Annotated in this window: 55 protein-coding genes (1 of these 55 running past the window's edge); 25 read left to right on the forward strand and 30 right to left on the reverse strand. The window is 43.3% G+C overall.

The annotated features are described in order from the left end of the window. Positions 1 to 751: 751 nt before the first annotated feature. The 4 genes from ABD036_RS17100 to typA all read right to left on the reverse strand — a co-directional run bounded on the left by ABD036_RS17100 (position 752) and on the right by typA (position 4,147). On the reverse strand, positions 752 to 1,162 hold the full coding sequence (locus tag ABD036_RS17100) for a DUF6691 family protein (RefSeq protein WP_343862137.1): 411 nt from the start codon (positions 1,160 to 1,162) through the stop codon (positions 752 to 754). A 2-nt stretch (positions 1,163 to 1,164) separates the two neighbouring features. Next, a complete protein-coding gene (locus tag ABD036_RS17105; protein WP_343862139.1) occupies positions 1,165 to 1,581 on the reverse strand; it encodes a YeeE/YedE family protein in 417 nt (138 codons plus the stop codon). 51 nt (positions 1,582 to 1,632) lie between these two features. Continuing rightward, positions 1,633 to 2,190 (reverse strand): GNAT family N-acetyltransferase, encoded by a 558-nt coding sequence (locus tag ABD036_RS17110; protein WP_343862141.1) that lies wholly within the window; start codon positions 2,188 to 2,190, stop codon positions 1,633 to 1,635. A 124-nt stretch (positions 2,191 to 2,314) separates the two neighbouring features. Beyond that, entirely contained in the window at positions 2,315 to 4,147 is a 1,833-nt protein-coding gene (gene typA, locus ABD036_RS17115) for a translational GTPase TypA (protein ID WP_343862223.1), read from the reverse strand. Between the two features lie 691 nt (positions 4,148 to 4,838). Here typA and glnA point away from each other — a divergent pair. The 4 genes from glnA to glnG all read left to right on the forward strand — a co-directional run bounded on the left by glnA (position 4,839) and on the right by glnG (position 9,422). Continuing rightward, on the forward strand, positions 4,839 to 6,248 hold the full coding sequence (gene glnA, locus ABD036_RS17120) for a glutamate--ammonia ligase (protein WP_343862143.1): 1,410 nt from the start codon (positions 4,839 to 4,841) through the stop codon (positions 6,246 to 6,248). 79 nt (positions 6,249 to 6,327) lie between these two features. After that, complete coding sequence (locus ABD036_RS17125; protein ID WP_343862144.1) at positions 6,328 to 6,846, forward strand: DUF4124 domain-containing protein; 519 nt, start codon at positions 6,328 to 6,330, stop codon at positions 6,844 to 6,846. 101 nt (positions 6,847 to 6,947) lie between these two features. After that, positions 6,948 to 8,012: a nitrogen regulation protein NR(II) gene (glnL, locus tag ABD036_RS17130; protein ID WP_343862145.1), complete on the forward strand. Its 1,065-nt coding sequence runs from the start codon at positions 6,948 to 6,950 to the stop codon at positions 8,010 to 8,012. A gap of 3 nt (positions 8,013 to 8,015) precedes the next feature. Further along, the gene (gene glnG, locus ABD036_RS17135) at positions 8,016 to 9,422 is read left to right on the forward strand and encodes a nitrogen regulation protein NR(I) (protein ID WP_343862146.1); all 1,407 of its coding nucleotides are present in this window, start codon (positions 8,016 to 8,018) and stop codon (positions 9,420 to 9,422) included. 113 nt (positions 9,423 to 9,535) lie between these two features. On the opposite strand, the gene folE is transcribed toward glnG, so the two are convergent. The 3 genes from folE to ABD036_RS17150 all read right to left on the reverse strand — a co-directional run bounded on the left by folE (position 9,536) and on the right by ABD036_RS17150 (position 13,209). Beyond that, entirely contained in the window at positions 9,536 to 10,090 is a 555-nt protein-coding gene (gene folE, locus ABD036_RS17140) for a GTP cyclohydrolase I FolE (RefSeq protein ID WP_343862147.1), read from the reverse strand. A gap of 428 nt (positions 10,091 to 10,518) precedes the next feature. Continuing rightward, the gene (locus ABD036_RS17145) at positions 10,519 to 11,565 is read right to left on the reverse strand and encodes an alpha/beta hydrolase (RefSeq protein WP_343862148.1); all 1,047 of its coding nucleotides are present in this window, start codon (positions 11,563 to 11,565) and stop codon (positions 10,519 to 10,521) included. Between the two features lie 279 nt (positions 11,566 to 11,844). Continuing rightward, complete coding sequence (locus ABD036_RS17150) at positions 11,845 to 13,209, reverse strand: transglycosylase domain-containing protein (RefSeq protein WP_343862149.1); 1,365 nt, start codon at positions 13,207 to 13,209, stop codon at positions 11,845 to 11,847. A gap of 254 nt (positions 13,210 to 13,463) precedes the next feature. Between ABD036_RS17150 and ABD036_RS17155 the strand changes: the two genes are divergently transcribed. Both ABD036_RS17155 and ABD036_RS17160 read left to right on the forward strand, forming a co-directional pair. Beyond that, complete coding sequence (locus tag ABD036_RS17155) at positions 13,464 to 13,694, forward strand: ribbon-helix-helix domain-containing protein (protein WP_343862150.1); 231 nt, start codon at positions 13,464 to 13,466, stop codon at positions 13,692 to 13,694. Beyond that, positions 13,695 to 13,982, forward strand: coding sequence for a type II toxin-antitoxin system RelE/ParE family toxin (locus ABD036_RS17160; protein WP_343862151.1), 288 nt, complete (start codon positions 13,695 to 13,697; stop codon positions 13,980 to 13,982). It abuts the gene before it with no gap. A gap of 281 nt (positions 13,983 to 14,263) precedes the next feature. Here ABD036_RS17160 and ABD036_RS17165 read toward each other — a convergent pair whose 3' ends face one another. The 5 genes from ABD036_RS17165 to ABD036_RS17185 form a co-directional block, all read right to left on the reverse strand. Beyond that, positions 14,264 to 14,707: a hypothetical protein gene (locus tag ABD036_RS17165; RefSeq protein ID WP_343862152.1), complete on the reverse strand. Its 444-nt coding sequence runs from the start codon at positions 14,705 to 14,707 to the stop codon at positions 14,264 to 14,266. 63 nt (positions 14,708 to 14,770) lie between these two features. Continuing rightward, positions 14,771 to 15,295: a hypothetical protein gene (locus ABD036_RS17170; protein WP_343862153.1), complete on the reverse strand. Its 525-nt coding sequence runs from the start codon at positions 15,293 to 15,295 to the stop codon at positions 14,771 to 14,773. A gap of 392 nt (positions 15,296 to 15,687) precedes the next feature. Beyond that, positions 15,688 to 15,870: a hypothetical protein gene (locus ABD036_RS17175; protein ID WP_343862154.1), complete on the reverse strand. Its 183-nt coding sequence runs from the start codon at positions 15,868 to 15,870 to the stop codon at positions 15,688 to 15,690. A gap of 110 nt (positions 15,871 to 15,980) precedes the next feature. Beyond that, positions 15,981 to 16,409: a CopD family protein gene (locus tag ABD036_RS17180; RefSeq protein ID WP_343862155.1), complete on the reverse strand. Its 429-nt coding sequence runs from the start codon at positions 16,407 to 16,409 to the stop codon at positions 15,981 to 15,983. An 11-nt stretch (positions 16,410 to 16,420) separates the two neighbouring features. Then, complete coding sequence (locus ABD036_RS17185; RefSeq protein ID WP_343862156.1) at positions 16,421 to 18,097, reverse strand: chloride channel protein; 1,677 nt, start codon at positions 18,095 to 18,097, stop codon at positions 16,421 to 16,423. A gap of 120 nt (positions 18,098 to 18,217) precedes the next feature. Here ABD036_RS17185 and ABD036_RS17190 point away from each other — a divergent pair, with 120 nt between their 5' ends. From ABD036_RS17190 to ABD036_RS17215, 6 genes are all read left to right on the forward strand, one after another. Then, positions 18,218 to 18,919, forward strand: coding sequence for a DUF6776 family protein (locus ABD036_RS17190; RefSeq protein ID WP_343862157.1), 702 nt, complete (start codon positions 18,218 to 18,220; stop codon positions 18,917 to 18,919). Between the two features lie 90 nt (positions 18,920 to 19,009). After that, complete coding sequence (gene erpA / locus ABD036_RS17195; RefSeq protein WP_343862159.1) at positions 19,010 to 19,354, forward strand: iron-sulfur cluster insertion protein ErpA; 345 nt, start codon at positions 19,010 to 19,012, stop codon at positions 19,352 to 19,354. Positions 19,355 to 19,516: 162 nt separating this feature from the next. After that, positions 19,517 to 20,629, forward strand: coding sequence for an efflux RND transporter periplasmic adaptor subunit (locus ABD036_RS17200; RefSeq protein ID WP_343862161.1), 1,113 nt, complete (start codon positions 19,517 to 19,519; stop codon positions 20,627 to 20,629). Next, on the forward strand, positions 20,626 to 23,742 hold the full coding sequence (locus ABD036_RS17205) for an efflux RND transporter permease subunit (protein ID WP_343862163.1): 3,117 nt from the start codon (positions 20,626 to 20,628) through the stop codon (positions 23,740 to 23,742). Before ABD036_RS17200 ends, ABD036_RS17205 begins: the two co-directional genes overlap by 4 nt. Positions 23,743 to 23,779: 37 nt before the next feature. Continuing rightward, positions 23,780 to 25,231: a transporter substrate-binding domain-containing protein gene (locus ABD036_RS17210; protein WP_343862165.1), complete on the forward strand. Its 1,452-nt coding sequence runs from the start codon at positions 23,780 to 23,782 to the stop codon at positions 25,229 to 25,231. A 151-nt stretch (positions 25,232 to 25,382) separates the two neighbouring features. Continuing rightward, positions 25,383 to 25,961 carry a glutathione S-transferase family protein gene (locus tag ABD036_RS17215; protein WP_343862167.1) on the forward strand — a complete coding sequence of 193 codons (579 nt, stop codon included), beginning with the start codon at positions 25,383 to 25,385 and terminating at the stop codon, positions 25,959 to 25,961. Positions 25,962 to 26,000: 39 nt separating this feature from the next. On the opposite strand, the gene ABD036_RS17220 is transcribed toward ABD036_RS17215, so the two are convergent. Then, entirely contained in the window at positions 26,001 to 26,381 is a 381-nt protein-coding gene (locus ABD036_RS17220; RefSeq protein ID WP_343862169.1) for a DUF2750 domain-containing protein, read from the reverse strand. A 126-nt stretch (positions 26,382 to 26,507) separates the two neighbouring features. On the opposite strand from ABD036_RS17220, the gene ABD036_RS17225 reads away from it, so the two are divergent. Together ABD036_RS17225 and ABD036_RS17230 are read left to right on the forward strand one after the other, a co-directional pair. Further along, complete coding sequence (locus tag ABD036_RS17225; RefSeq protein WP_343862171.1) at positions 26,508 to 27,305, forward strand: thioredoxin family protein; 798 nt, start codon at positions 26,508 to 26,510, stop codon at positions 27,303 to 27,305. A 2-nt stretch (positions 27,306 to 27,307) separates the two neighbouring features. Next, the gene (locus tag ABD036_RS17230) at positions 27,308 to 28,555 is read left to right on the forward strand and encodes a threonine synthase (RefSeq protein WP_343862173.1); all 1,248 of its coding nucleotides are present in this window, start codon (positions 27,308 to 27,310) and stop codon (positions 28,553 to 28,555) included. A gap of 148 nt (positions 28,556 to 28,703) precedes the next feature. Here the strand turns inward: ABD036_RS17230 and ABD036_RS17235 are convergent, their stop codons facing one another. Beyond that, positions 28,704 to 28,913, reverse strand: a complete 210-nt coding sequence (locus ABD036_RS17235; protein WP_343862175.1) for a hypothetical protein — start codon at positions 28,911 to 28,913, stop codon at positions 28,704 to 28,706. A gap of 308 nt (positions 28,914 to 29,221) precedes the next feature. Between ABD036_RS17235 and ABD036_RS17240 the strand changes: the two genes are divergently transcribed. Then, positions 29,222 to 29,752 (forward strand): SRPBCC domain-containing protein, encoded by a 531-nt coding sequence (locus tag ABD036_RS17240; protein WP_343862177.1) that lies wholly within the window; start codon positions 29,222 to 29,224, stop codon positions 29,750 to 29,752. A 26-nt stretch (positions 29,753 to 29,778) separates the two neighbouring features. On the opposite strand, the gene ABD036_RS17245 is transcribed toward ABD036_RS17240, so the two are convergent. Both ABD036_RS17245 and ABD036_RS17250 read right to left on the reverse strand, forming a co-directional pair. After that, on the reverse strand, positions 29,779 to 30,780 hold the full coding sequence (locus ABD036_RS17245) for a GGDEF domain-containing protein (RefSeq protein WP_343862179.1): 1,002 nt from the start codon (positions 30,778 to 30,780) through the stop codon (positions 29,779 to 29,781). Positions 30,781 to 30,893: 113 nt separating this feature from the next. After that, positions 30,894 to 31,829, reverse strand: a complete 936-nt coding sequence (locus tag ABD036_RS17250) for a D-2-hydroxyacid dehydrogenase (RefSeq protein ID WP_343862180.1) — start codon at positions 31,827 to 31,829, stop codon at positions 30,894 to 30,896. Between the two features lie 167 nt (positions 31,830 to 31,996). On the opposite strand from ABD036_RS17250, the gene ABD036_RS17255 reads away from it, so the two are divergent. Next, positions 31,997 to 33,838, forward strand: coding sequence for a trans-sulfuration enzyme family protein (locus ABD036_RS17255; RefSeq protein ID WP_343862182.1), 1,842 nt, complete (start codon positions 31,997 to 31,999; stop codon positions 33,836 to 33,838). On the opposite strand, the gene ABD036_RS17260 is transcribed toward ABD036_RS17255, so the two are convergent. From ABD036_RS17260 to ABD036_RS17275, 4 genes are read right to left on the reverse strand one after another with little or no spacing between them, the layout of a single operon-like run. Then, the gene (locus ABD036_RS17260; RefSeq protein WP_343862183.1) at positions 33,801 to 34,400 is read right to left on the reverse strand and encodes a hypothetical protein; all 600 of its coding nucleotides are present in this window, start codon (positions 34,398 to 34,400) and stop codon (positions 33,801 to 33,803) included. The genes ABD036_RS17255 and ABD036_RS17260 overlap by 38 nt on opposite strands. 36 nt (positions 34,401 to 34,436) lie before the next feature. Beyond that, positions 34,437 to 34,913, reverse strand: a complete 477-nt coding sequence (locus ABD036_RS17265) for an Lrp/AsnC family transcriptional regulator (RefSeq protein ID WP_343862184.1) — start codon at positions 34,911 to 34,913, stop codon at positions 34,437 to 34,439. Positions 34,914 to 34,947: 34 nt separating this feature from the next. Beyond that, positions 34,948 to 36,060 (reverse strand): anhydro-N-acetylmuramic acid kinase, encoded by a 1,113-nt coding sequence (locus ABD036_RS17270; RefSeq protein ID WP_343862185.1) that lies wholly within the window; start codon positions 36,058 to 36,060, stop codon positions 34,948 to 34,950. A gap of 7 nt (positions 36,061 to 36,067) precedes the next feature. Then, positions 36,068 to 37,363 carry an OapA family protein gene (locus tag ABD036_RS17275; protein ID WP_343862187.1) on the reverse strand — a complete coding sequence of 432 codons (1,296 nt, stop codon included), beginning with the start codon at positions 37,361 to 37,363 and terminating at the stop codon, positions 36,068 to 36,070. Between the two features lie 211 nt (positions 37,364 to 37,574). On the opposite strand from ABD036_RS17275, the gene tyrS reads away from it, so the two are divergent. After that, a complete protein-coding gene (gene tyrS, locus ABD036_RS17280) occupies positions 37,575 to 38,774 on the forward strand; it encodes a tyrosine--tRNA ligase (RefSeq protein WP_343862189.1) in 1,200 nt (399 codons plus the stop codon). 70 nt (positions 38,775 to 38,844) lie between these two features. Here tyrS and ABD036_RS17285 read toward each other — a convergent pair whose 3' ends face one another. From ABD036_RS17285 to ABD036_RS17320, 8 genes are all read right to left on the reverse strand, one after another. Continuing rightward, positions 38,845 to 40,176: an NAD(P)/FAD-dependent oxidoreductase gene (locus ABD036_RS17285; protein WP_343862191.1), complete on the reverse strand. Its 1,332-nt coding sequence runs from the start codon at positions 40,174 to 40,176 to the stop codon at positions 38,845 to 38,847. Between the two features lie 34 nt (positions 40,177 to 40,210). Continuing rightward, a complete protein-coding gene (locus ABD036_RS17290; protein ID WP_343862193.1) occupies positions 40,211 to 40,810 on the reverse strand; it encodes a GNAT family N-acetyltransferase in 600 nt (199 codons plus the stop codon). 9 nt (positions 40,811 to 40,819) lie between these two features. Further along, positions 40,820 to 41,206 (reverse strand): rhodanese-like domain-containing protein, encoded by a 387-nt coding sequence (locus ABD036_RS17295; protein ID WP_343862195.1) that lies wholly within the window; start codon positions 41,204 to 41,206, stop codon positions 40,820 to 40,822. Positions 41,207 to 41,293: 87 nt separating this feature from the next. Then, the gene (ahcY, locus tag ABD036_RS17300; RefSeq protein WP_343862197.1) at positions 41,294 to 42,685 is read right to left on the reverse strand and encodes an adenosylhomocysteinase; all 1,392 of its coding nucleotides are present in this window, start codon (positions 42,683 to 42,685) and stop codon (positions 41,294 to 41,296) included. Positions 42,686 to 43,232: 547 nt separating this feature from the next. After that, a complete protein-coding gene (locus ABD036_RS17305; RefSeq protein WP_343862198.1) occupies positions 43,233 to 44,201 on the reverse strand; it encodes a cobalamin biosynthesis protein CobD/CbiB in 969 nt (322 codons plus the stop codon). Positions 44,202 to 44,215: 14 nt separating this feature from the next. Continuing rightward, complete coding sequence (locus ABD036_RS17310) at positions 44,216 to 44,917, reverse strand: 5'-methylthioadenosine/adenosylhomocysteine nucleosidase (protein ID WP_343862199.1); 702 nt, start codon at positions 44,915 to 44,917, stop codon at positions 44,216 to 44,218. Between the two features lie 136 nt (positions 44,918 to 45,053). After that, positions 45,054 to 45,647: a DUF2726 domain-containing protein gene (locus ABD036_RS17315; RefSeq protein ID WP_343862200.1), complete on the reverse strand. Its 594-nt coding sequence runs from the start codon at positions 45,645 to 45,647 to the stop codon at positions 45,054 to 45,056. 274 nt (positions 45,648 to 45,921) lie between these two features. After that, complete coding sequence (locus tag ABD036_RS17320; RefSeq protein WP_343862202.1) at positions 45,922 to 46,308, reverse strand: hypothetical protein; 387 nt, start codon at positions 46,306 to 46,308, stop codon at positions 45,922 to 45,924. Between the two features lie 106 nt (positions 46,309 to 46,414). Here ABD036_RS17320 and ABD036_RS17325 point away from each other — a divergent pair, with 106 nt between their 5' ends. From ABD036_RS17325 to ABD036_RS17350, 6 genes are all read left to right on the forward strand, one after another. Further along, positions 46,415 to 46,936 carry a DUF2937 family protein gene (locus tag ABD036_RS17325; RefSeq protein ID WP_343862203.1) on the forward strand — a complete coding sequence of 174 codons (522 nt, stop codon included), beginning with the start codon at positions 46,415 to 46,417 and terminating at the stop codon, positions 46,934 to 46,936. A gap of 339 nt (positions 46,937 to 47,275) precedes the next feature. After that, positions 47,276 to 48,223, forward strand: a complete 948-nt coding sequence (locus tag ABD036_RS17330) for a CsgG/HfaB family protein (RefSeq protein WP_343862205.1) — start codon at positions 47,276 to 47,278, stop codon at positions 48,221 to 48,223. Positions 48,224 to 48,241: 18 nt separating this feature from the next. Beyond that, positions 48,242 to 48,568 (forward strand): hypothetical protein, encoded by a 327-nt coding sequence (locus ABD036_RS17335; protein WP_343862207.1) that lies wholly within the window; start codon positions 48,242 to 48,244, stop codon positions 48,566 to 48,568. After that, positions 48,565 to 48,909, forward strand: a complete 345-nt coding sequence (locus tag ABD036_RS17340) for a DUF4810 domain-containing protein (RefSeq protein ID WP_343862209.1) — start codon at positions 48,565 to 48,567, stop codon at positions 48,907 to 48,909. Before ABD036_RS17335 ends, ABD036_RS17340 begins: the two co-directional genes overlap by 4 nt. A gap of 15 nt (positions 48,910 to 48,924) precedes the next feature. Beyond that, the gene (locus tag ABD036_RS17345) at positions 48,925 to 49,608 is read left to right on the forward strand and encodes a GNA1162 family protein (protein ID WP_343862211.1); all 684 of its coding nucleotides are present in this window, start codon (positions 48,925 to 48,927) and stop codon (positions 49,606 to 49,608) included. 74 nt (positions 49,609 to 49,682) lie between these two features. Further along, on the forward strand, positions 49,683 to 50,327 hold the full coding sequence (locus ABD036_RS17350; protein WP_343862213.1) for a DsbA family oxidoreductase: 645 nt from the start codon (positions 49,683 to 49,685) through the stop codon (positions 50,325 to 50,327). A 54-nt stretch (positions 50,328 to 50,381) separates the two neighbouring features. Here ABD036_RS17350 and ABD036_RS17355 read toward each other — a convergent pair whose 3' ends face one another. Together ABD036_RS17355 and gltB are read right to left on the reverse strand one after the other, a co-directional pair. Continuing rightward, on the reverse strand, positions 50,382 to 51,797 hold the full coding sequence (locus ABD036_RS17355; protein ID WP_343862214.1) for an FAD-dependent oxidoreductase: 1,416 nt from the start codon (positions 51,795 to 51,797) through the stop codon (positions 50,382 to 50,384). Positions 51,798 to 51,813: 16 nt separating this feature from the next. Further along, positions 51,814 to 56,280, reverse strand: coding sequence for a glutamate synthase large subunit (gene gltB / locus ABD036_RS17360; RefSeq protein ID WP_343862216.1), 4,467 nt, complete (start codon positions 56,278 to 56,280; stop codon positions 51,814 to 51,816). A gap of 586 nt (positions 56,281 to 56,866) precedes the next feature. Here gltB and ABD036_RS17365 point away from each other — a divergent pair. After that, positions 56,867 to 57,364 (forward strand): 3TM-type holin, encoded by a 498-nt coding sequence (locus ABD036_RS17365; protein WP_343862218.1) that lies wholly within the window; start codon positions 56,867 to 56,869, stop codon positions 57,362 to 57,364. A 10-nt stretch (positions 57,365 to 57,374) separates the two neighbouring features. Beyond that, positions 57,375 to 57,671 carry the start of an N-acetylmuramoyl-L-alanine amidase gene (locus ABD036_RS17370; RefSeq protein ID WP_343862220.1) on the forward strand. It continues 534 nt past the right edge of the window, so only the first 297 of its 831 coding nucleotides appear in the window; it begins with the start codon at positions 57,375 to 57,377; the stop codon falls past the right edge of the window.

Below are 57,671 nucleotides of genomic sequence, written 5' to 3' on the forward strand. Positions count from 1 at the left end.
GGGGCTTTTTCGTATAAGCGCATCCGCGCAAAGCTACTCCGCGGTCAACCTTCACAAAGTGGATTCCCAGCCTCTCGCAAGCTCGAGTCGTTCAAACGGCAGGAGCTGTGCTCCTGAGAGCCCCGTTTTCACCCCCATGTGAGAGTAGCACACTGCCAGGCTCCCATTAGAAGAAAGGCTACCTATTTAGGTAGCCTTTTTTTATGCCTGCGATATACCTAACGAAGCGCCTTTATCGTTACCTGCATAGGTAGCCTTCCTCCTAAAGCCCAGCTTCGCTGTGCAAACCCACAAGGGAAACCATACCCATCGGGGTGTCATGCAATGCCTGTCCACGTAATCAGCGGCTAGGTGTAAACCATCCATGGTGTATCGTCCAGTGCAGCATCCCTGCTGCCCGTTCCATCCGTTGACGCTTCTACGAAGCTAAAAACAACCGCTTCCACCCCCATGTGAGAGTAAAAAGTAATGGCAAAGAAATGTCATCCCCACAGCCATAGAACAACCGTCATCCCCACAACGCTCTTGGGTGGGGACCTCATTAGCTGTTATCGAGTAGTTAAAATAACCGTCATCCCCACAATGCTCTTGGGTGGGGACCTCATTAGCTGTTATCAAGGAGTTAAAACAACCGTCATCCCCACAATGCTCTTGGGTGGGGACCTCGTTAGCTGTTATCAGGGAGTTATAATATCAAAGGAGAGTAATTATGAGGAAAAGTTACCATCACAGTTGTTATATGAGCTTTGAACTAAGCGGTTTTGAGCTTTTTACCAATAAACATCCCAAGGAACATACTGACCAAAAAGAAAATAAGTTCTATAGAAGGCATCGCTAGAGAAGCGACGGCAGGGCCAGGGCACAATCCTACTAAACCCCAGCCAAAACCAAATAAGACGGCACCAATGATCAAAGGCTTGGTGATCTCTGATTTGTTCGGTATTGAAAATTCATCAGATAATAAAGGCTTTCTTAGCTTTTTCGATATCATGAACCCGAGCGCCGACACTACCAAAGCCCCGCCCATAACTAGTATTAAGCTAGGATCCCATTGCCCACTTAGATCTAAAAAATTCAAAACTTTTTGAGGGTCGGTCATTTGGGAAATATTAAGTCCAGCACCGAAAAGGATTCCGCAAACAAGAGCTACAAGATTTTTCATAATCAAAGGACTCCCACTAATGTTGCTGTCGCTATACCAACACTAAGAAATACAATTGTTGCGACAATAGATCGTATGGATAATCGACCTACCCCGCATACACCGTGACCACTAGTGCACCCACTGCCTATTACCGTCCCCAAGCCAACTGCAAGACCAGCTACTATTAATATTAATTCTGAAGATTTCGGTACTTGAGGTGGTTGGTAATCAAATAGAAAGTAGGACAAAAAACAACCTACCATCATACCAATTACAAAAACAATACGCCAAAAGTCCCCCTTTCTTAGAGACTGGATAGAACTCGAAACTATACCTGATATCCCAGCAATATTGCCATTTAACAGCAATAAAATTAATGCTGCCAAGCCAATGAGTCCGCCACCTAATAGTGCCAAAATGGGTGTAAATTCAGTCATATAATTCTTTAATCTCCGTTAAATAAATTTACTTTATAAACTTTAAAATAGCTAAATTTGATCATGACGTAAAAGGCCGAACATATTCATATCATGGAAGTCACCATTCCAATAACACTTACCTCGTAACGCGCCTTCAAATGTGAATCCTAACTTTTTGACAAGGGCTTCAGATGGAGCATTACTTGGCAAAATCAATGCTTCTATGCGATGCACGTAAAAATGGAATTTTTCGTCAAAAATAAAGTTAATTATACTTTTAACCGCTTCTAAAGCGTAACCATTACCCCAATGGTTGTTGGCTAATTCATAACCGATGACAGCGCTGTGATCAAACTCGTTCCAATTGGTAAAGCCGCAAGTTCCGATAAATTCATTGCTGTCTTTCTTTCGTATCGCCCAGCGAATGCCTGTATCACTTTCGAAGCGTGCATCAAAGTATTCTACCAATCTATCCGCCTCTTCAATGTGCTTAAATCGCTCCACATCGTAATGTTTGATTACGTTAGGATCAGAAAAGATTGCAAATAGTGGTTTGCGATCTGATTTGGAAAGCCGGTTGAGTATGAGTCGCTCGGTTTCGATTATGGGAAAAGCACGCTGGGACATTCAAAATCAACTTTGCATTTAACATACATACCATTATTAACAAATTACACAGCAATGCAAAGAGAACAATGTGACCAATAAAAAAGCCGGCTTATTAGCCGGCTTCAATAGTGTTAACTAACTACTATGACTCTTTGCTACGACCAGCGCGTTTACGCTCGTTCTCAGTCAAAAGCTTCTTACGTAAGCGAATGCTTACTGGTGTCACTTCAACAAGTTCATCATTATCAATGAACTCTAACGCTTGCTCTAGGGTCATTTTAATAGGCGGTACCAATGTTTGTGCTTCATCAGTTCCTGAAGCACGAACGTTGGTTAATTGCTTACCTTTGAGTGCGTTTACGGTAAGGTCATTTTCACGACTGTGAATACCGATCAGCATACCTTCGTACACTTCGACACCGTGTCCAATAAACATGCGGCCACGTTCTTGTAAGTTAAACAAGGCGTTGGTCAATGCTTTACCCGTGGCGTTGGCAATCAAAACACCGTTCTTACGTTGACCAATAGTGCCGCCTTTATGTGGACCGTAGTGATCAAATGTATGATAGATAAGACCTGAACCTGAAGTCATGGTCATAAAGTCAGTTTGGAAACCAATAAGGCCACGACTTGGAATGATAAAGTCTAGACGAACACGACCTTTACCATCAGGAGACATATCTTTTAGTTCGCCTTTACGCAAACCAATTTGCTCCATGATTGAACCTTGGTGCTGCTCTTCAACATCAATAGTGACGGTTTCAAACGGTTCGTGTACAACACCGTCAACCTCTTTCAAAATTACTTCTGGGCGAGATACGGCCAGCTCATAACCTTCACGACGCATGTTTTCTATCAAAATACCAAGGTGCAATTCGCCACGACCGGATACACGGAATTTATCTGGATCTTCAGTTTCTTCAACGCGCAATGCTACGTTATGAACGAGTTCGTTTTGTAATCGCTCAAGAATGTTACGTGAAGTAACATACTTACCTTCTTTACCAGCAAACGGAGAAGTGTTTACTTGGAATGTCATAGTTACTGTAGGTTCATCTACAGAAAGTTGTGGCAATGCTTCTACCGCCGCTGGATCACAAATGGTATCAGAAATCTTGAGCTCACCTAACCCCGTAATCGCGATAATGTCACCCGCGTGGGCTGAAGGAACTTCTGTTCTCTCAAGGCCAAGATACCCTTGAACTTGACCTACTTTACCATTGCGTTTACTGCCATCAGCCATGCTGATAGTCACTTGTTGGTTCGATTTTACTGACCCGCGCGTGATACGGCCAATACCGATTACACCGACATATGAGTTGTAATCAAGTTGCGAGATCTGCATTTGGAAAGGACCATTCAAATCGGCATTTGGCGGCTCAACCACGTCGACGATTGTCTGGAATAAATCAGACATGTCTTCTGCTTGCGTTCCTGCTTCTCTGGTTGCCCAACCATTTAGTGCCGACGCGTAAACAACTTGGAAATCAAGTTGCTCATCGGTCGCACCTAGGTTATCAAACAAATCGAATACTTGATCCATTACCCAATCTGGTCGTGCACCTGGTTTGTCTATTTTGTTGATAACAACAATAGGTTTTAAGCCTTGAGCAAATGCTTTTTGGGTTACAAAGCGAGTTTGTGGCATTGGACCTTCTTGCGCGTCGACAAGCAGAAGTACTGAGTCGGCCATTGACATGACGCGCTCTACTTCTCCGCCGAAGTCGGCGTGCCCAGGAGTATCCACAATGTTGATGCGGTATTCGTTCCAATTAATTGCAGTATTTTTTGCAAGAATGGTAATACCACGCTCTTTTTCAATGTCATTCGAGTCCATTACGCGTTCTTCAACTTCACCGCGACTTTCTAATGTACCTGATTGCTGTAACAGCTTATCAACTAATGTTGTTTTACCGTGGTCGACGTGAGCGATGATGGCGATGTTGCGTAACTTACTGATATCGTGAGACAAAATTTTAGCCTTTACTGGTAGTGATCAAACTGGTTGGTTGTAATTATAGAACCAGTTTAAAAAAATATGCCTACGCGAATTCATATCCGCGTAAAAATGGTGCGGCATTGTACACGTTCTTACTGCATTTTGAGAGCGATATTTAAGAAAATGGGTAAAAAAACATCTAATTAATGTTTAAAGAGACCATCAAAAGATGACCGCTTATAGGTTTTTTGAATGCAGAGTAATCGATTATCACGGGGTTGAAGGTTTTCAACTCTCGGCGCTGTGGATAACGACATCAGCCTAGCTCGCTGTCAGTGTGCAGAGCAAATTTGCTGAATCTTATTTCTATGCTATTAAGTATGCTGCATACTCAGCTATTTGTAATCGTGTAGTTTGAGCAATATTGTGTATTGTGTCGGTGTGTGCTTTTGATTCAAAACGATACACAGTAATAGTGATTGATTGTAAGCACATCTTATTCAACGTAATTGCGCTATTCTAGTACATTGACAAGTTGATGACGCACTATAAGGTGGCAGTATGCACCAACGTGGTGCGACATTGTAGGGTTTTGTTTGTTTTGTCGTTAGATGCAGCGGTTAAATAGGCTTTACAGGTCGATTTATGGCTGGCACGAAAATCGCTTAAGCATACACACGCTAAAAATGAAAACTTTTAAATTTCGATTATTTTTCAGGAGGACACAATGTCAGCACAAAAGGCCTTAGATCTTATTAAAGAGAGCGAAGCAAAATTTGTTGATTTACGCTTTACCGATACCAAAGGTAAAGAACAGCATGTATCAATACCTACACATCAAGTCGACGAAGATTTCTTTGAAGAAGGCAAGATGTTTGACGGCTCTTCAATCATTGGATGGAAAGGCATTAACGAATCAGACATGGTATTGATGCCTGATGGCGACACCGCTGTGCTTGATCCTTTTGCCGAAGAAACGCAAGTTAACATCCGCTGTGACATCCTAGAGCCCATGACGATGCAAGGTTACGATCGTGACCCGCGTTCTATTGCTGCTCGTGCTGAAGAATACTTGAAAGCAACTGGCATAGGCGACACTGCATTGTTTGGTCCCGAGCCTGAATTCTTTTTGTTCGACGATGTGCGATTCCACACTGACATGGCAGGTTCATTCTTTAAAATTGATGCACATGAAGCCAAGTGGAATTCAGGTGCTGATTTTGAAGACGGTAACATGGGTCACCGCCCGAGCGTTAAAGGTGGTTACTTTCCAGTGCCTCCCGTTGATTCTTCGCACGACACCCGTGCTGCAATGTGTATGGTTATGGAAGAAATGGGTTTAACGGTAGAAGCTCATCACCACGAAGTAGCGACTGCAGGTCAAAACGAAATTGCCTGTTTGTTCAATACCTTGGTTAAGAAAGCCGATGAAGTTCAGATCTATAAATACGTGGTTCATAATGTAGCGCATGCCTACGGTCAAACTGCTACTTTTATGCCTAAGCCATTGGTAGGTGATAACGGTTCTGGTATGCACGTTCACCAATCAATATCTAAAGATGGTAAAAACATCTTTGCCGGTGATAAGTACGCGGGTATGTCTGAAGAAGCATTGTATTACATCGGCGGTATAATCAAACATGCTCGTGCCATTAATGCCTTTACCAATGCGTCGACTAACTCTTACAAGCGTCTAGTTCCGCATTTTGAAGCCCCTGTAATGTTGGCTTATTCAGCGCGTAACCGTTCAGCGTCTATCCGTATTCCATTTGTAACCAGTGATCGCGCTCGTCGTATCGAAGTGCGCTTCCCTGACCCAACGGGTAACCCTTACTTGGCATTTACAGCTATGTTAATGGCTGGCCTTGATGGGATTAAAAACAAGATCCATCCTGGTGATTCAATGGACAAAGACTTATATGATCTTCCTCCTGAAGAAGCGGCAGAGATCCCACAAGTGGCCAGTTCACTTGAGCAAGCCCTTGATGCACTAGACAACGACCGCGACTTCTTAACTGCCGGTGGTGTCATGACCGACGATATGATTGATGCCTACATTGACATTAAACGTGATGAGGTTCAAAGGCTTAACACGTCTACTCACCCAGTTGAGTTCGATATGTATTACAGCGTCTAACTCGAAAAGTTATCGATTTTAATACCAGCCCGCCGCAGTGCGGGCTTTTTTTTGTCTGCGAAACAGCTACACTCTAAGCATGAAAATATTGATTGTCATAATCGCACTAATCTTGAGCGCTACGATAAGTGCAACACAACTATATAAAATCGTCCATGCAGACGGTTCAGTTACTTATACCGACACGCCCCAAGAAGGGGCTGTGGAAGTGGATATGACCAAAACTAACAGCGTCACTGTTCCTGCGCTTAATACCGGTAATAAAACGCAATTGCCCGCTAAGCGCTTAGAGCAAAAGTTCCCTGACTATCAATTGTCAATTGTTTCTCCGCAAAACCAAGCAACGTTGCGCAACAATCAAGGAAAACTAACGGTCAAAGCGCAACTATCTCCAGTAGGCAATGGCAAGTTTGAATTGTTCCTAGATGGCCAGTTAGTGCAGTCTAGCCCAGCGCCGTCTTTCCAGCTGCAAAACGTGGATCGCGGAGAGCACAAAATCCAAGTTAAATTTATTCACCATACAGGCAAGATCCTTGCATCATCCAAAGAAATTGTGTTTTTTATGCATCAGGCTTCAATATTGATCAACCGAAACTAGCGCCAATAGGCACTAGAACAGGTCAAAGCTGAAATGGCATTGAGACGCGCCTCTATTTATGCACTATTATAGTGCATTGCGAATTTTTTGGATGGCTTCAATTGAGCGAACATTTTTTATCTTTACTCGATAGCATGGCAACCGCTGTACTGGTGGTTGATCAAAAGCTATCTATTCGATATGCCAATCTCGCCGCGCAATCCATGTTGGAGCAAAGTGATAATCAACTGTTGGGTTCCCCTATTTCCCAATTTGTAACGCAATCCAGTTTGGAGCCGACACACCTCAAAAATGCGCTGTTAAAGAACGAGGGGTTTTCTGACTCGGAAGTGCTTTTTGCCTTTTCCGACAATCGGCATGTGCTAGGTGATCTCACCGTCACTAATTTCATTTTTAACGAAATGCCGGCACTACTCATCGAAATAAAAGTCATAGACCAACAAAAACGTATCAGTCAGGAAAGTCAGCAATGGGCACAACAGCAAGCAGCAAGAGAATTGATCCGAGGCTTAGCCCATGAAATTAAAAATCCTCTAGGGGGAGTGCGTGGTGCCGCTCAGTTGTTACAAAAGCAATTGCCGGATCCAGAGTTGTCAGAATTCACCCAGATAATCATTGAGCAGTCTGACCGATTAACCAAATTGGTTGATAGGCTATTAGGGCCTAACGCGCTGCCCAATTTCCAGTGGTTAAATATTCATCGGGTGTTAGAAAAGATTTGTGCTCTGGTTGAGTTCGATCACTCGCATAATATCAGCATTGGACGAGATTACGATCCGAGCATTCCTGATATGCGAATGGATCAAGACATGTTGCAACAAGCGGTACTCAACATTGTTCGCAACAGTGTCCAAGTGTTAGAGAACCAAAACTATCCAGGCAAAATCAACATTAAAACTCGGATTAAGCGTCAGTTGACCATTCATGGTGTAAAACATCCATTGGTAGTTCAGGTTAAAATTATTGATAACGGCCCCGGCATTCCTGTTGAGCTAAAAGACACTTTGTTCTACCCCATGGTAACAAGTAAGGCTAATGGTACTGGACTTGGTTTATCGATTGCACAAACGCTTGTTGATCATCATAAAGGTAAGATTGATGTAGAAAGTTGGGCAGGACACACAGAATTTAAAATTTATTTACCGATTGATAAGAAGGAATCATAGCTAATGAACGCTGAACCAGTATGGGTAGTAGATGACGATAGCTCGATTCGTTGGGTATTACAAAAGGCGTTGCAGTCAGCTCAGATCCCGTGTTTTAGTTTTGAAAATCCTCAAGATTTATTATTGCAATTACATTCAGGTCAACAGCCTGAGGTGATTGTTTCAGACATCAGAATGCCACAAATGGATGGCATGGCTTTGCTTCAAGAGGTGCATAAGTACTTCCCCAATATTCCCGTGATTATCATGACCGCTCACTCCGATCTGGATAGCGCGGTGAATGCCTACCAAAGTGGCGCGTTTGAATATCTACCTAAACCGTTTGATATTGACGAAGCGGTGAATTTAGTGGAACGAGCTTTGGTGCATGCGCGTGAAAAAAGCTCACAACGACAGACAGAGCCTGAACTTAAAGATACTGAAATTATCGGTGAAGCCCCCGCCATGCAAGAAGTGTTTCGAGCAATCGGACGCTTATCTCGCTCCAGCATCAGTGTGCTAATTAATGGCCAATCGGGTACTGGTAAAGAACTGGTAGCACAAGCTCTACATCGACACAGCCCGAGAAAATCCAAGACCTTTATTGCCTTGAATATGGCAGCGATCCCAGCCGATTTAATAGAATCAGAATTATTTGGTCATGAAAAAGGAGCTTTTACGGGGGCTCAGGCTGCTCGGCAGGGCCGATTTGAACAAGCCAATGGCGGCACCTTATTTTTGGATGAAATTGGCGACATGCCACTGGATGTGCAAACTCGCTTGTTGAGGGTGTTGGCAGATGGCCAGTTTTATCGTGTAGGTGGGCATAATCCCGTTAAGGTAGACGTGAGGATAATTGCGGCAACTCACCAAGACCTCGAACAAAGAGTGCATGAAGGCAAGTTTCGCGAAGATCTCTACCACCGACTTAACGTAATCAAAATACATATACCTCGATTAACTGAGCGACGTGAAGATATCCCACTTCTGGCCCGCCACTTTTTGTTATCAGCCGCAAAAGAACTTGCGGTGGAATCAAAGACACTTAGTAAAGAAGCGGCGAACGTATTAACCCAGTTGCCATGGCCAGGGAATGTCAGACAACTTGAAAACATGTGTCGTTGGTTAACGGTGATGGCAAGCGGCCAGGAAGTGTTGGTGACCGATTTGCCTCCTGAGGCGTCAAAGCCTCAGATAAACTCACAGCAAGCCTCACTCGAATCAGATTGGCAATCTTTGCTAGCAGATTGGGCCGATAGACAATTGCATTCAGGTCGCAACAATATTTTGCAAGACGCTACGCATGACTTTGAAAAAATCATGCTAGAGCGCGCATTACAGCATACCAAAGGACACAAACAAGATGCAGCCAAACGGCTAGGTTGGGGGCGTAATACCCTGACGCGGAAATTGAAGGAATTGGATTTATAAGCGCTTTTCCCCGAGGGATTTCACATCATCCTCGGGTATTAACGGGTCTTGAAAGATCATGCTTTTGCCGCTGTGGAATTATAATGTCAGCAGCCAAGGCGTTTACTGAGCTGCTATTTTCCGATCAATCTAAGAAATTCTGTGCGGGTATTCTGTGAATCACGAAACGCGCCTAACATCACTGAAGTGATCATCGATGAGTTTTGCTTTTGAACGCCTCTCATCATCATACACATGTGTTTGCCTTCCATCACTACGCCAACGCCTTTTGCATCGGTGACTTCTAACACTGCGTCGGCAATTTGTTTGGTTAACCCTTCTTGGATCTGCAATCGGCGCGAAAACATATCAACAATGCGGGCAAACTTTGACAAACCTAATACTTTGCCATTCGGCACATAGGCAATATGGCAACGGCCAATAAAAGGCAATACGTGGTGCTCACACAATGAATAGAATTCGATATCCTGAACAATCACCATTTCATCAGTATCAGATTCAAAAACAGCATCATTAATGACTTGGTTAAGATCTTTTTGATAACCATCAGTTAGAAACTGCATGGCCTTTGCCGCGCGAGTAGGGGTGTCTTTTAAGCCGTCTCTAGTGACGTCTTCACCCAAAATTCCTAAGATTTCAGCATAATGTGCTTGCAAATTGTCTGTCATTGACATGATTTCTCGTGATAAGGCTTGAGTTATAATGGCTAAGCCCGAAGCTAAAAATTGGCGCTATCATATCACTATGCCCGTGGCATAAAAACCTTACTCGTTATTTTTGCTGGTTGAACCTTCAGGCAATGTTATCGGGGGTAAAGTACTTCGCTGATGGATGATAAAATGTTCCATCCAACGCATCATGCGCACGCTATAATCAAACCTAGCTGGCGCGGTTACAAAACCATGCCCTTCATTTGGATATAAAACTAAACGATCCGGCAATTGAATCTATTGATTGTTTATGTCGCCCTCTGCCACAAATTGTTGGTTGGCGCACGCATAAACACAACATTCCCAGCAATGAATGTGCAAAGAGCGATCGCGAAATGTTACAGCTTTTCCTGGTTTGGCGATCAGTCAAAAGCCTTGAAGTTCAATTATAAGCTTTCACTCACAGCGCTCTGCACTTTGGACAGTGCGGTCGGAAAATTTTTGCTAATCCAATTTTCAATTATCTTTGTATCAGCGAAATCGAATGCAACCAAACTTGGGTGGCTACGACCTCTAAACATTTCTAGTTGAATAAAGTGATTTTCAAGGTGTGAAAAGTGTTTGTAAGGGGATATTGAGTCGACGTCTGAGTTAATAATTAAAATGGGTTTGCGGACACTTTTTATCTTCATCGGAATATTGGTATCTTGCAAACTCACATTTTTATCCGCCATGCTTTTAGATACTATGCCATCCATATAGTCAGAAAACATTTCACTTAGTGTCGAGTTTTTGTAAGCCAAATATTGTTTGGCCGCGTAGTCAAATCGAATCATTGGAGCTAATAAAATTGCACCATCGACTGCACTAGATTCGATCAATACATTAGAAGCAGGTAGCGCACCCATTGAGTGCCCAACCAAAATCAGAGGCTCAGATAAACTGTTTTGCTTTACTACCTCCTCAATTAAGCGAGTAAATAGTGTGTGTTCTTTGGCTCCAAATACAAATTCTTGTTCGGATTGACCGTGTCCAAACAGATCGAGAGCTATGATATCCATGCCTATAGACCGAAAGTAAATAGACATCGCCATCATAGCTTCTTTCGATGCGCCAAAGCCATGCAACAACACAGCAGTACCATTTATTCGGTTAAAGTTTTCTGGAGTGGCCTTATATGAAACGACATTTTCCACATTATTTCCAGTGGCATGAAGGTTATAGTAGACGTTGGCATTTTCTGGAAACTCATGAGCTTGATAGGCTTCGGCGAACAAGTAATGAACACAGGATGAGTTATAGTCTATACAATACTTTCTGCTATCAATGCCTAGCTGCTCAGGTTCAACATTGAGCAGACTTGGTTGAGACATATAAATACTAGGGTTACTCAACACATGAGAACCAAATGAAGTACAACCCGACATAACAAGCAAACTAATGGCAACGAGCAGGGTTTTAATACGAAAGATTAATCCTTTAATATTTGGCAATTATCGTGTTCTCTTTAGAAATAGATTTTATTTGAACTTGCCAATTAGAACAGCCTAGCGACCGAAAATCACTAATAATTATTAAATTGGGGTGTCGAATCCTGCTTGTCTATAAAGTTTAAATTTGAGACGAGAGCGTTTTCGTAGAAGCTATATAAGCCAGTTATTAAACTGGCTTATCGTTTTGCTGATTTTTGCAGGGGGCATGATATGTCAACTCTCAGCGCTGGGGTATGCATATTAGTTTTTAGCCACATTCTGCTGTTTTGATGCAAAAATTCAGTTGTATTGCCAATGCCAAGGTTCAAAGTTCTTTAGTTGCGTGTTGCCATGATCATAGCTTAATGTGTAATTATATTTTTCAGCATTGTTCTTAAGCCATTCAAATGCGTTTGATTGCGAAAATGCCACTCCTCTTTTGCCTGTTGTACTAAAGTCTATCGCCACAGCTTCATAACATCCATGCTCTGAACGAAACGGCCGTTCAACTAACTTAAATGTTTCAGAAATACAATAGTTAAGCCTCTTTGTCATTTGTAACGCCAAATAAAGTTGATAACCTGATGCCCTGTAAGCGGATTCAATGTTCAATTGAATATGCTCTGATTCAGCATCATTCATCATCTTAATAAGACTTTCATACGCAGGTGCGGGTACCCAATAATTCCTACTCCCCTCCCTTACCGTATTTTCTATCAGCCTAAACTCAGTATTCACCTTCGGTACCGAGCAAGCTTCAGGGACTGATTCCGAGGTTGACTCTACATATATTTTTTCAATTTCAGTCTTTTGGACGACATCTACGTCATTTAAGATTTCTGGCAGCGTTAACAAAGCACCATCACCTTGCTCTATTGCTGTTCCGTGCATTAAATAAATCGTGTCGAGTGCTTCATCAACTATTTGAATTTGAGTCGAACTTAGAAAATCAGCACAATCTTTTGTATCTTCAATTGCTTTTTGTGTTGCAGCTTTATGTTTAAAACTTAGGAAGTTATTAATAATCGTATCAACTTTATCCTGAGATGGTGGATTTGAGCTAAGCTGGGAGTGTTTTCGAGGACTAGGAAGTATTGCTACCAATTTAACGATTTCTCGCAGCGAAAGTTGAGAAGGTTCTTTATTAAAATGTCTTTTCGCTCCGTTTTTAATCCCAAATGTATCTGGCCCAAGCTCAATTATATTTAAATATATTTCAAGTATTCGCGCTTTACTTAGCATTCGCTCTAATACGACGGTTATCAAAGACTCATGTAATTTTCGAAATAATGTTTTTTCGGACGTTAAGAAAAGGTTTTTAGACACCTGCGAAGATATAGTGCTAGCGCCCTTAACAAATGCTTTTTCATGCCAGTTGAAATAAATAGCACGCTTAATGGCATACGTGTCAAAGCCATTATGTTTCCAGAAAGTTGGGTCTTCCCTTTTTATGACCATTATTTTAAACAGATTTGGTATCTGATTTAAAGACATCCAATTAATTGCGCACTCAGTTTTACAATAATGTTGCATAAACGACGTTTGCTGAATCGGCCCTTTTTCAATCAACTCAATCGCTTGAGAAATCGAAAATACCTTGTAGCTCAGCGCAGAGATAATTGCTATCGAAACAATTATTACACACAATATAATTCTTCTGAGCATTCAAATTCCTAAACTAATGCTGGGTACAAGTAATACTTATGACCTGCTACTACTTGACTTCGTTGACTGCCAGACCAGCATATTTACTTTGCCTGTAAATGGGATGGAATACCTCTTCCTAAGCTCAGGTAGAAGTTTACATGGGAGTGTCATCATGACTATTAATCTCAGTATTAACAACCTCAAACCTTCAATCGTTGAATACCAAACGCGGCAGGTGTAATATCGCACCAATTATATTTGGAGAATAACAAATGCCTAGACAAAGTGTTACATTGACGGAAAGCAATAACCGATGGCTCAACTCTCATGTTGAAACCACCGGTGACTATGCTAACAAGAGCGAGTTAATTAATGATCTTATAAGACGTGCAAGGCGAGCTGAGTTTGTCAATCAAAAGCTATTGAACGCAGAGAAAAGTAACTTCGTTTCACAATCACCAGATGAAATTCTCGCCGAGTTTAAAGCGGATCTTATAAAGTAAATGAGTAAATACCGCTTAACGGACGAAGCAAAAGAAGATTTACGCAGAATCTACGAATATGGATATCAGGAGTTTGGAGAAGGACAAGCTGATGAATATTTTTACAGCTTCTTTGATGCCTTTCTTAAAATCTCAGAATCCCCCTTAATATATCAGTCTGTTGACAATATTAGACGAGGCTATAGACGCTGCCCGCATCGTTCTGACGTTATTTACTATCGAATAAACCAAAGTACCATCGAGATCATGGCGATTATAGGTGGTCAAGATACAGACGTTTGGCTTTAGCATATTTCTACATCACTGAGTTAGTAAACGCTCGAGCAGTTGAAGTTGACCTGAAAGTTTGTGCCAGTTGCTACCACACGCCAAAAACTAAGTTATCGAATTAAACTCGTGCAAAGCAGAGATTTCATCTGTTCTGACCCCGCAGTCCTTAGACAGGAAATTTACCGATATTAATAGTTTTCAGCGTTGTCCTAGTTCTTGGACACATCATCATAAATCTAACATTCCTTTTGCTTACAACAGTTAAATGATACGGGCCCTATGAACCGCACATTAATCTTTTAGCTGCCTTTCAACCAGCCAATTATTCTTTTCCTAGAAAAATCCGTTAACTCATCATCTATAGTGTCATCAAATGAGAATGAATATATAACCCAATCTTCTTTCGGGCGATAAAATACAAACTCTAGCCGAACTGGTTGGCGTTCAAACATTGTCAAGTAAGAGACGTAAACAAGCCTATCCTTCAAATCTTCTGAACCCAGTTTAACCTTTCCATGGTATTCGCCAACCAAGCTTTGTAAACTTTGCAGTTGAGTTTTGACATTTTGAATATCGTCTGTCTTTTGAAGGATCCATTTGTTCGTTGAGTATATTGAGTCTACTGCATCAGTGACTTTGCCGGCCTCATAAAGTTGGAAAAATTTGTCGATTTCCTTCTGATACGCAAACGAATTGAAACTAGTTAAGAGCAGTAAAATGGTAGTCAGAATTGTAAATTTCATAAAATCCTTAAGGTCAACATTGAGAAATAACAGTTAAATGATGCGGCTTCCAAGAACCGCAAGCTAATTTTTATGTTTCTTTCTATATTTAGAGTTTTCGTATAATAAAACAAGTGCTGAAAAAACGAATAAACCTAGTCCACTCCAAAGAACAGATTTAAAGTCTGACGTATACGCATTTTTGACTTGCTCATAAGATCTAACATTTACATGGTTGCTTATAACTTCGTAAACCGTGTGATATGAATGTTCATCTATTGGTGGGGAATGAGAGTCAGACAAATCTACTAATATTTCGACGTTACTATTTGGAATCTCTAATCTATCTTTAACTAGTCTGATCTCTGTTGAGTGGTAAACAAAGTATTTATCAAACTCATTAAATTTAAAACGGATAGAATCTTCCCCCCTCCCAGCACCAGTTTCCTTAATCCATTCAATCGTACCATTAAATTGTTCTAATATTGAGCGTTCGGGGTGAGTACGACCTAGTTCAGGGTAGACTATAGTCAGTCCATAATATCCTATAATCAATAGACCTAATAAAGCTCCAAATAAGGTAGCTATAGAATTCCTGTTATATACCACTTTACGATCTAACTCCCAATCGATTGAAAAACTTAACGCATAGCTAATGTGTGTAGCGCATTGTTAGGTTTGTGCATTTTTAGAGCTCCGCCTCTTGCTGAAATAGACAAATAATGCCAACAGATTGTCGCATGTTAAAACAAAGAGCAATTCTGATATAGACTGAATTGCAGTATTTTTAGATTCAGAATACTTTCTTGAGGATAAATGCGCATCGATAGGGGAAGCCACGATATCTAATATTTGTTGCCTATCTGCTTATCAATTTTTAGAGACTATCCGATAACTAAAACAACTCTCAATTACTTTGGTCGTAAAGACAAAGTCGCTCGGTTTTAGAACAGATAATATCCTCTGATAATCATAGGATAACAATATGGAAGGTTAGCGATTTAGAAATTGCGATACTTTTTCTTTAACTCATCACGCATGTTAAATAAAAAGTAGTCTAGTTCCTGCTTAGCATTTTCATAAGCGTGACTGCATTCACTGGAGTTGGGATCCTGCATTAGTTGTTTAAAGGCAGAGTCAGTTCTGTCTAAAAGTTCGGTTAGCTGTGTATTATTCGCATCCATGCTTTTTTAGGCATCCTGTAGCAGAAATAGTTCAGTATGACTTTTAGTGTGGTCAATAAATCCACATTTTTCAAATAAGATTAAACTGAATTAATATCTAGCCTTCTTGCTTACCAGCTTTTAGTGATCGCTAAGGCGATGATCGCGAGTAAAACTAATACGGGTGCTTCGTTAAGGACTCGATAAAAACGTGCAGAATGGTGATTCTCGTCTCTCGAAAATTGCTTCAACAAGCGGTATAGATAGCCATGATAAACATACATTGCAATGACGAGTGTGATTTTAATGTGTAGCCATTTCGCCGCTACGAACCAGTCTTTACCGTAGAGATATATCAGAGCAACGCCGAAAATCAGAGTTAACACGGCGAAAGGCGTTACGAAAAACCACAATCGACGTTCCATAATTTTAAATTGATCTTTAACAAGCTGCTCTTGAGTTTCGGCGTGATATACAAACAATCGTGGTAAATAGAAGATGCCGGCCATCCAAGCAACCATAAAAAACACGTGTAACACTTTGATCCATAGCAACAACATGGTCGTTCCTCTTAAAATTTTTCTTTATGCAAATAGCTACTCAGTGTATTCCAGGTGATTACCCCGATAATACTAGAAGGTGTTGTTTCGTATACGTAGACAGCACCGTTTCGGTTCGCCTGCAAAATTTCGTACACTTCGGCGAGGGTGGCTTGCGATGAAACTGCCTGCATGTCGAAATAAGCAAGTGCACTGCTGTCGTGGTGTAAGCTTAATTCATATTGGACTAAAGAATACTGAACATCTATTTCAAACGAAGAGCGCAGCACCACAGGGTGGGTAGGTGAGGTATCTAGGAAATCTAAAATATATTTATCCGGTGCGTCGATAAACAATTTATATTCCGTATCCATCACGGCTAATACACCGGTTTTTTGCAGCGTTTCGCGGATCGGCGATATGGTATAAGAGAGCTTTTGGTAATCTAATTGGCGCATGAATATGGAGCGGTTACCCAGTAATTGTGTGGAGGTCACATAAGCCGGAACTATGACCAGCATAGCAGGTAATATCACTTCTGGGTTATAAGCCAACTCCATGACGGATGAAAGTGCCGCAAGTGGGGCATGCAGCACCGCTGTCATTAAACCTGCAATCCCAAGTAACGCAAAGCTATTGCTGTAATCCAAACTATCAGAAATCAGAAAGCCAACAGGAATAGCTAGAACCGCGCCACTGAGCATACCGATTACATAAACGGGGCCGATCAAACCGCCGGGAACACCTAGCCCAATGGCGACCAATGCGAGTACAAATTTGGCAATCAGAATTGCCAGCAACAAGCCCACGCTTTGACCCGTCACAAAAGAATGGGTTACATCCAAACTGGCACTTAATGATTCGGGTAAAAAATACCCAAAGATAGCCGTAATTACTGCGGCAATTAGAATGCGCCAGACCATTTTAACAGGTCGAAAAAGGCGCATTACATTCATCAATTGATTGTTAAACAAGGTGGCAATAAAACCTAAAATAATGCCAAACAATATGAGGTAGGGGTAATGCCATTGACTAATATCTTGAAACGATAAAAACGACAGTTCATGAATTTGCCCAAACACGGCTCGGGTCATCAAGGATCCGCAAGCAGCAGCGAGCATTACCGGAATAAATATGTGAATGCGATATTCGCGCAATACGACTTCCATCACAAAGATAACTGCCGCAAAAGGCGTATTGAAAGACGCAGAGATACCTGCCGCTATGCCACAGCCGGCCAAAATACGGATGCTGTTATAAGGTAATTTTAAGCCATGACCAATAAAGCTGCTTCCTGCTGCACCAAGATGCACCGAAGGTCCCTCTCGACCCACAACAAAGCCTGTGGCTAAGGCTGCCATACCGCCAAAAAACTGGTTAATCGTGGTGCGAAACGGGATGTGACCGTAGCGCTGCTTTAAACGATGGATAACGAAGGGGATCCCCAATCGATAGTGTTTAAAACCGGTCATAAAGGCAAATAAGATAATAAATCCCGCCCCAGCAATGGGCAGCGCAAATCTAAACAGTGGATCTAGGCTTGAGAACTGGTTAAGTTCGTTTAGGTAAAGTCCTTGTAACCACTCCACACATAGGCGGAATAGGATTATAAGTGAAGCCGCACTCATGCCTCCCGCAATACCCAGAATACATAGCTGGATTGACGTTCGGGGGTTGGCTAGCTCCTGTCTAAACGATTTTAATGTCATTATCTGTTGGGCTTACACAATCAATGAGTGATAATGGGCGTCATGTTTGCCGCGTTTGTGGAACACTATATCACAAGTGCTTGTAAACCATGGTAAATTTATTAAAGGATGTGAAATATTGTGATACCTGAGGATATTCGCAAAACTTGGGGGGCGTTCAAGTTTTATACGTTGCTATTAGCCCTATTTGGCATCGCTATTTATCTGTCGTTTACTTATGGCAATCACGATAATGCGCGACAACAAGCAGAGATCGCTACGCTTAAGCACACTATGGACAACTTGGCGAAGGAAAATCAACGGCTAACCAGAGAGTTAAATATCCTGGGTGTTGAATTAGAAGTTCAACGTTTGGCCGCGCAAAAATTACAAGTTAAAATACAGCAAGATTTAGCGCGAGAAGCCCAGCTAAAACAAGAAAATCAGTTTTACCAAAAAGTCATGGCGCCTGAGTTAACGCAAGACGGCTTTGTCATCGAAGCCTTCGATGTTCAAAAATCACAAAGTGATAACGGCTTTCGATACGAACTGGTATTGATGCAGCAAGATAAAATAAAGAGTGTGGTGAAAGGTGATGTCAAGGTTACTCTAGTGGGAAGTCTAAATGGGCAGCCAACTCAACTCGACTTAAGTCAGTTAGCAACCGAAGAGTCTCAATCTTTATCGTTCAGTTTCAAATACTTCCAAACGATTAAGGGGGAGATTATTTTACCCGACGGATTTACGGTCGAACGGGTTAAAGTAAACGCCACTGTTTATCAATTCAAACGCAAGCGTGGCGAGCTAGAGACCAGTTTTGAATGGCAGCCAAGAGGTGCTTGAAATACAGGTAAATACTTGACTAAAACACTAAGGTATTAGATAATCCGCCGCATTCGGGGAGACCTTTCCAGTTAACTATTGAGGTAAATTATGTCGGTTGAGATGGCTTTGCCTATCGAGTTTTCTGACGCTGCGTCAGTGAAAGTACGTACTTTGATTGAAGAAGAAGAAAATCCAAATTTAAAGCTACGTGTTTATGTTACCGGTGGCGGTTGTTCTGGATTTCAATATGGTTTCACTTTTGACGAAAAGGTCAACGAAGGTGATATGACCATTGATAAAAATGAAGTCACTTTGGTGGTTGATCCTATGAGTTTGCAGTATTTAGTGGGCGGAACCGTTGACTATATAGAGGGGCTTGAAGGTTCTCGATTCTTGGTGAATAACCCCAATGCAACCACAACCTGTGGGTGCGGCTCTTCATTCAGTGTGTGATGCCATTTTGCTATTTAGAGCCGGCCAAGTGCCGGCTTTTTTGTGAGTGATTGTCGATTGATGTGATTCCATAGTCGTTAAACCTTAAATATAGTTGCAATTAAATGTTAGCCGTAAACCCCATAAACATAGTACATTTAAGGCTTGTATGAAGGAGATCTAATGTCGCGTGTGATGATTAAAATACGGCAACAACCAGCTTGGATAGCATTGTTTATTTTTATTTTACTGTGCTTGTGGGTGGCATCGGGATACCTGACCGCGCAAACTAGTGAACCTAATCAGTCAGCTAAACCCCTCGCACTAACCCGCGTAAAAGTAGAAACACTGCAAGCAGAACAGGTAAGTTCTGAGATTAAATTATACGGTCGCACTGAACCAAATCGAGTGGCAACTTTGCGCTCTGAAGTTAAAGGGTTGGTGACCGGAATCTATGCGCAAGAGGGCGAGAGTGTCAAGCAAGGCCAGCGTCTCATTACGTTGGAAAGTAATGATTTGGCAGCCCAGTTGAAATCTGCAAATGCCGTTTTACAACAACGCAAAATCGAATTGCAAGGGGCACAGTCTTTAGGTGAAAAAGGTTATCAATCTCAATCCTCATTGGCGCAAGCTCGAGCCAATGTTGAGTTGGCTAATGCGGAAATCGAACGCTTACAATTAGCCCTAAAGAAGACCACCATTAATGCACCCTTTGATGGTGTGATCAATAAGCGCAATGTGGAGATTGGTGATTTATTGCGTGACGGAGATACCATTGCAACCTTAGTCGATTTGCAGCCATTAATTATCTCGGCAAATGTCACCGAAAACTGGGTCCAAAAAATACACATTGATATGCCTGCTTTTGGCCGGTTAGTAAACGGTCAATCTACACAGGGGGTCATCCGCTACATATCTAGCGTCTCTAACCCGGGGACGAATACCTTTAATCTAGAAGTTGAAATTGCCAATACTGATCGAACGTTGGTCGCAGGTATGAGCACAGAATTGACCATTCCCATCGAAAAACAATGGGCTATCAAAATCACGCCAGCAGTGATGGCGCTGGATGAAGCTGGTAATATTGGCGTAAAAATAGTCAAAGATCGGATTGTAAAATTTGTGCCTATCAAAATTGTCAAAAGTGATAGTGATGGCGTGTGGTTATCAGGGTTAGGACGGGAGGCAAACGTGATCACCCGTGGTCAAGGGTTTGTCCGTGATGGCGATGAAGTCGAAGCCATTTTCGAGCCGGCAACTCAAGTGCGTACAAGCGAAAACCACTCGTCCTTATGAAAAATATCATCACCGCATCGCTGGATCATGCTCGCACCGTATTGATGATATTCGTGCTGTTGATCGTTTCTGGAGCAGTGTCCTATTACAATATTCCTAAAGAATCCAATCCAGATGTACCTATTGCCTCCATATACGTCTCCATAGTTCACGATGGTATCTCACCAGAAGATGCCGAGCGCATGTTGGTTAAACCAATGGAGCGAGAGTTACGCTCAATCGAAGGACTTAAAGAATTACGTGCAACAGCCGGAGAGGGGTTTGCAAGTATCACGTTGGAATTTATCGCGGGCTTTGATTCCAAAAGTGCGTTGGCGGATGTGCGCGACAAAGTCACAGTGGCAAAAGCCAAATTGCCGGATGAAACTGAAGAGCCCACTATCACAGAAATCACCATGGCAGGACAACAAGCCGTAGTGACAGTGGTGCTGTCTGGTGCGGTTTCTGAACGCGCTTTGGTCACTATTGCCCGTGACTTAAAAAATCGCTTAGAAGGTCTCACCGAAGTACTCGAAGTGGATATCGGTGGTGATCGTGAGGATATTGTTGAGATCATTGTTGACCCTTTGCTTATGGAATCTTACGGTCTTGATCAAAATGATATTTTTACCCTGTTGTCACGCAATAACAGACTTGTACCAGCCGGCACACTGGATACGGGTAAAGGCAGTTTCGCCGTCAAAGTACCTTCGGTATTTGAATCAGTAAAAGACGTACTGGAGCAGCCGATTAAGGTAGATGGTGATCGTGTCATAACTTTTGAGGATGTAGCACAAGTAAGACGCGCTTATAAAGACCCCCGCAGTTATGCACGTCTTGACTCAAATCCCTCGGTATCCTTGGAAGTGAAAAAGCGCCCGGGTGAAAACCTGTTGATTACCGTTGAGAAAACCAAGGCCTTGGTAGCCGAAGCGCAACAATCGCCATTATGGCCAGCTAGCTTGTCAGTGACCTTCACCGGTGATCAATCAGTGAACGTCAATATGATGCTGAGTGACTTACAAAATAACGTGTCTAGCGCAATTTTGCTGGTGGCCATTGTGATAGTCGCCATTTTGGGCGTGCGAACTGCGATCTTAGTCGGCGTGTCCATTCCCGGCTCTTTCTTAACGGGTATTTTGCTGATCTCGCTGTTTGGTTACACCCTCAACATGGTCGTGCTTTTTTCACTTATTATGGCTGTAGGCATGCTCGTGGACGGCGCTATTGTTGTTACTGAATACGCTGATCGCTGTATGAGTGAAGGTGAAGATAGACGCACAGCCTACAAAAATGCAGCGCACCGTATGGCTTGGCCGATAATCGCTTCAACCGCAACCACCTTGGCTGCGTTCGCGCCATTGATGTTTTGGCCGGGGATGGTCGGTGAGTTTATGAAGTTTTTGCCTTTTACCCTTATCGCCGTGTTGTCTGCATCATTGGTTATGGCATTGATCTTTGTGCCTACTCTTGGTGCAGTCTTCGGTAAGCCTCGCTATGTCGATGACAATACGCGTCAACAGCTTTTGCAAGGTGAAACTGGCGATATTATGTCGCTATCTGGTTTCACTGGAAAATACGTTCGCTTATTAGCGACCGCCATTGCGCATCCAATAAAAAGTTTGTTGGTTGCTATTTTTATCGGTGTTGTCACTTTTAGTGGCTACTATGCATCAGGCTTGGGGGTGGAGTTCTTCCCTCACGTTGACAGTGTGGGTATCAATGTTACGGTCCGCTCCACCGGTGATTATTCAATTCAAGAAAAAGATCAAATTATTAAAGAAGTTGAGCGCAAGCTCATCGATATGGATGAAATTGAAACCTTGTACTCTCGTTCAGGCGGGCGAGAGCAAATCGGGTATCTTCGCCTTAATCTAGTGGATTGGCACCTCCGAGATCATTCAGATGAAATTTTAAAAGAAGTGCATCAACGATTGCATAAAATGCCCGGACTGGATGTTGAAATTGCACCAGACCAGAATGGACCGCAATCGGGCAAGGATCTGCAGATTGAAATTTCATCGCGCTTCCCCGAATTGTTGAATGACGCGGCGTTAAAGCTACGCAAGGTGTTAGATGATAACCCTAAGTTTACCTCAGTTGGCGACACGGCATCCAAGCCAGGTATTGAATGGCAATTGAAGGTTAATCGCAGCGACGCAGCCCGCTTTGGCGCCGATGCGACACTGGTGGGTAGTACCGTGCAAATGGTGACCAATGGATTAAAAATAGGTGAGTATCGACCAGATGATGTTGACGATGAACTGGATATTCGAGTCCGATTCCCTGAATCAGAACGCTATATTGGCAAGCTAGATGAGCTACGATTAAAAACAGCCACTGGCTTGGTGCCTATTGGTAATTTTGTCGAGCGCATAGCGCAGCCAAAAACAGATTTGATCCGGCATATCGACAGTAAACGCGTGTTGCGTGTCGAAGCGAATATGATACCCGGTGAACTTTTAAGCATAGAATTACCTAAACTTGTTAAGCAGCTCCCGTCGTTAGGCATTGATCCTCGGGTAGATATAACGGTTAAAGGACAAAATGAGCAGCAGCAGGAATCCCAAGCGTTTTTGAAGAATGCGTTTATGGTTGCTTTGTTTGTCATGGCAATTATTCTGGTGACTCAGTTCAATAGCTTCTATCAGGCGTCACTCATTTTAAGTGCTGTGCTGTTTTCATTGGTGGGCGTTTTTCTCGGCTTGTTAATTTTTCAAAAGCCTTTTGGTACCATTATGTCAGGAGTCGGTGTCATCGCTTTGGCTGGTATTGTGGTGAATAATAATATTGTGTTGATTGATACCTACAACATACTGTGTCAGCAGGGACTCAATGTGCGTGAAGCGATTCTGCGCACCGGAGCACAGCGTCTGCGTCCCGTCATGATGACAACGGTAACGACTATTTTAGGTTTACTCCCCATGGTAATGGAAGTGAACATTGATTTCATTGGCCGAAATGTGGATATTGGCGGGCCATCGACGCAGTGGTGGTCGCAATTGGCGACTGCCGTGGCAGGTGGATTAGCATTTGCAACTCTACTTACTCTTATATTAACTCCTTGTCTCTTGGCATTAAAAGAGAACATTGACCTATGCTGGTTTAAGTCTAAATCTGCGATATCTCCATGACATCTGAATCAACTTATAATCAATTTGGAACGGCGTTGTGAAAGTAGGTGTACTTCCAATTATATACAAACAATTCCTTTGCTTGCTGTGTGTGCTTGTCACTTTATCAACAGCTACCACGTTAGCTGCAACCTCGACTTTGCCAGAAGATGCGCCAATTATTCTATTGGATGGTCCTAGTACGTCGCCTGAAGCTTTGTATATTCAAGCGGCGTTGGAAAGCGCCTACCAAAGCTTGGGATATCGGGTTAAATATCAGAAAATACCGTTGGCACGCAGTTTTGTTGAGGCTGATGCAGGCCGAATTGACGGTTTGCGTGCGCGAGTAGGGGATGTCGAAAAAGAATTTGTCAATTTGATCAAAATTCCGGTGCCGCTGTTTGAATTTGAAATGGTGATGTTAGCAGATAGAAGAAAATGCGGCGTTTGCGACTATCAATGGATCGAACAAGTTGCTGTGGCACGTGGCTTTCGCGCATTTGAATACTTCCAATCAAAGCAGTCTAATCCAGTTAAACCTATCTATGTCACTCACGCACAACAAGCGTTTAATATGGTGATGGAAGGCAAAGTGAGCGGTGCAGTGATGAGCGGCGCGAGTGTACCCAAAGTCTACTCTGCCATGAGTCATCACTGGATTAAAACGACCTTAGCAAGATTGGCTGATTACCACTTTGTACATCGAAAACACGAGCATCTCGTACCAAAACTGACACAGGTTTTAAGGCAAATGCAAACCTCAGGGGAGCTTGAGAACTTAAAACGTAAATTCGGTATGCAACAATATTACAATGTCGACCAACATACAGACTTCGGCGTTATCAAGGCTGTATCAGCAAGCTGGCACTCGTTTTCAGATACGCCTGAAGCAACTTACTTCAAGATTCTTAATACGGTTTACCAGGGCCATTCCAGTGGTTTAGATGTAAATATTGTCAACTGGAAACGTGCTAAGCAAACCTTTTATGATGGCAAAGCCGATATTTTGGTGGGGGCCTATGACTTCGAAGTGGACCAACGCGCTATTCGCTCAGATATCCACTTAGATTATGAGCTGCCTGTCACGGCATTTGCAAAAAATGACAGTGATTTAAAAGACTGGCTATCAGGCAGTACCAAGGGCACCGCCTGTTATTTGCTTGGTTACGATTTTAATAGCGTATTGCCTGAGTCAATCTCGAGTTACGAAGCACCTAGTATTGCTGATTGCCTGCGGTTACTTAAAGCTGGGCGGGTTGACATACTGTTAGATTACGAAATCGATTTAAGCCCTGATTTTGTTGTCGCTCACGCTAAACAACAAGTATTAGAAGGGTTCCCGTTGTTCATGGTTTTTCAGGACACCGAACGCGGTAGACAGCTCCGACACTATTTTGAAATTCGATATAGACAACTGATTTTAGACGGTAAACTGGAGGCGATATTTCCAAGTAAAATCGATTATCGAAATGCCAATTTTGTGCCCAAAAATTATCAAAAACCGCAATGAGTCTGCTCTAGTAAGGCGCGATTATTGGCTATACTAAATGGCATCAATTTTGATAAATAACCGGAACTGAAGGATAAGATGTGTCGAGAAATTAGAAATTACATTATTATCTGGAGTGCAGGTTAAATAGCTAATCGGAATGAAAACAACCATGATTAAACTATATGGCTCAACCACGTCACCTTATGTAAGACGGATCCGTATGTGGCTTGCCAATACGGAACATGAATTCATTAATTTGCAGATTTTTGCCGGAAAAGACAGAGTCATTTTGGCAGAACGTAATCCCACCTTAAAAATCCCCATGATTGAAGATGATGAAACGGTGATTTTTGACTCTAGAGTTATCTTCCGCTATCTGAGTGATAAATATCAATTTCCATCGTTAAGCTGGGAGCAAGAGAATCAGCTAACACTTATCGATGCGGCCACCGATTCTTTGGTACAGATGTTGTTGTTAGGGCGCTCAGACATAGACACCAGTGAAGATAAAATGTATTTCAAATTACAACGTGAGCGCGTCAATTCGACACTTTCTCACTTGAACGAACTGGTTACGCAAGGGCACTTTTCCGATTGGAATTACCCGTCTATTTGTTTATACAGTTTAGTTGATTGGATTGAATTTAGAACCTTGCATGATTTGCAGCAGATGCCTGATTTATTAGCATTTCATAACGCAAATCATCAGCGTATCGAAGTAACCGCAACGGATCCAAGAAGCACATGATAGGCGCAGCATTTAGCTGCGCCTGCAAGGAACTGGGAGTTAATTTAATTTGGATGGATGCTTTTGTCTCAATTCAGTTTCAAATACGTCGGGAAAGACGACTATGCCTTCTTCGTCTGGATTTGGAAAAACTGCTACACAGACACCATCTCCTTCTAACCCATCTGTCCATCTTTCAAACCAGTCCTGAAGCGAAATCGCCTTAGGTGTACATTGCGCCCAGTCGCCGGTGGCCCAATATTGCGCAAATTCCTCTGCTGGCCACACTGGCACGCAGTCTTCGTCATCGCTATTTAGCATTACGCAACCATGCTCATCAGTCAGGATCCATATTTGCTTATTAATCGAAACCTGGGTTAATAAGTAGGCGTGACGTTTTTCGGCTGACATTTGTATTATCTCGTTGATATCTAAAGACATAGAGAAACCCTTGTAATAAAAGAAGTGACGGCTAAACAGATTCAAGTAAATGCCAATAAAGCAATTTACTTTTTATCCGAATGAGTCAACCATAGACAAAGTGTACTCATTTAACTCGGACCATCAATGAATATCAGGTTTATACCATTAATCGCGGTTTTGCTACTAGGGTTTAGCAGCATGTTGTTAGCATTTTCTGTATTAAGCACTGAATCACAGGCTGCGGATACGCAAGTGAGTGTCTATAAAGCATCAGCCGATCCCATGCAGGATGTTCAGCTTGCGCTCGAACAAGCCAAGAAAAATGACAAGTTGGCATTAATTATTTTAGGGGCGCAGTGGTGTCATGACAGTATGGGGTTAGCGGATAAGTTTGATGCACCCGAAATGCAGGTTATCTTGGCTGATAACTTTGAAACGGCTTTTGTCGATGTCGGCTACCTCGAAGACAGGCGAGACATCACCCAACGTTTTGGTCAGGCCAACTATTTTGCCACTCCAACAGTGTTGATAGTCGATCCTCATTCTGAGAGATTGTTAAACGCCGATAGCTTACAAAAATGGGGGGTTGCCGATAGCATTCCGGTTAGCCAATATATCGAATATTTTAGTGGCTTTGGCCACTCCGATGTCGACCCATTGCCACCGCTATCGGAACTAAATTCGCGTCAAATAAAGCAATTTGAGCTTCAGCAGGCTGAACGTTTAATGCAAGCCTATCGCCTGCTACGGACTGATTTACGGGCTGATGTTGAGCGTACTCCTGACCAAACACCTAACGAGGACTTTTATAAACGTTGGGCAGAAGTTCGCTCTTTTAGATTGCAATTACAAGCTGACATCCAAGCGCTTTACAGCAAAGCTAGAGAGCAACATGACGCAGGGTTGAGCTTGCCGACATATCCAAAATTTAGCTGGGAATAGCAATGAATTACATTAGCTGTTTTGAATGTGTGGAATGTAAAACGCAGTATCCTAGCGATCAAGCGATGAACTTGTGTCCGAAGGACGGCCGACCGGTTCAAATGAGGCTAGATATAGACAATATTGCTCAGGATTATCCGCAACTGAGTTGGTATGACCAAGCGCAAAAATCGATGTGGCGATTCGGACCACTTATGCCATTTGATATACACAAGTACCCAGATAAAATCTGTAGTTTGGGTGAGGGCAATACGCCGTTAGTTAATGTCACAGACTATGGGATGTTTGACTCATCCTTCGCACATGTTTTCATCAAGGATGAGGGACAGCCCTATCGAGGCTATGGTGCTAATCCTACTGGCAGCTTTAAAGATCGGGGCATGTCTGTTGTAGCGACCATGGCCAAACATTATGGGTTACACAAGTTGGTCGTGCCGACTCAAGGAAACGCGGGCGATTCGTTGAGTGAATATGGGCATCAATTTGGCTTGCAAGTAGCGGTGGTGATGCCCGATGACACGCCCATGCCGATCATGGGAAAAGTTGCAGCCTATAGCTTTAAATATCCACATATCACGCTGGATTTGGTGAAAGGCACCATACGTGAAGCGGGTGCTTTGATGAAACAAAAATATCTGCCTCAAGGGTATTTTAACTGCGCCACTTTTCAAGAGCCTGGTTGGCGAATTGAAGGGAAAAAAACCATGGGGCTAGAGTTAGCCGCACCCAATGAAATGAAAGATGATTGGTCACTACCGGATGTTATTTTTTATCCCACCGGTGGCGGCACCGGTATTTTGGGGATGTGGAAAGCGTTTGATGAGTTAGAGCGTCTCGGGATCATCGATGACAAACGCCCGAAGATCATCGCCGTACAAAGTCAGCAGAATGCACCCGTGGTAGATGCCCTTGAAAAACAGTTAAGTGACACGCAGCCAACCGATGGTGGGGACACGTTGGCCACGGGATTAAATGTGCCTGGAGGCGTGGGACATAAAGCTGTCTTGGCCATTATTAACCAAAGTAAAGGTGGTGGTGTGGCAGTGAGTGAAGCGCAAATTAGCCAACACACACGTGGCATTTTTCAACAGTATGGTATGTGGATTAGTCCCGAGGGCGCTGCTGCGATTGCCGCCGTTGAGCAAGCTAAAACGCTAGGGCTTGTAAAAGAAAGCGATCAGATTGTGTGTTTTAATACCGGAAGTGCAGAGAAATATTTGCCTAATATTCGTCATCTATTTATGTCTTAGCGATACCTACAACTACCTTTGTGATGGCTCAGGGGGAATGTTATTGGTTAACCTGAACTGTAGACGAATAAGTGCCCCTCAAAAACACTTTGAAATCTTGATGTAATATTTAATTGCTCGACTCATATTATCCTTCAGCTCAGGTGAGTTACTTTCGTTTGTGCTTGCGCCCAGCGCCCCAACCAATTAGTCCAGCTCCGAGAATGGCGCCTGCCCAAGCGTAAGGGAGCATTTCAGGTAGGATATCTTTTACGAAGATAATCAATACCATTGAGGTGATGCAAAGAAGCCAACCTACTATTTCGATACTGTTTAGGTATTTGGTTTCAAACATAGACGGTTTGTTGGGTTTTTGCATGGTGCGACTTCCGTAATATTCTTATCGACGTGTTATGAGTTAGCAATATTAACACAATCAATTCGTGCTTTAATCCTGATTAAATCGCTTTTATCGGATCTTCCACTTGCTTCACGATGGTACTTTTGTGCAAACGACAATCACAATCATGCATGCCGTTTTTAATTAGCGCAATGTACACACCCCTTCAGAAAACGACAAGATTGAGATTAGCTTTGGGGCAGCGATAACGTGCGACAATTGGAATTGGCCGTTTTTTACCGTAATCTAATTAATAACAAGCAATCTGAAACTCAAGGACTTAGCGCGTGTCGCGACTCATTATACTGATTTTTCTGGTACTGAATTGTGCCGCTGCGTTAGCCGCAAGTAAGGTTAAATTCGTTTCCGAAAATGGATTTATAGTCACTAATCAATTCACCACAGAACGTCATGCCGATGTGGTGTGGGCGGCCTTGGTTGAAGATGTTGATAAATGGTGGCCTAAAGATCACACATGGTGGGGTGTCGAGGGCAAGCTTAAGATTGATCCTATGGCGGGTGGTTGCTTTTGTGAAGTTGCTGAAAAACGATCCGCAGAGCATATGCGAATAAGTTTTGTCGAGCCAGAGAAATTATTAAGGATGACGGGGGGCTTAGGCCCTTTACAAGGAATGGGCATGCATGGCGCATTAGATTGGCAAATTCAGCAACAGCAAGATCATATTCAAGTCACCTTGACCTATCGAGTAAGTGGTATCAACCCTGACGGATTCGAGCAATTGGCTAAAATTGTGGCCCAGGTTCAAGGGTTACAGCTTGAGGCGTTACAAAACTATGTAAACCGCACTCACAAGTAATCATTAACTCAGCAAAGTTAACAGGATTAGGCAACACAACAGCAGTTACGGCCGCGCTCTTTGGCTTGGTACATGGCGCGATCTGAACGCCCTAGCCACTCAAATGCGGTTTCGTTGGGAGTGTATTTGGCCGTGCCAACTGAGATGGTCACGCCATGTTCGGCAAGCCATTCATCTCTTTCTATTGAATCACGCAGATCTTCAGCCAAGTTTATGGCTTCTTTTAACGATGTGTTTTCAGCAATCACAACGAATTCTTCACCACCAAATCGATAAAGGTTATCGGTGATTCTTATGCGATTATTAATAGCATTCACAAAGGCAATCAAAATGTCATCGCCTTTAGCATGGCCATGAATATCGTTAACACGCTTGAAATTATCTAGATCCATTAAAATTAACGAAGCCGGATACTGACTCTCACGGCGCTGAAAAGCCACGACATCTAACATTTTCTGTTCAAGAGCTCGACGGTTGCCGGCGCCGGTAAGGGGGTCTTTAGTAGCAAGTTCGGTGAGTTGTTGTTGTTGCTTGCGCATGCGAGAGGAAAAGGCGTAGCTAAAAATGAGCGTGGCACCACTCGATATGTAAAACACCAGAGCCTGTAAGAGTGTTATGTCATGACGCAATACAATCCCTAACCCTAATAGCACGGCGACGCTTATTATCCCGGCTAAATTAGATGGCAGCAAAAAGAACATGGCAGTCAATGCTGGGTAGATCCACATGAGTTGCTGGCTGCCTTTTAAGGTCACAGTAGAGAAAACCACAAACAATGATAAGTAAGCTAATATTTGGCCTGGAATTTTGGTTTTATGGGTGACATAAACGTAGCAAAACAAGCACCCTGTCGCTACTACCGCAAATATATCTAATACTGCGACCGCCCAATCCTGCTGATATAAACGAATTAAAGAAAATGGTAAAACAGCCAAACTAGTGACCCCACTTAGGGTCATTATGATAAATTCTTCAGTGGTACGTTTGGGAGCCGAGTGTTTTTCAACTACAGTCTTTGCACTCTTCATTGATTGATAATCACTTTTACCCTGCTGCTTGTCTTCTAATCAGCATAGCAAAGCCCAAAAAACTCCTTATAATGAATTGGTCTGAACGGTGGTTTTTTAATTCATATTGGTTATTAATAGCCGCGAGTAACGTCAATTTCAAAGCGTAACCCAAGGTTTTGCTGATAACGCTGAACGTTATCTATGAACACGTTAACTATTTCAGTCGGTTTTGATATTGCGGCACTGTGCTGGGTGATCATGACGTTTTCCATTTGCCAAAAAGGATGATCCGTTGGCAAAGGCTCGTTTTCAAACACATCTAGTACGGCGGCCTTGAGCTTCCGAGCCATCAATGTCGAACACAGCGCGGCTTCATCGATAACTTGACCACGTCCGGCATTTATTAATACACAATGTGCAGGTAATAAAGCCAGAAAATCCTGGTTTATCAAATGCTCAGTTTCAACTGTATGAGGTAAGAGTGACACTAAATAATCCAAATTAGGCGCAAATTCCGCTGCCTGTGATATTGAATACACGCGATCTACATTTGGCTTAGGCTGAGCACTCCTTGAAATGCCTACGACCTGCATATTGAAATGTTTAGCGGTCTTGGCCACTTCTAGTCCGATTGAGCCTAAACCTAGAATTCCAATGCGTTTTGCGCTTAATCCCTCAGCCACTGGGCGAACCCAATGACGTTGTTTTTGCAGCTGCTGAAAACGTTCTACTTCTCTGGCGAAGTGCAGAATATAAGTAAATACATATTCTTGCATTTGCAAACCGAACACATCTTTGATCCCCGTCACTCGTACATTTGGCAGGTTAAGATCGACCAACGGTTTAACTCCAGCCCAAGTTGATTGTACCCATCGAATATCAGCGCATTTGGGTAAAATATGCTTGGCTAAATCGGGCTCCGCTAACATCATCGTATGATGGAGGTCTAGATTGACCTTTGCCGGATGATCGACACATTGAGAAATCGTCAAACCGCTAAGCGCAGACTCGTCGATCAATTGACGATATTGGTCGGCGTCGCGACTCAGTATCAGTAGATTATGCATTGTTTAAATCCAAGTAGGTTCGGTGATCAGTAAACAAAAGTTTCCTTATTTGGCTTATTGCCAAAATATTATTCGTTAAAAAGTTGTTATCATGAAATATTGTTAGTTTAGAATGGGCGCAATAACCATTATCGCCTAACTTGGCATATTTTGATAAGAGTAACCCTATGGATAATCAGCAACAAGTCGACCAAGCTAAATTATTGTCTCCTAAGCGAAATACTTCAAACGCGTCTAGTATCGAAGAGTTAGCCGCTGAACAGCTTGCCCACTTTGGTATAGATCAGCAAAGTGATTACGGTAAAGCGTTATTTCAAGCCGCTTCCCATCTTTATCAGACACAGCTTGATGTCAACGCAATTTGGCGCATCACCGGTGACACCCTTGAAGGGCTTAGCAAAGAAAACAAACTTGCTTATTTTAACGCGAAAAAATTCTTGTCTTTCCAAATTGCTAAGGTGTTAGATACCTTGCAAAACCCTTTCCGTGCTACCTATCAAAGTATGAACAGTCAAAATGGCTCACAAATTTCCAAGAGTCATTACCCTTTATTCGACAATGTCACGGCTCTTTTCTCCGCTACGCCCGTCATTGTGCGCACCGCGACTTATGTGTATGCCTGCACAGAATGGGTAGATGACGCATTTCAAGGTAAAGAGTTTACCCATCAAATTTATTCGCGTTTGCTTAATCCGACTAACATCTCGCTTGCCAATGCGATTGTCGACCTTGAAGCTGGTCCCTATTCCGCTGACTATTTAGCGTGGAACTTCAATTCCGGGATGGCAGCAATTGATGCACTTTTGTCAAATGTGTTGGGACATGGTGATGTGCTGATCGTATCGAGAAACGTGTACGGTGGTGTTTACCAATTATTGCATGACTATTTTGCTCGCCAGAACCGTTTGGATATTCAACTTGAATGGTTTGATGGATACAGTGCTGACGAATTCGAGATATTCATGCAATCGGTGAAGCAAAAACACAAGGCGCGTTTGGAAGAGCATGCCATGCACGTGTACATTGAATCACCTTGTAATCCACACGGTTATGTTCTTGATATTGCGGGTATTTGTGAAATAGCTCACCGTGAAGACCATTTGGTGATGTTAGACGCAACACTGGCGACTCCGGTATTACATCAGCCATTGCAACAAGCTGACAAAGCGAAACGTCCCGATTACATCGTACACAGCTACACCAAAGACTTATGTGGTAGCGGTGCGACCACGGCTGGCGTGGTGATAGGTGAAGGTTACCGCATGTTCCAAGCCAAGGGAGATTGTGTCAATGGTTACGATTGGTCACGTACCATGTTTTGGGATGTGTATTACATCAAAGGGGCATTCTTAGATTCTGAGAAAGCGTTTGATGTACTCAATGGCATGAAAACCTTAGAACAAAGGATCATGAACAAAGTGATCAACACGCAGGTTTTCAGTCGTTTCTTAGCTTCCCACCCTGCATTAAATGTCAACAGCCATGCCTTAGCTGACCACCCTAATGCGGCGATAAGAGAAAAACAAATGCGCCATGGTTGGCCTTGTGCATTGTTCACTGTGGATATGGAAGGTGCCGGTCTAACAAGAGATGCTTTTGTGCGCTTTTTCGATGCACTGGAGCCTGCTTTTAGCCATCAAGTGAGTATCGGTCAAAACAACACTATTATTCTATGTCCGGCCCTAACGTCACACTCAGAAATGGCGAAAAAAGAGCAGGAAAAAGCGGGGATTCACTTGACCACTATGCGCATCGCAATGGGCACCGACAATGTAAAAGAATTGCTTGCGCATTTCTTACATACTGCGAAGTTACACATTGATCCTGTGTTACCTGGTTTCAGTCAGCAATTTATGAGCGGCGCTGAGTTAGATGAGCTTTACATGCAAGTGTGCATGAAAGTTTGTCAGCAGCACTACGGTTCAGGTGCGTCCATGCAAACCTTACTAGGTCAAAATGCAGAAGGTGAACTTAATCCTGATAGCCCCAAGGAGCTGGTGGAGGCGTAATTGGCTTGGTTAGATCAAAGTCAACGCGGAACTCTCGTCCTTGACGGATAAGGCGGTAGGTAAATACTTTAGGATAAATAAACATTTGCCAAGTATTACCTATCGATTGCGGGATCTGCGCGTCCACGAATAAATTTTTCGAATATTGATCGGCAGGAAAGGACTGCACTTGAGGCCAGCCGCCATCGAGTGTGTGTCCGCCGTATTGGGTTAGGGCATCTTCACTACCATCTTTGTGACGATGATCGTGTTTAAGGCTCAATCCAGAGCCTGTCTTAGTGATCAGCCATGTTCTTGATGCATCATCCCCCACGTGAAATGGCACCTGTAGTTGGTTTTCATTACAGCGCCTGACGTGCATGATTAACGTTTTATTGGCAAATGCGTCGCCGGGCGCATTATCCACAGTGACTTTTCCTTCATAGGCTTTGCCGCAATGGGCAGCAATGGCCGCAAAAAAAGCATCATGCGATTGGATTGAAGAAGGCGCTGAAAACGCCCAAGGGCAACACACAAAAAATAACAGCGTTGTTAGTGGTACTCGATATGTAGGTATAGTCATTATTATTTTATCCGTAACAGTAAATTAAGCCCCGTACTAACCAAAACTGGGTACAGTACTACTAATTTGGTGATCGTAAACCAGTGCGGTTTCCACATGATTAACTTCTTTTCGCGCCGTTATAGCATTAAACACAAAATCACGTAAATGCGCAGAGTCACTCACTGTGACATGCAGCAGGAAATCATTTTCTCCACCCATATGAAAAATACTCATGACTTCTGGAAGGGATAACAAATCGGTCTGGAATTGACTCACAGTCGCGCGATTGTGATCAGATAACCGAACCGAAATCATCGCCTGTATATGACCGCCCAACTGATTGACGTCAACGCTTAAACGTTGTCCGGTGATCACGCCATCCGCCTGTAAGCGTTTAATTCTCTCTAAACATGACGAGGGGGCCAAGCCAACCTTGTTAGCAATATCTTTGTTACTTTGACTGGCATCTTCATACAATAAAGACAGTATTTGCAGATCCACTTGATCCAATGGTCGTTGATTTTTTTTCACGTATTAGATTCTTATTAATTAAAGATTATCTCAGTTAATTGCGATGATAAAAGCCGCCTAAAATAGCAGCTTTAGCGGCGCCAGTGACACTAGGGAGGTTACCTGGAATGTGATTGATATGCGCGTAGGCCAACCAAGCAAAAGCTACCGCTTCGACGGCGTCTGGTGATATGCCAAGCTCATTGGTGGTTGCCAGATCCACTTCAACCAATTCATTTTCCAAACACTCCATTAGAAAATCATTGTTAGCACCGCCACCACAAACGAAGACTTCTTCTACATCGTCAAAAACGTTAATCTGACTTGCGATAGTACAGGTCGTCAGCATCGCTAATGTGGCCTGTACCGATTCTGCCGATGGTGACTGCGCTAACGTTGCAATATGATTGTCTAACCAATCAAGGTTAAAGGTTTCTCTACCGGTACTTTTGGGAAACGATTGAGCAAAAAATGGTTCAACCATCAGTTGCTGGAGTAGTCGACTATCTCTATTTCCACTGGCCGCCCAATGACCATTATGGTCGTAGGGTTCTCCTAAATGTCTTTTACACCAAGCATCCATTAAGGTGTTGCCCGGTCCAGTATCGAAGCCTATGACATCTTGTTCGATACTTTTGGGTATGTAAGTAATATTGGAAATACCACCAATATTCAAAATGATCCGCGAGTGCTTTGAATGACGAAAAACAGCTTGATGGAACGCTGGAGCTAATGGTGCACCTTGTCCGCCTAGTGCGATGTCCTTGCGCCTAAAATCGGCAATCACGTCAATACCGGTCATCACGGCAAGCGTATTGGGATCGCCTATTTGCAAGGTGAAGCCATGTTGACCATTTGGGTGATGTCGAATAGTTTGACCATGCGAGCCAATGGCCGCTATTTGAGCGGGCTGCAAGCCAGTTTGTTGTAGTATTTGCTTGACTGCGTCGGCAAAGTGCATAGCAACTGCTCTGTCAGCTTGCCCCATATCGACAATTTCATCATCATTAGCAGCGCACAACTGATTTAATTTCTGTAATAATTCGGCAGTGTAAGTAAGTGTATGGAATGCGATTACTTTTGGCTGGATCTTGGAGAAGTCCACGATCGCCACATCAACACCGTCCATGCTGGTACCAGACATCAACCCTATATATAGGTTTGACATAGTGCTCCTATCGATTCATTGCAAGCATGATGCGTTTAGTATTATTGAGTTGTTGTACTCGTGTGCTCGCTATCTTGGCAAAGGCTGCAGCATCTTTTTTGGCAATCGGCTCCGCTTTAGGCAAGGATACTGTACGTGGGTTTCTGTGTACGCCATTAACCAAAAACTCATAGTGTAAATGGGGACCTGCGGCTAAACCTGTTGCGCCTACATAACCAATGACTTGACCTTGTTTAACCGACTGACCTGTTTTAACGGCCCGCTTGGTGAAATGCAGGTATTTGGTCACGTATTTTTCACCGTGTTGGATAAAGACATGGTGGCCGTTGTATTTGTCATAAGTTGCACGGATCACTTTACCGTCACCTGCCGCTATTACGGGCGTACCAGTGTTCGCAGCATAATCAACACCGCGATGGGCTTTCCAGCGTTTTTGAACCGGATGGAATCGACGCTTTTTAAAACTTGAACTGATATATTTGAAATTTACTGGGGCGCGTAAAAAGCTCTTGCGCATACTGCGGCCTTCAGGCGTGTAGTAGTTGCCATCGTCGTGCAATATAGCAGTAAAGGATTCACCTTGATTAACAAACTCCGCAGCGACTATTTTACCGTATTCAACAAACTCACCTTCACTGTAGAGTTCTTCGAAAACCACATTGAAGGTATCGCCCTGTCTAAGCTCTAAAGCAAAGTCGATATCCCAGCCGAAAATACCTGCCAAGCTCATGATGTGCTTTTCAGATAAATTGGCTTTTAGCGCCGCATTCCAAAAATTACTACTAATTTCACCTTGCGCATAATTATATCGTGTATCTAGCTGTAATTGCTGCCTGCTGCTAACAAACCCAGCCGATTCGTCTTTACTGATAATTAGGGTATCAGTAGGTGATATGGCATATCGCAATGATGCCAAACGTCCTGCGTCGTCTACTAAGAATGAAAGATGTTCACCAGGACGAAGTTTTAGCAATAGTTTGGCGTCTTCACCGGCTTTGCTAACATAATAAGTTTCTTGTGGTGAGAGTCCGACGCGATCAAAAATTTTGGCTAGGTTATCGCCTTTTTTGACTTCATAGCTGACCCAAACCGCCTTATCATCTTGAATAGATTCATTAAGGTTGTGAGATGGCGTTATCTCTAGTGGTAAATCGTAACGCACCCCCAACTCGAGTATTTGACTGTGTTTAGACGCTTTCGCAGACTCAGTTGGCACGATCAATAAGACCAATAAAAATGCCGCAAAGCCAGATAAAAGGGCTTTGTGTTTAGACGGTAAACGCTTTAGAGTTTTTTGTACCACGTAAATAAGAATCTCTGTGTTAAATGCTAACGTGAGAATATAACGATTTGCTGCAATTTTCTAGGTGTAGGTTAAAAAATGTACAGTTTTGTGCGTATTAATCCAAATAACTAGTTATATTTTAATATACAGAAGTCCTTTATCTATGCCTCCTGCGCGCGTAAAATACCGGACTTTTAAACGTCATTAACCTGTTTGTGAGGGTGTAACAATGTCAAATTGGCAAGACGCAATCCGCGAGATTAAGCGTGGTGCAGATGAAATTTTGATAGAAGAAGAGCTGATTGCCAAGTTAAAGCTAGGGAAACCGTTAAAAATAAAAGCGGGCTTCGACCCTACCGCACCAGACCTTCATCTTGGACACACGGTCTTAATTAATAAACTTCGCGCCTTTCAATCGCTTGGACATGAAGTGATTTTTTTGATCGGTGACTTTACCGGTATGATTGGTGATCCCACCGGTAAAAATGTCACTCGAAAACCCCTGAGCCGCGAAGACATCATTGCCAATGCTGAGACCTACAAAGAGCAAGTGTTTAAGATCCTCGATCCTGCAAAAACCACAGTACGCTTTAATTCAGAGTGGATGGACCAACTGGGCGCTGCGGGATTAATTAAGTTGGCTGCTCGTCAGACTGTTGCCAGAATGCTTGAGCGTGATGATTTTAAAAAGCGCTACAATAACGGTCAGGCGATAGCGATACATGAATTTCTCTATCCTCTAGTGCAAGGTTGGGATTCGGTCGCCTTAAATGCAGATGTTGAATTAGGTGGAACTGATCAACGATTTAACCTTTTGATGGGCCGTGAATTACAAAAAGCTGAAGGACAATCCCAGCAAACGGTGTTGATGATGCCTTTGCTTGAAGGCCTCGATGGCGTTCAAAAAATGTCAAAATCTTTAGGGAATTATATTGGGATAACAGACGCACCCAATGAGATGTTTGGCAAAGTCATGTCAATTTCCGATGAATTGATGTGGCGCTATTATGAGTTGTTGAGCTTCAAACCGATTGAGCAAATTGCAAGCTATAAGCAAGCCATTGCCCAAGGAAGTAACCCTAGGGATACCAAAATTGAACTGGCCAAAGAGCTGATCGCGCGCTTTCATAGTGAAGATGCAGCTGAAGCCGCCCACCAAGATTTTATACAGCGGTTTCAGAAGAATGCGATTCCAGATGACATACCAGAGGTATCACTCACTTGCGAAGACGCTTTCTTACCAATTGCAAACTTGTTAAAAGAGGCGGATTTAGTGGGCTCGACCTCTGAAGCGATGCGCATGATCAAACAAGGTGCAGTAAAGATCGATGGCGAGAAAGTGGTCGATACGCGTTATCAAGTACCGCAAAACACCACTGCCGTGTTTCAAGTTGGTAAACGCAAATTTGCCAAGGTGACGGTTATCTGATCAGTCTTGAAATAAGCGCCCGATCTGATCGGGCGTGTTCACTTGTTATCCAAAGTTCAGGTTATTAAGTCTAGTCGCGGATATTTGCCAATAAATAGAAGGCTTTTAATCCAAGGCGTCTAAAGGATGAAAATGGGAATTTAGGTAACGGCGTTTGCCAAAACGGTAATTGCGGCAACGCTTCAGGTTCACATATCCGCTGAGCTAGACGTTTACCAGCAAGCGTTGAAAACGCCAAGCCAGAGCCACAATAACCCATCGAATAGAATATGCTTTCGTCATCGCTGGCGCCTAATCTTGGGTATTTATCATAAGATGCACTTACCCAGCCACTCCAAAAATGTTCAATCGGTATGTCTTTCAGTATTGGGAAAGTTGCTTCAAGTCCTTTTGATAATCTTTGCTTGTTAATCGGATCATTGGCTTGCTGACCGGTGATCGCTCCTCTTCCACCAAATAAGATACGGTTATCTGGCAGCAATCGGTAATAATATTTTTTGCGACGGGTATCCATTGCCATCAGCCCAAAGCGAATTTGAATCGAACTCAATTCCTGCTCAGTGAGGGGCCTTGTGACTATGATGCTGGACAACACGGGGAAATGCCGTTGTTTTACGATGTCATGAAGGTTAGTGCCTGTGTATCCATTCGTAGCGATCACCACCTGATCCGCTGTGATTTGACCATGGGACGTGCGCAATGTATGTGTTGCGCCGCTTTGTTGCCAATCTACAACAGGTGAGTTACCAAAGACAGTAACGCCTGCTTCGTTGGCCATGGCGAGATAACCCAAAGCAAGTTTGAGGGGGTTCACTCCGAAGCATTTATCAAAGTAAATCCCGCCATACATATTAGCGCTATTAACGAAATCACGGTTAACTTCTTTACTATTTACAAAGCGCACAGACTCACCATATTGCGCGTTAAGTTTTTCCGCTTGCGTACGCAATGTCGCAACCTTTGCTCTGCGGTGTGCGAGTTTTAAATAACCTCCAGGGGTTTTATCGCAATCTATATTTCCTTGCTCAATTAATCCTTGAACGGTTTCAATCGAGGTCATAAATTCATGAAAAATACCTTTGGCGCTGTCGACTCCCCATTTATCTTCCATTTCTAATAACGATAATCGACCTGTTCCAGGTAAAACAAAACCTGCATTTCGGCCGCTACAGCCCCATCCAGCCTCGTTGGCATCTACCACTACCACCTTTTTAGCATAATGTTTTTGTAGGTGATAAGCCGCTGACAGGCCCGTATAGCCAGCACCAATAACGGCTACATCGGCTTGAACAGAAGTCTGCAGCGAGTTTGTTTTTGGTATCAAGTCTAAGGACTTGGCCCAATAGGAGCTAGGGTAACCTTGATTGGGGGCGGGACTGGATTCGATTAACGGGTCATACATGGTAATCTGATATTTTCCTTTTCGGTGATAGGATTTAAAAGGTGAGAAGCATTTCAGCTGCAATACATTCGCAAATTTGTGGGCAAACGGGACAGTCATATCCTTCATTAATACTCATGTTTCGCCATTTCCCCGGGTGCTCTTTGACAAGTTTGCCGCCACACTTAGAGAAATAGCGAAATGCGCTATTGCCAGGACTCGCCAGCCAAATGTGTGCCAAGCCAGCTTTCGCTCCTTGCTGTTGAGCTTTGTCGATAGACATTTTAAGCAGCGTGGACCCGATGCCTAGCTGCCTGTATGCGCTGTCGACCGTGTTACATTTGAAATAACAAACTTGCTCGGATGAAACCGGCCACTTTTCAGGTGAGCACCATTCGTCTGGGAGCCACTTATCTGCCGCAATAGTAAGTCGAAAACCGACTAAGTCGTCACCAATTAAAGACACAACACTTGCATTTATCCCGTTGGAAAACGAATTTTTGTACAGTTTCTCAATACCTTCTCGGTCTAAATAATTTTCGCCATGCACATGATTAGCGAGGATAAGTAATCTGTCAAAGTGCTCAGGCGCAAGGGCACAATATTGAACTTTTGCTTTGGATGTTGGGGGTAGCGGCTTGGTGTTTTTTTGCATGGGTGCCCATTATTTTTCAACTGGATATTTAGATTCTTGCCAACCGAGCATATCACCCTGCAAGTGCATGACATTGCTAAAACCATGCTCCAGCAAAATGTTTTCAGCTATTGCCGCTCTTCTTCCAGAGCGACAATAAACCACGACAGATTTATCTTGGTAATTGATCAGCTGTTCGATATTCCCCTCAATTTCGTCATGGGGAATATTGACGGCATTAGGAACGTGACCTGCTGCAAATTCTTCCGCTGATCTTACGTCTAAAATGAGACGGCCTTGGCTATCGTCCGCTAACAACTGCGCAGCCGTAATATCGGTGACTTGGTCTGCAAAACTACTAATGCTAAACGTAGCTAATAGTAACAGCAAGAGATTGCGGATTGACTTAAATCTCATAAAAACTCCCTAACTAGGAATGGATTGGGACTGACTCTTGTGACTGGCGCAAATGTTAGTCAATCCCAGTGATTTGTTTAATTACTATTAATAGCGATAGGCATCGGATTTGAACGGACCGTCGGTACTGACATTAATATAATCTGCTTGTTGCTGTGTCAATTTGGTGATGACGCCGCCAAAGCCTTCGACCATGTAACGAGCTACTTCTTCGTCCAACTGTTTGGGAAGCACTTCAACGCGCAACGCTTGTTGTTTCTTGTCGGCAGGTAGATTTGCAAAGCCTTGTTCAAATAAATGAATTTGTGCCAGCACCTGATTGGCAAACGAGCCATCCATAATTCGCGATGGATGTCCCGTGGCATTGCCAAGGTTGACTAATCTACCTTCAGATAACAATATCAAATGATCGTTTTCGTCATCACTGCGATACACCTTGTGCACTTGTGGTTTAATCTCATCCCATCGCCAGTTTTTACGCATATACGCAGTGTCAATTTCATTGTCAAAATGCCCGATATTACAGACTACGGCAGTGGATTTAAGCGAACGCAATATATTTGAATCGCATACATTAATATTACCGGTAGTGGTTACTACCATGTCAGTATTTTGCAATAACGCGGTGTTTATATCCGCTATATCGCCGGTGTTAATACCGTTTTTGTATGGCGAAACTAACTCAAAGCCATCCATGCAAGCCTGCATCGCACAGATAGGGTCTACCTCGGCTACGCGCACAATCATGCCCTCTTGGCGCAACGATTGTGCCGAGCCCTTACCCACATCACCGTAACCAATCACAAGCGCCTTCTTGCCCGCCATTAAATGATCTATAGCGCGCTTTATGGCGTCGTTAAGGCTATGGCGACATCCATATTTATTATCATTTTTTGATTTAGTGACTGAGTCATTGACATTAATGGCTGGAATTTTTAGCGTTCCGGCTTCTAACATTTCTAATAAACGGTGGACTCCAGTCGTGGTTTCTTCGGTAACTCCGTGAACGTTATCCAGTACCTGCGGATATTTTTCATGCAGCATCAGGGTTAAGTCGCCACCGTCATCTAACACCATGTTGGCGTCCCAAGGTTTGCCGTCTTTAAGAATCGTTTGTTCAAGACACCACTCGTATTGTTCTTCTGTTTCTCCTTTCCAAGCAAACACGGGCACCCCTGCTGTGACAATCGCTGCGGCAGCTTGATCTTGAGTCGAGAATATATTGCAAGAGGACCAACGTACTTCAGCGCCTAAATCCACTAACGTTTCTATGAGAACACCCGTTTGAATCGTCATGTGAATACAGCCGAGAATCTTTGCGCCTTTCAGTGGTTGCGAAGCGCGATACTTATCGCGAATTCTCATTAACGCAGGCATTTCGCTTTCAGCTATAGTGAGTTCCTTACGGCCCCAATCAGCAAGAGTAATATCTGCAACTTTATAATCGCCCGTAGCCATGACATGATTTTCTTGATTCATAATGTGTTCCAATAAAAGGTGCTGGGAAATAGAGAGACATTTTTTCGTCTACCTGTTTCGCAGACTAGCAGGTATATACGCTGAATTGAATAACAGGGTTCAACAACTAGACGATTTTTTACTCCCAAGTGGATTTAATCTTTGTTGCTCAACCGGTGTCAATTTTGTGCCTGTCCACGTTAATCGCCCCTCAATCGTAAACGAGTGGGTGTCCTTGTTAATCAGTTAAACATTTAGATGCCTGTCCACGTTAAATGCCAACTTTGTGCCTGTCCTCGTTAACCGCCCCTCAATCGTTTACGAGTGGGTGTCCTTATTAATCAGTTAAACATTTAGATGCCTGTCCACGTTAAATGCCAACTTTGTGCCTGTCCTCGTTAACCGCCCCTCAATCGTAAACGAGTGGGTGTCCTTGTTAATCAGTTAAACATTTAGATGCCTGTCCACGTTAAATGCCAACTTTGTGCCTGTCCTCGTTAACCGCCCCTCAATCGTAAACGAGTGGGTGTCCTTGTTAATCATCGGTTTAAAAAGAGCGGGCGAGCGGTTAATTAAAAAAATGAGCTTGATGAAACAGCGTTGTAGTAAGCAATAAGGTGACGAGCAAAAATAACAGGGTTTGATGGATAGCCGATTGAGCGCGAGCTAAGTCATCGAATCTTACTTCTCTGCTAGCGCCGACTTTGGGATATCTTGTTTTCACTGATTCATAAATAGCCGGGCCACCTAATTGCACCCCCAAGGAACCTGCACATACCAACTTTACGAGATAGCGTGACGGCAGGTGATTAGGACGATTTTTGTATGCTCTGAAAGCACCAACAAATCCGTATCCCAAAGAAAAAAGCAGCATGTAAAGCCAAGAAGGCAACACGTATAAGGCATTGCTTAGCATGTTGGCAGGTTGCCCAAACTGACTATTTCTGTTGAGTTTAGTATTCCAGCATTGACGTAACTCGAACACTAAGCGCACGGTTAGGGCCGCCAATCCACCACCGGCCAAATACCACAGAATGATAGCGAACTGCTGGTAGAAAAATCGCAGCAACACAGATTCAATCGCAGCCTTTCCGATACCTACCGGTGACAAGGATTGTGTCTCTCGAAGAACAATATTCGATAACATTTGTCGGGCGAGTAATTTTTTATCTTTTTGCAAAGCACTTCGTACTCGTCGGTAATGATTAATTATCGGCTGAAACTGAAGTGCAATAAGCAACATAAAGCTATCAAAAAACAATGGGAATTGCGCAATCACCAGTGAAATGGCGATTATTGTGAGCATCGGTAGCGTCAACACGATAATGGCCAGTGTGCCAGATATGCGCCGCTGAGAATCGGTTCTGGGCTTAGCCGGATTTACCTTTTGGGCTAAATTTATTGCAATGAGTCGGAATAGTGTCAGGGGGTGATACTTTTCTGGCCAAGGCATCCAGCGCTCAACCAGCAACATAGTACTGACGATAATCAGTGGTAATAAACCATAGGCGTCGATTATTGCCAGTACATGCTGCATATATTATCTAATGATCAGCGTTGAGCCAGCTCAGCTATCATACTCATAACTAACTCAGCTGAATTTTTGGCGGCTTGTTCAATGTAGGATTTGAATGAAACCGTTGATGTCTGTCCCGCTATATCAGATAAAGACCGAATAACAACGAAGGGCGTATCCAACATATAGCAAGTTTGACCAATAGCCGCGCCTTCCATTTCAACGGCACGCATATCTGGAAACAAGCCTCTTAATCTAGTCGCCGCTTCATCACAGCCAATAAAAGAATCTCCGGTGCAAATTAAGCCTCGCTTACTTTTAACATGAACAACATCTTTTGCTGCATGTTCAGCGGCTTCAATCAATCGTTCATCGCAAGGGAAAATGGCAGGCATGCCATAGACTTGCCCACGTTCGTAACCAAAGTGAGTTACATCAACGTCGTGATGCTGGACACTGGTTCCAATTACCAAATCACCAATACTCAAGTCACTATCAAAACCGCCGGCTGAACCGGTATTAACCACAAAATCTGGGGCAAATTGATCGATCAGTACAGTGGTAGCTACAGATGCAGCTACTTTACCAATGCCGCACTTCACAACAACAACATCGACGCCGTGCAGTTGACCAGAGTAAAAATCTAAATGGGCGTATTCGGATACAGTGACATTTTCTAAGGTTGCTTTGAGCAACGCCACTTCTTGATCCATAGCGCCAAGAATCGCTATTTTCATATTTAAAGCTACAGTTTTCGAATTTGCGCGAATTTTAGTAGTTAGTGACTCAAATAGCGAGAGCGAATCGCGGATTACGAGTCAACCGCACAAAAAAAAGCCTTTCTCTGTTAGGAAAAAGGCAAAGTGCTTGCACCTAAGCTGCTACTGGTCGACTCGACCTTATCGGACGTTTAGGTTTGTCTGCACGAGGATTATCTGGATTCTGGGTGCCCGGCATGACGGGCTTAGGTTGTTTACGTTGTAACGGGGCTAACTTAGCTTCAATACATTCTCTAATGTCTAATGCGGTATACCCCGATTTAGCTTTAATGCGAAGATGGGGAATTCTTGCTGCATCTAGTGCGCTGCTAACGTACCAGTCGCGCTGTTTTTTATAGCCTTCTTTACTGGTGTTGTTGACCAAGTCCACTGCAATGACTGGACTCATATCTTGTTTGCTACACAACACAAAATCCAATTGCCTACTGGCCGCTTTCATTAATGCATTCTTGGCCGTGCGCTTGTCAGTATTTTGACGTAATGCGAGGACCTCAGATAATCGGACTCGACAAAGTACTCGGTATTTATTGCCAACGGCATTTTCAATGAGGTCTAAAAAGGTTAATTCGGTTTGACTTAGTAATGATGCTTTGCGTTTAAATGGAAATGAAAGCCCGCTATCGTTGAGTTTTAGCGCAACCAAAGCGACCACAATCAATAGCATCATTAAAACAATTGCTAATTCCATAAGAACTCCATAACAAACAATAGGTGGACAAATTTTTGACGGTAATCGGTTGGGATCACCCAGTATTATAATGTTTGCAAGGAGAGTGCCAGTCGTTAGCTGGCAAGCTAAAATTAATGGTTTTCAGCTAAAACGCGAATGAAAGGGTAACGATTAGATTCAAAATGCAGTCTACTGCACGTCCGTGAAGTGTTTGTGTTTTAGTATTGAAGTTAGAGTTTATCGAGGTATTAAGTATTGAACTTTACTATGAGTAAAACTGGCCATTGTCTAATTAAGACTTCACTAACACATCAATTTGCGTTCCTGCGCCATCCTTAGAGATCATGATAATTTTGTTAGCGTTCTCATACTCGAGTTGAATTCTGCCATGTGTGGTTTTTACACTCTCGGCTTCACCTAATTGCTGTGTATAAAACTGCTGGGTACTTTGCTGATCAGTCGGTGCATGATAGGTCAAGGTTGCAGGTACAGTTTGACCAAATACTTGACACATTTTTGCATCGGGAAACAGTGGTAAAGAATGGAATTGTTGTGGACAGCTTTGGATAGCCGATGCAACGCTATCTGACTCTTCAGCATGGCTGGCTATGCTGATTGATCCTAGGATTGTTATGCCCAACAATACCCTGCTGATATATCTACCTGCTCTAAACTTCACTTCATCGCCACCTGACTAGCTACTATAATAATGACACTATAGAAGTAGAGTCGGTTTCGAGCAAGGTCAAAAGATAAGGGTAAGGTATAATAATGAGCGATAGCGTATGATGTCATGGTGCCTTAAATGTCTAGGTGACTATTTTAGGTTGAGCCTATTCGCTGCAGGTATATTGCTGGGCGTGCAAATCCCTAATTTTGTTATTCAATATGAACAGCGCATAGATGCACGTTTGTTAGAAGCGCAGCAAAACCTCGCGGGATTTCAATTTACCGCTAACCGTCACTTCAATGGCAGTATCACGCAACTTATCGATCATTATCGGGCAAGTAACGACAAAGTCTTCGTGCAAGATGCAAATAGTATCCAAGCTATAGTCGGCAGAGTTCAGATGCTAGCTGCAGAACACCAAGCATTGCAAACTCATCCTATTTTGCAGGTGTGGCACATAGCGGTTGCATCGAATAGGCCAATCTTAAAGGAAACCTATAATGCTTTTAGCTTTTCCGTGCCATTGACATTATTCTCACTTTTATGGGGAGCCGCCATCGGTGTGCTCCTAACCTTAGTACTCGACATTACCAAAAAAGGCGCGCGAGTCTGTTATCACAGATTCAAACCGAGTTAAGTAACCTGAACACGAGATAAGTTGTCGAGCAATTAAATTTTACGTCGCGATCTCATAGTGTTTAGGAGGATTAATAAAAAGAAACTTCATAAACACACATCAATGATGCAATTTTTACGATTAGCAAGGCGAGTTTTCGTACGTAATAGCTGGCCTATTGCTTGTAAACTCAACGCAGATAAGCCTAAAAAGGGCGTTATTGAGGGGCACTCATTACCCAGAGTTCAGATTAACTATATTAATGTTAGTATTTTGTAAAAATATCACGCTGAGCATATTGTAAAGATATAGGAATTATAACAAACTGGCGGCTACTAGAAGTGAAATAAGGAAACTAAAATGAAAAGGATGTTAATTCTAACAAGCCTGTCGTCTGTTATTTTATTATCAGCATGTACTTCATCAACAAAACAAGCTGTCAATAAAGTTGAATCCAATCAACCGCAGATTAGTCAAACTATTCAGCAAGAACAGGAAAAGCAACTTAAAAGAAAAGTCGCTATCGCTCGTTTTTCTGATGAGACTAAAAACTCCAGTAGTATTTTTGTCGACAAAAATTATGATCAAATTGGCAAGCAAGCGTCAGACATTCTGTCCTCTCGACTCACTGAGTCGGGCAAGTTTTTGCTATTAGAAAGAGACGATTTAGACAAAATTAATACTGAGCAAACACTTTCTGGAAAATCCAGTTCGGTCGTTGGCGCTGACTATTTGATTGTTGGCTCGGTGTCAGAGTTTGGACGTAAGACCGTCAGTGAAACTGGGATTTTTAGTCGAAATAAAATTCAGATCGCGAGTGCGACTGTTAATATTCGATTAATTAATACCACTACCTCAGAAGTGATTTTTTCTCAAGAAGCCAGTGGCGAAGCCAGGACGGAAGCCAATACCGTATTGGGAGTGGGTGAACGAGCAGCTTTCGACTCAACCCTCAATGATAAAGCTATCTCTGCAGCCATCTCAAAGCTCATCAGTAATTTGATGGAAAATTTGTTAGATGCACCTTGGAAAGCATATTTGGTCGGTGAGCAAGATGGCTTTTACATTATGACTGGCGGCGCATCTCAAGGAATTGAAGCTGGCGATGAATTTGCCGTGTTTGCGAAAGGAAAAATAATTAAAAATCCGCAAACTGGACTCAACATTGAGTTACCCGGAAAGCACCTTACGAAGGCCACTGTAGTGCAAACGATGGGTACAGGCTCAAATGAAATCTCATTGGTCTCGCTAGACAAGCCTATCGGCGAAATCTCGTTAGAAGATCTAGTCGTTAAAGAATCTAAATAGTTAATTGCGAGGTTAAGTATGAAATTTTTAAGCTTATTGCTCTTGGTGTTTATGACAGTGGGCTGTCAATCCAATTATCAAACTGTGACTCAGGCTGATGATTCCATTGCTTATGTCCAGTTAAGTGGTAATTTTTGGGGAACCGAGTTAATCATTGATGATAATGCACCTATCGTCATTACCGAAGGTAAACTAGAAACCTTCAAACTTGATGGAAAAGAAGTGATCAAGTTTGAATTAGGTACAGGGTCGCACAGAATTAAAGTTCTACGGGCTGGGAAGTTGGTGGTTGATAGAAAAATTTACGTTTCCGACGGAAACACGTTTGAGGTAGTAGTAAAATGAAAAAATTAGCTTTTGTAGGTCTTCTGGTCTTATTAATGGGAGGCTGTGCCGCAAATAAAGACATGCTTTATTGGGGAGATTACTCATCTACCTTATATGATTATAAGAAAGAGCCGTCGGATGAAACTCGTGCGGCTCACGTTGAGTCTCTTGAAGACATTATTGCGAAAAGTACGCAGCGTGGTACACGAATTCCACCTGGTGTATATGCCGAACTTGGATATATGCATATCGAAACTGGTTCAACAGAGTTAGGTGCTAAATACCTACAATTGGAAGTGGATACCTATCCTGAATCACAAAAATTTATTAGTACTATTCAGCAACGCATTACAGAATAGTAAAGGAATTCGAACATGAAATTTATAATTAAATTAGTTGCTGTAATGTCAGTAGCTGTGCTCTCTGGTTGTGCCACCGTCGATTATGTCACTAAAGAAGAAGCCTTTCCGAACATGTACGCCACGAAAACCACCTCTATTCTGGTGGTGCCAGCAGTAAACAACACCACTGCTGCAGAGGCCGCCGACTACTATGCGACCACTATTTCAGAACCACTCACCCATGCGGGTTACTATGTGCTTCCAATTGAGTTAACAACTAAGCTCATTCAAGAGCAAGGTGTGGTTGATGGCGCACAATTATTAAATACTGATCCTGGCGTATTTAATCAGTTGTATGGGGCTGATGCAGTTTTATTTGTTACCATTAATGAGTGGGATACATCCTATTATGTCATCGGTGGTAATGTGACTGTCGGTATTGGCTATGTCATGAAATCAACGGCAACTGGCAATGTGCTCTGGCAATACAACGATCGCCTTGTGATTGACACTGGCGGTGACTCAGGTGGTGGATTGATAGGTGCGATTATTAGTACCGCGATCAATACTGCTTTGACTGACTATGTCCCCGTTGCTAAACGAGTGAACTACATGGCAATTTCTAGCCTTCCAGTTGGCAGTTATCACAAGCTACATGGTCAAGACAGGCAGACTAAAGCAGTAAACAAAGATAAAGTTCAAACAGTACAAGAATAAGCTGTTGTGAATTATCAAAACCCGCCAATTTGGCGGGTTTCTTTTTTGAAAGTTGAAAACGTAATGGGGCGCTAATGAAAACATTAACTATCGATATCGTATCAGACGTATCTTGTCCTTGGTGTATCATCGGCTATCAAGCACTCAATCAGGCGCTAAGCAATCTCAGTGGTGAGTTAACCGCCGACATTCATTGGCAACCTTTTGAGCTGAATCCCCATATGCCTGCTGAGGGACAAGAGATCAACGAACATCTTAGCCAGAAATATGGGATTTCAGCACAACAGGTGGATCAAAATCGACAGGCGATCAAGCAGCGTGGTCAAATGGTTGGGTATGAATTTGGTAATCGAGGCGGCGGCAGAATATACAATACCTTTGATGCGCATCGACTTTTACATTGGGCAGCAGAGCTAGGTAAACAAACCCAATTGAAATTGGCACTATTTGATTTGTATTTTAAACATAGTGGCAATCCCAGTGATCATAAGCAGCTTTTGAGTGTTGTTGAACATGTTGGCTTAGATCCGGTCAACGCTTCTGAGATCTTAAGTTCAGACAAATATGAACAGGATGTCCGAGAAGCGCAAGCCTATTATCAGCGCCAAGGTATTCAATCTGTTCCTGCGGTTATCGTGAATAATAAACATCTTATTAGTGGTGGGCAGCCTGTTGAGGTTTTTGAGCAAGCGCTTAAGCAGATTGCCGATGAAGAATGAGTTAATTGCAATAACAAAAAAGGGCCTTAAGGCCCTTTTTTCGTCACTTACCCGCTAAACGCCTAGGTAATCCAAGATCCCGTCTGCCGCTTTACGCCCCTCATCTATGGCAGTAACCACGAGGTCTGACCCTCTCACCATGTCTCCGCCTGAGAAGATTTTTGGATTCGAGGTTTGAAATGGAAATCGCCCTTGCGCCGGGGCTCTTACTCGGCCTTTTTCATCCAAAATGATTCCGTAATCCGAGAACCAATTCGCTGGACTAGGTTGAAAGCCAAATGCGATGATCACTGCATCAGCTTCCAAGATGTGTTCCGAGCCTTCAATAGGCTCAGGACGGCTTCTGCCTTCAGCGTCTGGTGCGCCCATTTGGGTTTTCAGCATTCTCACCCCAATCGCCTTACCGTCGTCATCTACTGCGATATCAAGCGGTTGCAGGTTAAATTGAAACTGCACCCCTTCCTCGCGAGCATTAACCACCTCTCGACGTGACCCCGGCATACTTTTCTCATCTCGACGATAGGCACAAGTAACACTCTTAGCCCCTTGGCGGATTGAGCTTCGTACACAATCCATCGTGGTATCACCGCCACCAAGCACCACAACTCGCTTACCTTTCATATCAATAAAATCGGCTGGATCTTTCTCAATTCCTAATAGGCGATTAATATTGGCAATCAGAAACGGCAGTGCTTCGTATACCCCTTCGGCACTTTCGTGTTCGAAGCCGCCTTTCATTGAGGTGTAGGTTCCCATTCCTAGGAACACAGCATCGTAATCAGCCATCAGTTTTTCAAAGGCGATGTCTTTACCAATTTCAGTGTTGAGTACAAACTCCACACCCATTTCTTTAAAAATTTCGTGGCGCAGTTTGATAACCTCTTTTTCCAGTTTGAATGACGGTATACCAAAGGTAAGTAAGCCACCAATTTCTTGGTACTTATCAAAGACCACTGGTTTAACACCATTGCGTACTAATACATCAGCACAAGCAAGTCCCGCTGGGCCAGCTCCGACAATGGCGACTTTTTTGTCCGTCGCAATTACGCCTGACATATCTGGGCGCCACCCCATCTTAAATGCGGTATCGGTGATGTATTTTTCGATGCTACCAATAGTCACGGCCCCAAAATCATCGTTTAAGGTACATGCGCCTTCGCACAAGCGGTCTTGCGGGCAGACACGCCCACAAACCTCAGGCAAACTGTTGGTTTTATGGGACAATTCAGCAGCTTCTATAATCCGCCCTTCATTGGCCAGTTTCAGCCATTGAGGAATGTAATTGTGAACGGGACATTTCCATTCGCAATAGGGATTACCACAATCTAAACAGCGGTCTGCTTGTCCTTCAGTCTGCGATTGTGACAAGGGTTGATAGATTTCACCAAAATCTTCTTTACGCATAATGATCGGCTTCTTCGGCGGATCGATGCGTTCAACGTCAACAAATTGATATACATTATTAGCCATTTTTAAACCCCACCTACTACTGTGCTTGCAAACGTAATTCTGCGGTTGAACGGCTGATATGGCCGAGCAGATTTTTTACGTCACTGGTTTTTGGTTTAATCAGTCTGAATCGCTTCAACTGGGCGCTGTAGTCGGTTAGTAACATAAGCGCATGTTCACTACCGGTTTCCTCGTAATGTTGGTTAATTAAGCCTCGAAGATGCTCAGATAGAATGCCTTTTTCTTCAATTTCCATAATATCAACTAAGTCAGGATTAACGCGGTTATCCAGATCATTAAGTTCATCAAAGATGTAAGCAAAGCCGCCTGTCATACCGGCACCAAAGTTAACCCCAACACTGCCAAGTACCGCGACTATACCGCCGGTCATGTACTCACAACCGTTGTCACCGATACCTTCAACAACGGCAATGGCTCCTGAGTTACGCACACCGAAGCGTTCTCCAGCTCGGCCTGCGGCAAATACTTTTCCACCTGTGGCTCCGTATAAACAGGTGTTGCCCATAATGGTACTCACGTGCGGGTCAAAGGTAATGTTGTTGGGTGGGTATATCACTAATTTTCCGCCGGTCATCCCTTTGCCCACGTAATCATTTGCATCACCACATAAAGTCATATCTAAACCTCCTACATTCCAGACACCAAAGCTTTGCCCTGCGGTACCCGTAAAATGCACTTGTATAGGATGGTCTTGCATGCCTTGGTTACCGTGCCGTTTGGCTATGGCCCCTGACACTGATGCGCCAACTGAACGATCGGTGTTACGGATCGGGAAGTTAAGTTGAATTCCTGATTTAGACTCAATCGCGGTTTTTGCTTGCGCAAGGAGCTGTTGATTCAAGTGCCCTTTGTCTAGAGGCTCATTGGTGATTTGTGAACAAAACAGTCGGGTGTGCGAACCCGCTTGTGGTTTTGCCAAAATAGGCGATAAGTCGAGTTTGTTTTGACGCGCAGTGAGTCCGTCAATCACACTCAATAATTCGGTGCGTCCGACCAAATCATCGAATTTAGTTACCCCCATGGATGCCATTATTTCACGCACTTCTTGGGCAATGAACCTGAAATAATTCATCACCATTTCAGGTAACCCTATGAAATAATTCTCACGTAGTTTCTCATCTTGAGTGGCCACTCCGGTAGCGCAGTTATTGAGGTGGCAGATACGTAAGTACTTACATCCTAACGCGACCATAGGGCCGGTACCGAAGCCAAAACTCTCAGCCCCTAAAATGCCTGCTTTAACCACGTCAAGCCCTGTTTTTAGACCGCCATCAGTTTGTACTCGCACTTTATGGCGCAGACCATTTTCCACCAGTGCCTGCTGAGTTTCAGCTAAGCCCAATTCAAACGGGCTACCCGCGTATTTTACCGAGGTTAACGGACTTGCGCCCGTACCACCGTCATATCCAGAAATGGTGATCAAATCCGCATAGGCTTTTGCTACTCCGGTAGCGATTGTGCCTACACCCGGTTCAGAAACCAATTTGACCGATATCAAAGCCTCTGGATTTACTTGTTTCAAATCAAAAATAAGCTGCGCTAGATCCTCAATCGAATAGATATCGTGATGAGGCGGAGGAGAAATAAGCGTCACTCCGGGCACAGAAAAACGTAATTCAGCAATATAGTTGTTGACCTTATCGCCGGGAAGTTGACCCCCTTCGCCGGGCTTGGCGCCTTGAGCAACTTTGATCTGGATGACACTGGCATTCATTAAGTAATGCGCCGTTACACCGAATCGCCCAGAAGCAACTTGCTTAATCTTCGAGTTTTTCTCAGTGTTGAACCGAGCTGGATCTTCGCCACCTTCGCCAGAGTTAGATTGCCCGCCTAAACGGTTCATCGCAATTGCCAGTGCTTCGTGAGCCTCTGGGCTCAATGCGCCGATTGACATAGCGGCGGTATCGAATCTAGGAAACAGATTTTCTGCGGGCTCTACTTGATCCAATTCAATCGGGTCGCAGGATGGATTTAATGCCAATAAATCTCTAAAGTGAGCCGGCGAACGTCCATTAACTAATTCTGCAAATTTTTGGTAGTCAGTGTACTGGCCTGATTTAACCGCAACCTGCAATGTCGTGACCACATCAGGGTTGTAGGCATGGTACTCACCACCGTGAACAAATTTGAGTAAGCCGCCATGAGAGATAGATTTGCGTTTTAGCCAAGCGATTCGATTGAGGTTGATTTGGTCTTGTTCGAAATCGTCGAAACCTGCACCTTCAATCCGACTTGGAATGCCTTTAAAACACAGTTGGATCACTTCCTTGCTAATACCGATAGCTTCAAACAATTTTGAGCTTCGATAGCTTGCGACAGTGCTGATCCCCATCTTTGACATGATTTTGAACAAGCCTTTATTAATCCCCTTACGGTAATTTAATGTGGCTTGCATTGCGGTTTGATCAATCTGGCCTTTTTCAGCCATTTGCTCAATGGTTTCATATGCCATAAATGGATAGATAGCCGTTGCGCCTAATCCAATGAGCACCGCAAAGTGATGAGGATCACGCGCCGATGCGGTTTCAACTACAATGTTAGAATCACATCTTAGGGCTTTTTCAATCAATCGGCGCTGCACTGCACCGACCGCCATTGCCGCTGGTATAGGCAGTTTATTTGGCTTGATATTGCGGTCTGATAAAATCACAAAAGCAGCATGTTTTTGTCTAACCAGATATTCAGCTTCGTTACAGATCCGTTCAATCGCCTTTTTGAGGCCTTCTTCGGGTAAATAATTCAGATCGATGCTCTCTGAATAATAATATTCTGAATCGAATTCTCTAAGTTGCTTGAGATCCGTGTACATCAAAATTGGCGAGTTAATCAGTACTCGGTTGGCATAGCCAGAGGTTTCGCTAAAGACGTTTTGCTCACGACCGATACAGGTCGCCAGTGACATCACGTGATTCTCACGCAATGAATCAATGGGGGGATTCGTCACCTGCGCAAATTGCTGGCGGAAATAATCGTATACCGTTCGCTGTTTAGACGACATGACAGCCATAGGGGTATCATCGCCCATTGAACCAACAGCCTCTTGACCATCATTGGCCAATACTTTGATGATCTGTTGAATTTCTTCGTAACTATAATTAAACAACTTGTGATAGGTGGCCATCATGTCATCGTTAAATGCTCGTACGCCAATTAAGCTGGCATCGCATTTTTCAATCGGCAGCAGCTTTTTGATATGCTGGTCAATCCATTCTTTATATGGGTGACGCTCTTTTAATTCTTGGTCAATTTCATTGGAACGCCATATTTTGCCGTTATAGGTGTCCACGGCTAACATTTCACCTGGTCCGACACGGCCTTTTTCTATGACGTCTTCAGGTTTGTAATCCCAAATGCCGATCTCAGAAGCAAGCGTAATCAATCCGTCTTTGGTGAGCACATAACGAGCAGGGCGCAATCCATTACGATCTAAGTTGCAGGCCACATGACGACCGTTGGTAAGTACAATGCCAGCGGGGCCATCCCAGGGCTCCATATGCATTGAATTAAATTCGTAGAACGCCCGTAAGTCGTCATCCATAGTGCTATTGTTTTGATAGGCTGGTGGCACAAGCAGGCGCATAGCACGGAAAAGATCCATGCCTCCGGCTAAAAATAGCTCTAGCATGTTATCCAAAGATGAAGAGTCTGAGCCTTCGGTGTTGACAAAAGGTGCGGCATCTTGCAAATCAGGTAGCAAAGGTGTGGTAAATTTTCCAGAACGCGCTTGCGCCCAATCACGGTTGCCGCGAATTGTATTGATTTCACCATTATGTGCAAGAAAACGAAACGGCTGTGCTAAAGGCCACTTGGGTAACGTATTGGTCGAGAATCGCTGGTGGAACACACAAATCGCTGAACCGAGTCGCTCATCTGCGAGATCCAAATAAAAATTGGGTAGGTCTTTGGGCATTACCAGCCCTTTGTACACAGTCACAAGCGCCGACAAACAGGCGACATAAAACTCGCTATCATCGTGCAAACGCTTTTCAACGCGACGGCGAGCCATGAACAATCGACGCTCTAAGTCACGTTTTCTCCAACCAGGAGGCGCATTAACAAAGACTTGTTCGATTTGTGGAACACCCTCTGCGGCTAAGTCACCGAGTACTGAATGATCAACCGGTACTTTGCGCCAACCCACAACGGCTAACGTTTCTTTGGTGAGTTCCTCATTGATAGCTTGGCGTGCTATTTCAGCCTTTTCCTCATTCTGATTAAGGAAAATCATGCCCACGCCGTACTTCTTACCTAGCTTCCATCCATTTTCACCTGCTATTGCATGAAAAAAGGCATCCGGTTTTTGCAATAACAATCCGCAACCGTCACCAGTAACACCATCGGCAGCTATACCGCCACGATGCTGCATACGATCGAGAGCTTCAATCGCAGTGCTGACAAGTCTATGACTGGCTTCACCTTGTGTATGGGCTATAAGTCCAAAGCCACAGTTGTCTTTAGAATCATTTGGATTATACAAACTCATTAACGTAACTCCTTCAACCTTAGGCCGGGTAAGGTTGTGTATGCCAACTAAAGGTTGGTTTTTGTGCTGCAATGAGCCTGATTTCTGTGATCAGTTTGCCCTATGCTAATTATTTTTTGTTTTTCTAGTCGTTAGTGTGAGGATACCAGCCGATTATCGAATTTTTATGTGTTTTTAGCTAAGCGGCCTGACAAAATACCCATATTATCGAGAGAAATCAATTAGCACATGCATCTGAGTTGAAAAATTTGTGGTGGATTATTTTCAATGCTGATGTTTAAGTTTAAAAAACAATAGGTTAGGTTTTGTTGTGTGTTGATTTGGTTATAAGTAAGTTCAAAAGGAATGTTGCTGTGATATATCCTGTAGCCGCTTTTTCGCTCAGTTAAAGTGGAATGTTTGGTCAAGTTTATGAAATCTTAAGTGCATAATTATTTGAATAAACTGCATAGCATTTAATTTTCATACTCGTTTAATTAGCTGTCATGCGCTTGCAAAAGACAATTAATTTCCTCACCACCATGTGTGTGGTCAAAAAATGAACTAACCTTCAAATGATCAACAACACCAAAATAAAGGATTAACTATGAGCTGGTTTAATACACTCTTTTCAGGCGGTGCGTCTGAAATCGTGGAGCGGGTCGGGGATGTAATAGATGAATTTCATCTCTCCGGTGAAGAAAAACAAAAATTCAAATTGCAACTTCGTCAGGTCGTTGCGGCCCGAGAGTCTGAAGTTGAGCAAACAATTCGCAAAAACTTAGAAGCTAAAGAACGCATTTTAGTCGCCGAACTTGCTCAAGGGGACTCTTATACTAAAAGGGCAAGGCCAACAGTAGTGTATTTTGGGCTGGTCATGATTGGGCTCAACTATTTTGTAGTACCACTGATAAGCATGATTTCTGGAAATGATCCCGATCCCTTCCCTCTGCCGACCGAATTCTGGGCTGCATGGGGCGGGATTGTTGCAACTTGGGCTGTCGGTCGAAGTTTTGAGAAAGCCAGTGCGGGTAATAGCGTGACAAGTAAAATCACTGGAACTAAACGGATATCATTGCTCGAAGATGACAGTGCGGCAGGGTAGGGAAGTCTCAATGACAACAAAAACAATTATAAAAGAACACCGATTATCCGGTGGCGGTGTAAAATACAAAGCGTCGCCTAACCATGGTGGCATTTTTGCCGCAGGAGTGGCCGATACCATTGTGCTTCATTATACAGGCGGGAGTAGTTTTGATTCGTCTGTTGAGCATCTGTGTAGCGAAAAAACCAAGGCATCCGCTCATTTGGTGATAGGTAGAGAAGGCCAAGTCACTCAACTTGTACCCTTTGATACCATTGCTTGGCATGCTGGTGCGAGCCAATGGAAAGGACGCTCAGGAATGAATCAG

Origin of the sequence: Aliiglaciecola litoralis, assembly GCF_039523355.1 — a bacterium.
Taxonomy (GTDB): domain Bacteria; phylum Pseudomonadota; class Gammaproteobacteria; order Enterobacterales; family Alteromonadaceae; genus Aliiglaciecola; species Aliiglaciecola litoralis.

Coding starts and splice junctions, on each gene's coding strand:
- ABD036_RS17185 (WP_343862156.1), bottom strand. CDS start 18,097: ATGACATTAAAATCGTTTAGACAGGAGCTAGCCAACCCCCGAACGTCA.
- ABD036_RS17325 (WP_343862203.1), top strand. CDS start 46,415: ATGATGTCATGGTGCCTTAAATGTCTAGGTGACTATTTTAGGTTGAGC.
- ABD036_RS17110 (WP_343862141.1), bottom strand. CDS start 2,190: ATGTCCCAGCGTGCTTTTCCCATAATCGAAACCGAGCGACTCATACTC.
- ABD036_RS17340 (WP_343862209.1), top strand. CDS start 48,565: ATGAAAAAATTAGCTTTTGTAGGTCTTCTGGTCTTATTAATGGGAGGC.
- glnA (WP_343862143.1), top strand. CDS start 4,839: ATGTCAGCACAAAAGGCCTTAGATCTTATTAAAGAGAGCGAAGCAAAA.
- erpA (WP_343862159.1), top strand. CDS start 19,010: ATGTCGGTTGAGATGGCTTTGCCTATCGAGTTTTCTGACGCTGCGTCA.
- ABD036_RS17305 (WP_343862198.1), bottom strand. CDS start 44,201: ATGCAGCATGTACTGGCAATAATCGACGCCTATGGTTTATTACCACTG.
- ABD036_RS17270 (WP_343862185.1), bottom strand. CDS start 36,060: ATGTCAAACCTATATATAGGGTTGATGTCTGGTACCAGCATGGACGGT.
- ABD036_RS17255 (WP_343862182.1), top strand. CDS start 31,997: ATGGATAATCAGCAACAAGTCGACCAAGCTAAATTATTGTCTCCTAAG.
- tyrS (WP_343862189.1), top strand. CDS start 37,575: ATGTCAAATTGGCAAGACGCAATCCGCGAGATTAAGCGTGGTGCAGAT.
- ABD036_RS17345 (WP_343862211.1), top strand. CDS start 48,925: ATGAAATTTATAATTAAATTAGTTGCTGTAATGTCAGTAGCTGTGCTC.
- ABD036_RS17205 (WP_343862163.1), top strand. CDS start 20,626: ATGAAAAATATCATCACCGCATCGCTGGATCATGCTCGCACCGTATTG.
- ABD036_RS17290 (WP_343862193.1), bottom strand. CDS start 40,810: ATGCAAAAAAACACCAAGCCGCTACCCCCAACATCCAAAGCAAAAGTT.
- ABD036_RS17250 (WP_343862180.1), bottom strand. CDS start 31,829: ATGCATAATCTACTGATACTGAGTCGCGACGCCGACCAATATCGTCAA.
- ABD036_RS17335 (WP_343862207.1), top strand. CDS start 48,242: ATGAAATTTTTAAGCTTATTGCTCTTGGTGTTTATGACAGTGGGCTGT.
- ABD036_RS17230 (WP_343862173.1), top strand. CDS start 27,308: ATGAATTACATTAGCTGTTTTGAATGTGTGGAATGTAAAACGCAGTAT.
- glnG (WP_343862146.1), top strand. CDS start 8,016: ATGAACGCTGAACCAGTATGGGTAGTAGATGACGATAGCTCGATTCGT.
- ABD036_RS17125 (WP_343862144.1), top strand. CDS start 6,328: ATGAAAATATTGATTGTCATAATCGCACTAATCTTGAGCGCTACGATA.
- ahcY (WP_343862197.1), bottom strand. CDS start 42,685: ATGAATCAAGAAAATCATGTCATGGCTACGGGCGATTATAAAGTTGCA.
- ABD036_RS17150 (WP_343862149.1), bottom strand. CDS start 13,209: ATGCTCAGAAGAATTATATTGTGTGTAATAATTGTTTCGATAGCAATT.
- ABD036_RS17165 (WP_343862152.1), bottom strand. CDS start 14,707: ATGAAATTTACAATTCTGACTACCATTTTACTGCTCTTAACTAGTTTC.
- folE (WP_343862147.1), bottom strand. CDS start 10,090: ATGACAGACAATTTGCAAGCACATTATGCTGAAATCTTAGGAATTTTG.
- ABD036_RS17245 (WP_343862179.1), bottom strand. CDS start 30,780: ATGAAGAGTGCAAAGACTGTAGTTGAAAAACACTCGGCTCCCAAACGT.
- ABD036_RS17180 (WP_343862155.1), bottom strand. CDS start 16,409: ATGTTGTTGCTATGGATCAAAGTGTTACACGTGTTTTTTATGGTTGCT.
- ABD036_RS17200 (WP_343862161.1), top strand. CDS start 19,517: ATGTCGCGTGTGATGATTAAAATACGGCAACAACCAGCTTGGATAGCA.
- ABD036_RS17225 (WP_343862171.1), top strand. CDS start 26,508: ATGAATATCAGGTTTATACCATTAATCGCGGTTTTGCTACTAGGGTTT.
- gltB (WP_343862216.1), bottom strand. CDS start 56,280: ATGAGTTTGTATAATCCAAATGATTCTAAAGACAACTGTGGCTTTGGA.
- ABD036_RS17350 (WP_343862213.1), top strand. CDS start 49,683: ATGAAAACATTAACTATCGATATCGTATCAGACGTATCTTGTCCTTGG.
- ABD036_RS17235 (WP_343862175.1), bottom strand. CDS start 28,913: ATGCAAAAACCCAACAAACCGTCTATGTTTGAAACCAAATACCTAAAC.
- ABD036_RS17160 (WP_343862151.1), top strand. CDS start 13,695: ATGAGTAAATACCGCTTAACGGACGAAGCAAAAGAAGATTTACGCAGA.
- ABD036_RS17175 (WP_343862154.1), bottom strand. CDS start 15,870: ATGGATGCGAATAATACACAGCTAACCGAACTTTTAGACAGAACTGAC.
- ABD036_RS17330 (WP_343862205.1), top strand. CDS start 47,276: ATGAAAAGGATGTTAATTCTAACAAGCCTGTCGTCTGTTATTTTATTA.
- ABD036_RS17285 (WP_343862191.1), bottom strand. CDS start 40,176: ATGTATGACCCGTTAATCGAATCCAGTCCCGCCCCCAATCAAGGTTAC.
- ABD036_RS17220 (WP_343862169.1), bottom strand. CDS start 26,381: ATGTCTTTAGATATCAACGAGATAATACAAATGTCAGCCGAAAAACGT.
- ABD036_RS17105 (WP_343862139.1), bottom strand. CDS start 1,581: ATGACTGAATTTACACCCATTTTGGCACTATTAGGTGGCGGACTCATT.
- ABD036_RS17260 (WP_343862183.1), bottom strand. CDS start 34,400: ATGACTATACCTACATATCGAGTACCACTAACAACGCTGTTATTTTTT.
- ABD036_RS17365 (WP_343862218.1), top strand. CDS start 56,867: ATGAGCTGGTTTAATACACTCTTTTCAGGCGGTGCGTCTGAAATCGTG.
- ABD036_RS17100 (WP_343862137.1), bottom strand. CDS start 1,162: ATGAAAAATCTTGTAGCTCTTGTTTGCGGAATCCTTTTCGGTGCTGGA.
- ABD036_RS17155 (WP_343862150.1), top strand. CDS start 13,464: ATGCCTAGACAAAGTGTTACATTGACGGAAAGCAATAACCGATGGCTC.
- ABD036_RS17295 (WP_343862195.1), bottom strand. CDS start 41,206: ATGAGATTTAAGTCAATCCGCAATCTCTTGCTGTTACTATTAGCTACG.
- ABD036_RS17355 (WP_343862214.1), bottom strand. CDS start 51,797: ATGGCTAATAATGTATATCAATTTGTTGACGTTGAACGCATCGATCCG.
- ABD036_RS17315 (WP_343862200.1), bottom strand. CDS start 45,647: ATGGAATTAGCAATTGTTTTAATGATGCTATTGATTGTGGTCGCTTTG.
- ABD036_RS17310 (WP_343862199.1), bottom strand. CDS start 44,917: ATGAAAATAGCGATTCTTGGCGCTATGGATCAAGAAGTGGCGTTGCTC.
- ABD036_RS17215 (WP_343862167.1), top strand. CDS start 25,383: ATGATTAAACTATATGGCTCAACCACGTCACCTTATGTAAGACGGATC.